The 53,604-nt window shown below is 73.5% G+C and carries 43 protein-coding genes and 1 pseudogene; 19 read left to right on the top strand and 25 right to left on the bottom strand.

What is annotated here, in order from left to right:
- Window positions 1–191 precede the first annotated feature (191 nt).
- The 11 genes from AB0J04_RS25875 to AB0J04_RS25925 form a co-directional block, all read right to left on the bottom strand.
- Window positions 192–1,487: a nucleotide disphospho-sugar-binding domain-containing protein gene (locus AB0J04_RS25875; protein ID WP_363170933.1), complete on the bottom strand. Its 1,296-nt coding sequence runs from the start codon at window positions 1,485–1,487 to the stop codon at window positions 192–194.
- A gap of 110 nt (window positions 1,488–1,597) precedes the next feature.
- Window positions 1,598–3,697: a hypothetical protein gene (locus AB0J04_RS25880; RefSeq protein ID WP_363170934.1), complete on the bottom strand. Its 2,100-nt coding sequence runs from the start codon at window positions 3,695–3,697 to the stop codon at window positions 1,598–1,600.
- On the bottom strand, window positions 3,694–4,788 hold the full coding sequence (locus AB0J04_RS25885) for a hypothetical protein (protein WP_363170935.1): 1,095 nt from the start codon (window positions 4,786–4,788) through the stop codon (window positions 3,694–3,696). The genes AB0J04_RS25880 and AB0J04_RS25885 overlap by 4 nt, the downstream gene beginning before the upstream one ends.
- Window positions 4,785–5,876, bottom strand: coding sequence for a hypothetical protein (locus tag AB0J04_RS25890; RefSeq protein ID WP_363170936.1), 1,092 nt, complete (start codon window positions 5,874–5,876; stop codon window positions 4,785–4,787). Before AB0J04_RS25890 ends, AB0J04_RS25885 begins: the two co-directional genes overlap by 4 nt.
- Complete coding sequence (locus AB0J04_RS25895; protein ID WP_363170937.1) at window positions 5,870–8,524, bottom strand: hypothetical protein; 2,655 nt, start codon at window positions 8,522–8,524, stop codon at window positions 5,870–5,872. Before AB0J04_RS25895 ends, AB0J04_RS25890 begins: the two co-directional genes overlap by 7 nt.
- Entirely contained in the window at window positions 8,521–12,201 is a 3,681-nt protein-coding gene (locus AB0J04_RS25900; protein ID WP_363170938.1) for a tubulin-like doman-containing protein, read from the bottom strand. Before AB0J04_RS25900 ends, AB0J04_RS25895 begins: the two co-directional genes overlap by 4 nt.
- Before the next feature lie 138 nt (window positions 12,202–12,339).
- Window positions 12,340–14,682 (bottom strand): vWA domain-containing protein, encoded by a 2,343-nt coding sequence (locus AB0J04_RS25905; protein WP_363170939.1) that lies wholly within the window; start codon window positions 14,680–14,682, stop codon window positions 12,340–12,342.
- Window positions 14,683–14,807: 125 nt separating this feature from the next.
- Window positions 14,808–15,302 (bottom strand): Pycsar system effector family protein, encoded by a 495-nt coding sequence (locus tag AB0J04_RS25910; RefSeq protein WP_363170940.1) that lies wholly within the window; start codon window positions 15,300–15,302, stop codon window positions 14,808–14,810.
- Window positions 15,292–16,437 (bottom strand): hypothetical protein, encoded by a 1,146-nt coding sequence (locus AB0J04_RS25915; protein WP_363170941.1) that lies wholly within the window; start codon window positions 16,435–16,437, stop codon window positions 15,292–15,294. Before AB0J04_RS25915 ends, AB0J04_RS25910 begins: the two co-directional genes overlap by 11 nt.
- The gene (locus AB0J04_RS25920) at window positions 16,434–17,999 is read right to left on the bottom strand and encodes a hypothetical protein (protein ID WP_363170942.1); all 1,566 of its coding nucleotides are present in this window, start codon (window positions 17,997–17,999) and stop codon (window positions 16,434–16,436) included. Before AB0J04_RS25920 ends, AB0J04_RS25915 begins: the two co-directional genes overlap by 4 nt.
- Before the next feature lie 1,371 nt (window positions 18,000–19,370).
- Window positions 19,371–20,147 carry a hypothetical protein gene (locus AB0J04_RS25925; RefSeq protein WP_363170943.1) on the bottom strand — a complete coding sequence of 259 codons (777 nt, stop codon included), beginning with the start codon at window positions 20,145–20,147 and terminating at the stop codon, window positions 19,371–19,373.
- A gap of 501 nt (window positions 20,148–20,648) precedes the next feature.
- On the opposite strand from AB0J04_RS25925, the gene AB0J04_RS25930 reads away from it, so the two are divergent.
- The 3 genes from AB0J04_RS25930 (at window position 20,649) to AB0J04_RS25940 (ending at window position 26,440) form a co-directional block, all read left to right on the top strand.
- Entirely contained in the window at window positions 20,649–24,515 is a 3,867-nt protein-coding gene (locus AB0J04_RS25930) for a Pls/PosA family non-ribosomal peptide synthetase (RefSeq protein WP_363170944.1), read from the top strand.
- Between the two features lie 85 nt (window positions 24,516–24,600).
- Window positions 24,601–25,959, top strand: coding sequence for a M1 family metallopeptidase (locus tag AB0J04_RS25935; protein WP_363170945.1), 1,359 nt, complete (start codon window positions 24,601–24,603; stop codon window positions 25,957–25,959).
- Window positions 25,960–26,023: 64 nt separating this feature from the next.
- Window positions 26,024–26,440, top strand: a complete 417-nt coding sequence (locus AB0J04_RS25940) for a YchJ family metal-binding protein (RefSeq protein WP_363170946.1) — start codon at window positions 26,024–26,026, stop codon at window positions 26,438–26,440.
- 32 nt (window positions 26,441–26,472) lie between these two features.
- On the opposite strand, the gene AB0J04_RS25945 is transcribed toward AB0J04_RS25940, so the two are convergent.
- Window positions 26,473–27,174, bottom strand: a complete 702-nt coding sequence (locus AB0J04_RS25945) for a FadR/GntR family transcriptional regulator (protein ID WP_363170947.1) — start codon at window positions 27,172–27,174, stop codon at window positions 26,473–26,475.
- A gap of 140 nt (window positions 27,175–27,314) precedes the next feature.
- Between AB0J04_RS25945 and AB0J04_RS25950 the strand changes: the two genes are divergently transcribed.
- A complete protein-coding gene (locus AB0J04_RS25950; RefSeq protein WP_363170948.1) occupies window positions 27,315–27,914 on the top strand; it encodes a gluconokinase in 600 nt (199 codons plus the stop codon).
- Between the two features lie 38 nt (window positions 27,915–27,952).
- A pseudogene (locus AB0J04_RS25955) lies at window positions 27,953–28,210 on the top strand (gluconate transporter); the annotation flags it as partial.
- 73 nt (window positions 28,211–28,283) lie between these two features.
- On the opposite strand, the gene AB0J04_RS25960 reads toward AB0J04_RS25955, so the two are convergent.
- From AB0J04_RS25960 to AB0J04_RS25970, 3 genes are all read right to left on the bottom strand, one after another.
- The gene (locus AB0J04_RS25960; protein ID WP_363170949.1) at window positions 28,284–28,907 is read right to left on the bottom strand and encodes a cytochrome b/b6 domain-containing protein; all 624 of its coding nucleotides are present in this window, start codon (window positions 28,905–28,907) and stop codon (window positions 28,284–28,286) included.
- Entirely contained in the window at window positions 28,891–29,679 is a 789-nt protein-coding gene (locus AB0J04_RS25965) for a molybdopterin-dependent oxidoreductase (protein WP_363170950.1), read from the bottom strand. The genes AB0J04_RS25960 and AB0J04_RS25965 overlap by 17 nt, the downstream gene beginning before the upstream one ends.
- A gap of 84 nt (window positions 29,680–29,763) precedes the next feature.
- On the bottom strand, window positions 29,764–30,756 hold the full coding sequence (locus AB0J04_RS25970; protein WP_363170951.1) for a hypothetical protein: 993 nt from the start codon (window positions 30,754–30,756) through the stop codon (window positions 29,764–29,766).
- Window positions 30,757–31,072: 316 nt separating this feature from the next.
- Here AB0J04_RS25970 and AB0J04_RS25975 point away from each other — a divergent pair, with 316 nt between their 5' ends.
- Genes AB0J04_RS25975 through AB0J04_RS25990 form a run of 4 tightly spaced genes read left to right on the top strand, consistent with a single transcriptional unit; the run spans window position 31,073 to window position 33,245 of the window.
- Window positions 31,073–31,966, top strand: coding sequence for a DMT family transporter (locus AB0J04_RS25975; RefSeq protein WP_363170952.1), 894 nt, complete (start codon window positions 31,073–31,075; stop codon window positions 31,964–31,966).
- A 37-nt stretch (window positions 31,967–32,003) separates the two neighbouring features.
- Complete coding sequence (locus AB0J04_RS25980; protein ID WP_363170953.1) at window positions 32,004–32,522, top strand: NUDIX domain-containing protein; 519 nt, start codon at window positions 32,004–32,006, stop codon at window positions 32,520–32,522.
- 10 nt (window positions 32,523–32,532) lie between these two features.
- On the top strand, window positions 32,533–32,925 hold the full coding sequence (locus tag AB0J04_RS25985) for a DUF202 domain-containing protein (RefSeq protein WP_363170954.1): 393 nt from the start codon (window positions 32,533–32,535) through the stop codon (window positions 32,923–32,925).
- Window positions 32,922–33,245, top strand: a complete 324-nt coding sequence (locus AB0J04_RS25990; protein ID WP_363170955.1) for a DUF202 domain-containing protein — start codon at window positions 32,922–32,924, stop codon at window positions 33,243–33,245. The genes AB0J04_RS25985 and AB0J04_RS25990 overlap by 4 nt, the downstream gene beginning before the upstream one ends.
- A 176-nt stretch (window positions 33,246–33,421) precedes the next feature.
- On the opposite strand, the gene AB0J04_RS25995 is transcribed toward AB0J04_RS25990, so the two are convergent.
- The gene (locus AB0J04_RS25995) at window positions 33,422–34,369 is read right to left on the bottom strand and encodes an NADP-dependent oxidoreductase (RefSeq protein ID WP_363170956.1); all 948 of its coding nucleotides are present in this window, start codon (window positions 34,367–34,369) and stop codon (window positions 33,422–33,424) included.
- Between the two features lie 126 nt (window positions 34,370–34,495).
- Between AB0J04_RS25995 and AB0J04_RS26000 the strand changes: the two genes are divergently transcribed.
- The 3 genes from AB0J04_RS26000 to AB0J04_RS26010 all read left to right on the top strand — a co-directional run bounded on the left by AB0J04_RS26000 (window position 34,496) and on the right by AB0J04_RS26010 (window position 37,253).
- Window positions 34,496–34,792 carry a hypothetical protein gene (locus AB0J04_RS26000; protein WP_351914226.1) on the top strand — a complete coding sequence of 99 codons (297 nt, stop codon included), beginning with the start codon at window positions 34,496–34,498 and terminating at the stop codon, window positions 34,790–34,792.
- A gap of 209 nt (window positions 34,793–35,001) precedes the next feature.
- Entirely contained in the window at window positions 35,002–36,033 is a 1,032-nt protein-coding gene (locus tag AB0J04_RS26005) for a phosphotransferase family protein (protein ID WP_363170957.1), read from the top strand.
- A gap of 5 nt (window positions 36,034–36,038) precedes the next feature.
- A complete protein-coding gene (locus AB0J04_RS26010; protein ID WP_363170958.1) occupies window positions 36,039–37,253 on the top strand; it encodes an acyl-CoA dehydrogenase family protein in 1,215 nt (404 codons plus the stop codon).
- Between the two features lie 58 nt (window positions 37,254–37,311).
- Here the strand turns inward: AB0J04_RS26010 and AB0J04_RS26015 are convergent, their stop codons facing one another.
- Genes AB0J04_RS26015 through AB0J04_RS26025 form a run of 3 tightly spaced genes read right to left on the bottom strand, consistent with a single transcriptional unit; the run spans window position 37,312 to window position 40,406 of the window.
- Entirely contained in the window at window positions 37,312–37,905 is a 594-nt protein-coding gene (locus AB0J04_RS26015) for a TetR/AcrR family transcriptional regulator (protein WP_363170959.1), read from the bottom strand.
- A gap of 39 nt (window positions 37,906–37,944) precedes the next feature.
- Window positions 37,945–39,642 (bottom strand): AMP-binding protein, encoded by a 1,698-nt coding sequence (locus AB0J04_RS26020; RefSeq protein WP_363170960.1) that lies wholly within the window; start codon window positions 39,640–39,642, stop codon window positions 37,945–37,947.
- A complete protein-coding gene (locus AB0J04_RS26025) occupies window positions 39,639–40,406 on the bottom strand; it encodes an SDR family oxidoreductase (RefSeq protein WP_363170961.1) in 768 nt (255 codons plus the stop codon). Before AB0J04_RS26025 ends, AB0J04_RS26020 begins: the two co-directional genes overlap by 4 nt.
- 217 nt (window positions 40,407–40,623) lie before the next feature.
- Here AB0J04_RS26025 and AB0J04_RS26030 point away from each other — a divergent pair, with 217 nt between their 5' ends.
- Window positions 40,624–41,943 carry a serine-threonine protein kinase gene (locus AB0J04_RS26030; protein ID WP_363170962.1) on the top strand — a complete coding sequence of 440 codons (1,320 nt, stop codon included), beginning with the start codon at window positions 40,624–40,626 and terminating at the stop codon, window positions 41,941–41,943.
- Between the two features lie 29 nt (window positions 41,944–41,972).
- On the opposite strand, the gene AB0J04_RS26035 is transcribed toward AB0J04_RS26030, so the two are convergent.
- Complete coding sequence (locus AB0J04_RS26035) at window positions 41,973–44,759, bottom strand: penicillin acylase family protein (RefSeq protein WP_363170963.1); 2,787 nt, start codon at window positions 44,757–44,759, stop codon at window positions 41,973–41,975.
- Between the two features lie 212 nt (window positions 44,760–44,971).
- Here AB0J04_RS26035 and AB0J04_RS26040 point away from each other — a divergent pair, with 212 nt between their 5' ends.
- Window positions 44,972–45,574, top strand: a complete 603-nt coding sequence (locus AB0J04_RS26040; protein WP_363170964.1) for a hypothetical protein — start codon at window positions 44,972–44,974, stop codon at window positions 45,572–45,574.
- A 150-nt stretch (window positions 45,575–45,724) separates the two neighbouring features.
- Here AB0J04_RS26040 and AB0J04_RS26045 read toward each other — a convergent pair whose 3' ends face one another.
- Window positions 45,725–46,465, bottom strand: coding sequence for a hypothetical protein (locus AB0J04_RS26045; protein ID WP_363170965.1), 741 nt, complete (start codon window positions 46,463–46,465; stop codon window positions 45,725–45,727).
- A 165-nt stretch (window positions 46,466–46,630) separates the two neighbouring features.
- On the opposite strand from AB0J04_RS26045, the gene AB0J04_RS26050 reads away from it, so the two are divergent.
- Window positions 46,631–47,698: an RNA ligase (ATP) gene (locus AB0J04_RS26050; protein ID WP_363170966.1), complete on the top strand. Its 1,068-nt coding sequence runs from the start codon at window positions 46,631–46,633 to the stop codon at window positions 47,696–47,698.
- Between the two features lie 35 nt (window positions 47,699–47,733).
- Here the strand turns inward: AB0J04_RS26050 and soxR are convergent, their stop codons facing one another.
- Window positions 47,734–48,204 carry a redox-sensitive transcriptional activator SoxR gene (gene soxR / locus AB0J04_RS26055; protein WP_363170967.1) on the bottom strand — a complete coding sequence of 157 codons (471 nt, stop codon included), beginning with the start codon at window positions 48,202–48,204 and terminating at the stop codon, window positions 47,734–47,736.
- A gap of 108 nt (window positions 48,205–48,312) precedes the next feature.
- On the opposite strand from soxR, the gene AB0J04_RS26060 reads away from it, so the two are divergent.
- Window positions 48,313–48,774: a MaoC family dehydratase gene (locus tag AB0J04_RS26060; protein ID WP_363170968.1), complete on the top strand. Its 462-nt coding sequence runs from the start codon at window positions 48,313–48,315 to the stop codon at window positions 48,772–48,774.
- A gap of 60 nt (window positions 48,775–48,834) precedes the next feature.
- On the opposite strand, the gene AB0J04_RS26065 is transcribed toward AB0J04_RS26060, so the two are convergent.
- From AB0J04_RS26065 to AB0J04_RS26075, 3 genes are all read right to left on the bottom strand, one after another.
- On the bottom strand, window positions 48,835–49,461 hold the full coding sequence (locus AB0J04_RS26065; protein ID WP_363170969.1) for a TetR/AcrR family transcriptional regulator: 627 nt from the start codon (window positions 49,459–49,461) through the stop codon (window positions 48,835–48,837).
- Between the two features lie 72 nt (window positions 49,462–49,533).
- A complete protein-coding gene (locus tag AB0J04_RS26070; protein WP_363170970.1) occupies window positions 49,534–49,776 on the bottom strand; it encodes a YiaA/YiaB family inner membrane protein in 243 nt (80 codons plus the stop codon).
- A 58-nt stretch (window positions 49,777–49,834) separates the two neighbouring features.
- Window positions 49,835–50,986 (bottom strand): acyl-CoA dehydrogenase family protein, encoded by a 1,152-nt coding sequence (locus AB0J04_RS26075; RefSeq protein ID WP_363170971.1) that lies wholly within the window; start codon window positions 50,984–50,986, stop codon window positions 49,835–49,837.
- A gap of 52 nt (window positions 50,987–51,038) precedes the next feature.
- On the opposite strand from AB0J04_RS26075, the gene AB0J04_RS26080 reads away from it, so the two are divergent.
- From AB0J04_RS26080 to AB0J04_RS26090, 3 genes are all read left to right on the top strand, one after another.
- Window positions 51,039–51,686, top strand: a complete 648-nt coding sequence (locus AB0J04_RS26080; protein WP_363170974.1) for a TetR/AcrR family transcriptional regulator — start codon at window positions 51,039–51,041, stop codon at window positions 51,684–51,686.
- 40 nt (window positions 51,687–51,726) lie between these two features.
- Entirely contained in the window at window positions 51,727–52,467 is a 741-nt protein-coding gene (locus AB0J04_RS26085) for a winged helix-turn-helix domain-containing protein (protein ID WP_363170972.1), read from the top strand.
- 73 nt (window positions 52,468–52,540) lie between these two features.
- Entirely contained in the window at window positions 52,541–53,515 is a 975-nt protein-coding gene (locus tag AB0J04_RS26090) for a DMT family transporter (protein ID WP_363170973.1), read from the top strand.
- Window positions 53,516–53,604 lie beyond the last annotated feature (89 nt).

Raw genomic sequence — 53,604 nt, forward strand, 5'->3', positions numbered from 1 at the left:
TACGTCCAGTACGAGGACTTCCGGCCGGCACACCGAGAGCACGCACCGGACGCCGCTCCTTGACGGGCAAACGTTGCCTGCCGCGGCACTAGGCAGCGGCGGGGCCGCCTCTCACAGGGCAGGACATTCCGGGCGCGGCGCGACCACGCCCACGCGTACGCCGGCACGCACGCCGGCACGTAGGCCTGCGCCTACGCCGATTCGACCACCTCCGCGACGGCCGCGAGCGCGTCATGACGCGCGAACCCTCCCTGCAACTCCGCGGCCCGTCTGCGGTGTCCGGGCTCGGCCAGCACGGTCCGCACGGCGTCCCGCACGGCTTCGGGCGACGGCCGGCCGGTCCGCAGATCGCGCCCGGCCCCGCTCCACTCGACCCGGGCCGCCACCTCCGGCTTGTCCTCCCCGTCCCCGCCGACGACGAGCGGCACCCCGTGCCGCAGGGCCTCGTGCACACCGCCGTACCCGCCGTTGGTGACCAGCACCGAGGCATACGGCAGGAGCGCGTCGAGAGGGACGTATCCGCCGACGCGGGCGTTGGCCGGCACGGGCCCCGCCGCACGGATCTCGGCCGGGCCGTCCGCGCGTCCCGTGGCGGCCACGACGAGGACGTCGTCATCGGCCAGCGCTTCGAGGGCGGGTCGCACCAGCCGCCCGAGGTCGCGGTTGTCGAACGACCCCTGGGTGACGACGACGACCGGTCGCCGCGCCGACTCCACGTCCCCCCACCAGTCCGGGAGCGGCCGCGGCCGCGGCGGCGTGGCGGGCAGCGGGCCGACGAACCGGAACGAGCGCGGCAGGTCGGCGCGCGGATACTCGAAGCCCGGGACGGTCAGCTGAAGGTAGTGGTCCGGCGCGGTGACCAGGGTGTCGAGGACGAAGCCCGGCAACTCGACGCCGCTCTCTCCGAAGTTCTCCTCGATATGCCGCTGGGCGTCGGCGAAGCCCTCCCTGACCTGGTCGTTCATCTCTCGGTGCCGCTTCTTCGCGTCCTCCCCGGCCAGGGGCGGCAGCCCGAACCCGATGGGCGGCGCGTCCTCGCTGAGCAGGGTCGGCAGGGTGATGCCGAGGCTGACGGTGACCGGCCGGTGCCCGGGCGCGGCGGACAGGGAGAGCGCCGTGGTCCCCCAGAAGTACGGGTCGCCGATCACGACGGACGCCGGGAACCGGCGGGCCAGCAGGGCCCTGAGCGCGCGGTACTGGGCGGCGGTCGGATCGCCGAAGACGTGCTTGAGGTCGTACGACAGCTGCGCCGGTCCCGGCGGGAGGGCGGCGCGCTCGGGGAAGTACAGGTCCAGCTTGCGGTCGTCGAAGTCCGCCTCGGGCGGCAGCGCCACATGAAGGGCGCCGGCGGCCCGTACGTCCTCGGCGAACCGGCCGCCGGTCAGCACGACGACCTCGTGGCCGCGGCGCACCAGGTCGGCGGTCACGGCGAGAACCGGCTGAACATGGCCGTGGAACGGTGCCGCGGTGGCGATGACGAGTGTCACGGAGACTCCCTGCGCGGGGTGGGTGGACGGTGCCACAGGAGCGTAGGAACCCGGTGTGCAGAAGAAGTGGACACTCGGTCCGGCTGCCGGTTCAGCCCGCTCGGACCCGCTCAGCCCGGCCGCTCGGGGCCGAGGACCCACAGATCGTGGCGCTCGTACAGCCGTCGCACGGCCACCCGCAACACGGTGTTGGGCAGGTCGGGCACTTCGGCGGGCCACTCCCGGACGAGGATGTCCTCCAGGAGCTGGCGGTCGACGAACTCCTCCGACGCGGCCAGGTGGGCGAGGAAGTTCTCCAGCGCGGGCAGATGCCGTGAAGCCCTGGGCGCGACCAGCCAGTGCAGCAGCCAGACGGCCACCTGGACCGCCCGGGTCTCCAGGACGTCCTCGACGGCGGGGTCGGCGTGCCGGGGCCGGGGCCGCAGCAGCAGACGCTCGTAGAGCAGGCTCCTGCACAGTTCGCCCATCTCCGCGTCCGTGTACTCACGCTCCCCCAGCGTCCCGAGGACGAGGTTCTGGGCCTGGCAGTTCAGCCGCGTCCCCAGAATGTGGACGAGGTCGGTCACCGTCGCCTCGCCCAGGAGCCTGTTCCTCAGGGACTTGCGCAGGTCGTCGGCGTGCGGGGGGTGCGGATCCATCAGCTGTCTGACCAGTTCGTCGCGGACCCGCTGCTGCATCGGCAGCCTCGCCTTGAGGCGCTTCCTGGGCTTCGGGTGCGGAAGGACGTCCAGGAAGGAGATGTCTAGCGCCTCCCGCAGGATCGCCTCGCGCTCGTGCTGCGACAGCCGCGGGTCGTCCTGCCGGTACGGGTCCGCGGCGCCGACGGCGGGCGGGCGATCGGGCCGGGGCGGGACGGCCACGGTGTGCGCCGTGTTCGTCGGTGCGCGGTGCACCGGCGGAGGCGGAGGCGGTGGCGGTGGAGGCGGCTCCGTGGGCGGCAGTGTCGTCGGGCCGACGGGCGCGGCGGGCCCGGCGGTCGGCCAGGCGTCCTGGCGCGGGTCCGACGGCGTGGCCGTCTCGGGGCCGCCCGGGTCGCCGGTCTCCCGGTGCGGGCTCTCGCCGCGGGACGGGGTGTCGCGTCGTTCCGGCTTCGGCCCTGCCGCCGGCTCCGGTTCGGTCCAGAGACGGTCGTCGAGACGGTCGTCGACCCAGAGGTCGGGCTCGTCATCGCCGGGGTTCACGTCCGGAGAGGGGAGAGAGGGGGCGGTGGGTGCGACGGGCGGCCGGGGGGCCGGGGGGCGGGGGTGGAGGCGCGGGTGGCGGAGTCGGCCTGTCAGGGCGCCTTCGATGACGTCGTAGCGGTCCTCCTCCGGGAGGGACGCCGCGTCGGGGACGCGTTGCAGGGGGCGTCGGTACTCGTCCTGGGAGCGGGTGGTGAGCCAGTTGCGGTAGTGGGTGACCAGCAGCTCCGCGAGCTCGAAGGCGTGGTCCCGCCCGGGGTCGGTGAGCTTGATGCGGCGCAGGTCGTTGTCCTGGGTGTGGGAGCGACGCCAGTCCGGGACGAAGACCACGCGGTGCGGATGGGCGTCCGAGGTGTCGTAGGTGGCGTACGTCCAGCCGTCGTTGCCCAGCCAGTTGCCGAAGATGTCGCACAGGGCCCACAGGGCGGACAGCGCCGGGTCGGGGGGCGGTTCGTCGGTCTCGGCGCGGTCGCCGCGGGCGGCGTCGGCGGCCGACTCCAGTTCGCCGACGAGCGCCGACACGCGACCCGCCGGGGTGCGCAGCAGCTCGGCGACCAGGCGGACCAGCGGTTCCTGGATGAGCAGGACGCCGTCCTTCAGGGGGCCCTGTCGCCGGTCCGCCAGCTCCTGCACGGCCTTGAGGCCGAAGGGCGGGATCGTGCCCCGGGCCTCGTCCAGCCAGCCGTCCTCCTTCCAGGGCCCGGAGCCGAGGGCCAGGCAGAGGCGGGCGGTCAGGGTGGCGGCCGGGGCCATGAGGGCGTGGCACACCGTGTTCTCGCGGTTGTTGCCGTCCGTGTCCGGCATCCTGCGCAGCAGGACCGCCAGGTCGCCGTGGATCAGCCGCACCACGCTGGTGCGCCCGCCGCCGCCCTTCACCCGCAGCACCGAGCCGCGTTGTTCGGCGAGGTCGCGGGCGGTGCGTTCGTCGCACGAGTAGGCGACCGCGGTGATGCCCGCGCCGCGGGTGGCGCCCCGGCTGCCCGCCCACCGGAACACCATCTGGTCGACCACGCCGCTCCCGTCGCTCACATCCCCACCTCGGCGGGACCGTCGGCGCCGGTGTCGGCGATCATGCCGCACATCGAGAGCACCGAGACCAGCGGTTCCAGGACGCGGCGCGGACGGACGCCGTGCACGAAGCGGTCGTCGCGGTACTGGCTGCCGGTCGCGGACGCGAAGTGCAGGGTGCAGCGCAGCACGGTGTCGAACGGCCGGACCCAGGCCGGTCCCGCGTAGTGGCGCAGGAACGCGTAGGCGTCGCAGCTCTCGGCGCGGAACCGGGCGGCGGAGACCTGGGGCACGGCCGGCTGGGACAGCCAGCGGTCGACCGGCGGTTCGAAGGGCAGCAGATCGCACTTGTTGATCACCACGGCCGCGGCGACCCCGAGATACGTGCCGTTGCGAGGCAGTCGGTCCAGGACGGTCTGGAAGGCCGGGTCGCCGCCGCGGGTGTAGTGGAACGCGCCGCGCAGCGGGTCGAGTTGGGCGTGCGGCAGAGCGCGCAGCGGATCGACGACGAAGATCAGCGCGTCCACGCCGAGCATGAAGCGCAGCAGGGCGTCGGTGCGCCGCAGGTCCTCGCCGCTGAGGTCGAAGAAGGCGAGCGGACGGGTTCTGCCGTCGGCGCCGGTGAGCAGCAGGGCCTCCTCGAAGGTGGCGGAGGTCTCCAGCTGCGGGGTGTGCTCGAGCATCCGGCCGGAGCGCAGCACGTCGACCTGTTCCTCCATGAACTCGCGGTGGTCCTGCGGGTTCACGGACTGCCAGGTGATGCCGTAGGGCTCCAGGCCGCCGTCGGTGATCTCGCCGATCATCTGGGTGAGCAGGTGGGTCTTGCCGGTCGCGGAGTCGCCGACCATGGCGACGGTGAGCGGGCTGCCGTTGGTGAGGTAGGGGACGGGAATGTAGTGCGGGGTGACGCCGTCGGTGTTGCGGCAGCGCTGATAGGCGGAGCGCAGGGTGTCGGCCCGGCGCAGCGGGCTGGTCTGGCCGCTGAGGTCGAGGGTCTGGTACTGCTGGCGCTCGTCGCGGACGAAGAGGTGGCGGTCGTCGTAGGAGACGACCTCCAGGCAGTAGGGGCAGAGCAGGTCGGGGCCGGTGGCCCCGGCGGTGAACGGGCTCATCGGTAGCCGCCCCTTTCGGTGCCGGCGGTCTCGGGATCGTGGGCGGTGCTGCCGCCGTAGAGCCAGGCGCCCTCCTCGGCGGTGTCGGCCGGTGGCCGGGGTTCGCCGAGCCAGGGGGGCGCCGACGGCGGCGCGGAGGGTGGCGCGGACGGCGGTGGCGGGAGCGGGGCGCGGCGCAGGGAGGCGCGTTTGCGGCGCATCGCGGTGTCGAAGTCGCGCCGGTAGGGGTCGAGCGGGTCGGGCTGGGCGACGGCGGGGAAGTCGGCTCCGGCGCCGGGCATGAGGAGTTGCAGCAGGGTTCCGGGCGGCGGCCGGTCGGCGGCGCGGGGCGCGAAGACCGGGGCGAGGGTCTGGGCGAGGGAGGGGTGCGCGGGGAGGTCCGCGGAGGGACCTTCGGGGTGTCCGGGGCGTCCGGTGACCAGTTGGTGCATGATCTGGCCCACGCTCCACAGGGCGTCGCGCGCGTCCGTCAGGCCCTCGCCGTGCCGCTGTTCGGGGGCGGCGTAGGGCGGGATGCCGTACGGCCTGCGGGGGCGGCCGAGGTGGGTGACGGAGCCGAAGTCCCAGAGCTGGATGCCGTGGTCGTCCCAGCGCACGGCGGCGGGGACGAGGCCCTGGTGGACCAGTCCGACGGCCTCCATGAGCCGGACGGCGAGCACGAGATCGCGCTCGATGACGCGCTGCTGGCTGGTGGAGACGCCCTGGGCGAGGGCGGCGACGGAGCGGCCGCGGGGCGCCGCGTAGACGATGAAGGGTTCGGTGGCGTTGACGTCGTAGCCGATCGGCGCCGGGAAGAGGCCGCTGTAGCGGGTTCCGGAGTAGGCGCGGTGCACGGTCAGGACGGCGGCGGTCTCCGCCTCGATGGCGGTCTGCGCGGTCTCGTTGCCCGACTCGGCCTCGGGCAGGCGCACCTGGAGGCCGGCCCATTCGTCCCCGAACTGCACGCGCCGGCCGACGGCGGGCGGGCGGACCATCCGGGGCAGGTCGGGTCCGAAGCGGGCCTTGACCCGCAGCGGGGCGCCCTGCGGGGAGATCATGCCCAGCTCCTCGAACTCGCCGCCGGCTCGCGCGTTGTCGTCGTTCACCATGAGGCTCCCCCACTGTCACCGTGCGACATCCGGCTGTCGGCCTTGTCGTCGTCCGCGGCCCGCACGCGGATCCCTACCGTCTCGACCGCCCCCGGGCGCAGGGCGGTCAGTCCGATCGCGCCGACGAACCGGCCGGACGACATCCAGACGGCGTCGTCGGGCTCGGGCGCCGGGGCCGTGCCCAGCGCGGTGCGTACCGCCCGCGGTGCGAAGCGGATGACGTGCATGGCCGCCGGGTCCCGGCTGAGCAGCGGGAGTTGGGCCGTCGAGCACAGTGCGCGCAGCCGGTCGGCGGCCTCGGGGGTCAGAGCGTCGCGCAGGGGCCGCAGGCCGCTGCCGAGCAGGGCCATGGCGTCGCCGCGGCGGCGGCCGGGCCGGGCGAACGGGGGCACGGCCATGACCCCGCAGCGTTCGAGGTGGCGGCGGGCGGTGCCGAATCCGCCGCGGACGGCCTCGGCGAGGGTGTCGGCGGGCCGGTGCGCGGTCGCGGCCGGTCCGGTGGCGTCCCAGAAGCGGCGGAGGGCGTCGACGGTGGCGTCCGCGAGGTCGGCGACCAGCGTGGGCAGCAGTTCGGGGCCGCCGTCGGCGGTGGTGTGCACCAGCCAGTGCGGGGCGTCGGGGGACGGGGGACGGTCGTCGGCGTCGGATCCCGGCGGCTCGGGCGCGAGCGGTGGCTGGTCGAAGGCGGGGTGTTTGCGTCGGGGCACGTCGTCCCAGGGGCCTTCGTCGGCGGGGCGCTCGCTCCAGGGGTCCTCGGGCCAGGCCTCGTCCGACCAGGTGTCGGCGGGCCAGCCGTCGCCGGTCCGGCCCGCGCGGCCGGGGTCGTCCCGGGGCGGGAACGCGTCGGGGTCGGGCTGTTCGGGGGCGGTGGGGGTGTGCGCGGTCCGGCTGTCGTGCGCTTCGGCGGCGCTGCGGCGCAGGACCACCGCGAGGGCGCGGGCGGAGTCGGCGCACCGGGTGCGTTCGTCGGCGGCCCACCACTGCCGGCGCATCGCGTCGGCCAGGACGGCGTCCACCCCGTCCAGGCCCTGGCGCAGCACGGCGAGGCCGGTGCCCTCGCACCATTCGTCCACGGCCCGCACCCAGTCGGAGCAGACCATCAGCAGACAGGCCGCCGCGGCCACCGCCGTGCCGATCACCCCGATCCACAGGGGCGGGTCCAGGAGTCGCCCCAGGAAGAACGCGCCGGTCGCGCCGAGGGCGACGGCCAGCGCGCGGGGCACGGCGGCCTGGTGGACGGGTCCGCGCACCTCGGGGGCGGGGCGGCGGCCGGCGGCCAGGGCCCCGCCCACGAGCAGCACCAGGGCCGGCACGACGGCCAGCAGGGCGCCCGGCCAACGGCCCGGCCCGGCCAGGGCGACGAGCGCCGCGAGACCGGCGAGCCGCCCGAGTCCGGCGGAGGCGAAGCCGAACGGGTGGGAGACGCCGACCCGGCCGGGCAGCTCCGCCGGACAGCGCTGATCGAGGCGGGCGGCCAGGCCGGCGGCCGGCACCGTCGCGACCTGTTCGGACAGCGAGGTCAGCCGGCCGGCCACCGTGTGCAGGGCCAGGCCCCTGGAGAGCAGGCCGACGGTGAACGCGCCGAGTTCCTCCTCGGTGGCCCGCTCGGGCCGCGCCGTTAAGCGCGCGCCGGCCGGCGGGGTGACCCCCAGCCGGTCGAGCAGGGCCGCGGACTCGGCGGGCCCGATGCCGGGCGCCCCGCTCTCGCGCAGGACGCGGGCGACGACGTCGCGGTAGCGGCGCAGGCCGCGGGAGGCGTCCTCGACGGCCCGGGGCAGGGCCTGCGCGGCGGCCTTGCCGGTGAGCAGCGCGAGCGGCCGGGCGAGGTCCGACCATGCCGTGTCGGCGGCGTCCAGGGCACGGACGCAGGCGTCGCGTTCCGCGGCGACGGGCCCGTCGGGGCGCAGCATCCGCTCCGCGGGGCGGGTCGCGCCGTCCGGCAGCAGTGCGGCCAGGGCCCTGGGCAGGTCCTCGGGCACGGGGCCGGTCTCCTCGGCGGCGACCGGTGCTGCCGGGGCGCCGGCGAACCGGGCCAGGGCCGCGCGCCAGGCCCGGTCGCGGGCCTCGGCGGGCAGGTCGTAGGCGAGGACGTGGGCGGAGAGCGCGGCGGTGGCGGAGGGGCAGCGCAGAGCCTTCTCCAGCACCTCGTCGAACAGCTCGGGCGGGCGCAGCAGTTCGACCAGCAGGGCGACGGCGGCCTCGCTCTCGGCGGTCCGGTGTCCGGCGGGGCGCCGGTCCGGCTCGGGCCCTCCACAGCTCGGGTCGGAGACCCACAGGACGGCGGCGCCGGCCGTGCTGAGCACGGTCGGCAGACGCAGTCGGCGGCCGGCCCCGGCCGCACCGGTTCCGCCGACCGGTGCGTCCGCGGCGGGGGGCACGTCGCCGACCGCGACGCACAGCACCTGGGGCGTGGACCGGCCCGGGCAGCCCATGACGCGTTCGTAGGCGGCCGTGTGGGCGGTCAGGCCGACGGCGGTGTCCAGGATCAGCAGGCGCAGCGGTCCGTACCCGCCGAGGCGGGCGCGGCCGAGCTGTTCCTGCACGGTCCGCCGGGTGGCGGCCGGGTCGGCGGGGCGGCCCGGCGGCGGCCGCAGGTCGAGCACGCAGACGCCCTCGGCGTCGGCGTCGTCAGGCCTCACGTCGGTCACCGCGCGTCTCCCTTCCAGGGATCGTGCTCACCCGCGTCGTTCCATTCGTCCTGGCCGTCGCTGTCGGCGATCCCCCAGGCCACCGAGGGGTCGGCGCCCGGCCAGGGCGGGTCGGCGGGAGCCCGGTCCGGGTAGGGCGGGTAGCCGACGGGCTGCTCGGAGACGGGGACCGTGCGGCCCGCGGTGGGCACCTGCGTCGGCCCGAGGGGGCCGCCGTGCTGCTCCTGGCGGGCGGCCTCGGATCCCGGCCAGGGCGGCGGGGCTCCCTCGGCCGGGGCGCCGGGCGCGGTGCCCGGGCGGTACGGGGCGGAGGTGCCGTTCGCCGGCCCGTCCGGGGCGGCCGCTGCGGGCCGGCGGACGGGGTCGCCGTTCACCGTGCCGGGCCGGCGGGGTGCGCCGCCCGGTGTCTCGGCGGGGGCGGGGCGGTGCCACGGGGGCGCGGGTACGCCGTCGGGCTGGGGCGCGGTGCCGGGCGAACCGGCGGCCGGCGCCGCTCCGGGGTGTTCGCGCCGGGGCGGGGACGGGGGCTGGGGCTGCGGGACGCCGGGGAGTCCGCCGATGCGGGTCCATTCCTCCAGCGCGCGCAGTGTGGACTGGACGGCGCGCTCCTCGTTGGGGAAGGCGAGGTCGAGGGCGCCGGGCAGCGACACGGACCAGAACTCGCGCAGCGGGCGCAGCCATTCGGCGATCCGGCCGCCGTACATCCGCTCCCGCTCGGCCAGCAGGTCGAGTTGGCGCGGCGCGACTTCGTGGACCAACTTGAGGTAGAGGGGCGAGGGGCGGCTGCCGGAGGTGCCGAGGCCGCTGGGGAGGGTGTTCATCAGGACCCGGCAGTAGTCCTCGACGATGGCGTCCTCCTCCAGCAGCGCCCAGCGCTCGTAGGCGCGCAGCAGGCTCGCCCAGCTGGACACGCCGTCGCGGTGGTCGTCCAGCCGGAGGGTGAGGCCGGGGGCCTCGGGGCCCATCTCGTCGTGCAGGCGCAGGGTGACGCGCTGCGGGGAGGCGGGGTCGCCCTGGACGTCGACCCGGCCGTTCCAGATGACGCAGAGCAGTCGCTGGAGGATGTGCCGGCGGTCGTCGGGGGTGCAGGCCAGCCAGTCGTCCTGGTAGCCGAGCCGCTGACGCCAGCGCAGGACGTCGTCGTCGCGGCGGTCCTCCTGGGCGCGGGCCCACTGGCGCATGACCTCGCGGGCGCCGGGCACCTCGGTCAGGCTCATCTCGCTGCGGAACAGCACGACGGTGATCGAGTCCGTGTCGACGGGGCGGAAGACGATGCTGCGGCGGCCCTTGGGCAGGTGGAGGGCCTTCTCCAGGTAGTCCTCCAGCGCGGTCCTGCCGCCGAGGGTGCTGGGGTAGGTGATGAGGATCTTCAGCGGGCCGTTGCCCTCGGGGGTGAAGCCGGCCGGGAGCAGCCCGGCCAGTTTGTAGGTGAACTGCTCCAGCGCGGGCTTGCTGACGTTGCGGACGGCCTGTGCGTCGCCCACCGCCGCCGACAGGAGCGTGCCCATGCTGGGCAGCAGCGGCTGGGCGCGCTGCTGGGCGCCGGGCTCGGCGAACAGCTGCTCGACCCGCTTCTGGAGAACGGTCTTGACCTCCGAGACGGCGGCGGACGGGTTGCGCCGGCCAGCCGTGAAGGCGGCCTCCCAGCGGTCGGCCGAGACCAGGTGGGTCAGCAGGTCGGCCTCGTCGCCGCCGCGGCCGAGCTGGGCGCTCTCCACGAGGCGGTCGATCAGGTCCTCGTAGAAGTCGCGCAGGCTGTTCTGCGGGGGCAGCAGGTAGGAGACGCCGGCCCGGTCGTCGTACAGCTCCTTCAGACCGGCGGCCCAGGACCGCGGTTCCTCCTCCAGGTGTTTGTCGAAGGCCTCGGCGAGCCGGCCGATGTCGTGCCGGAGGTCCTCCGCCGAGCGGCGCCAGCGCGGTTCGTGTTCGTCCCAGGCACGGTGCCAGATGTCCTTGGCCCGCCACTCGTACCAGCGGTCCTGCTCGTCGAGGGCGGCGCGGACCTCCTCGTCGCCCCAACGGGCCCGCGACAGACCGCCGGCCCGGCGGTGGATGCGGGGCACGGACGGCGGCTGCACCTCGACGCCGGGCGGACGGGCCGGTTCCTGACGGCGGTTCTCGAGCATCCCGAGGAAGCCGAGTCCGACGGCGCCGGTCTGCCCGGGCACGCCCTTGACGACCGCCTCCAGGCTCAACAGGTCGACCTTGCGCAGCAGTTGCTCGGCCGCGACCCGCGGCACGAAGGCGTCCGCCAGCGCGGGCGCCTGGCGCTTGAGGCGGGTCTCCAGGTCGCCGAGGAGCCGCTGCATCTCCTCCAGCCGGTCGCGCAGCGCCTGCTGGATCTCCGAGGTGCCCTTGGGCACCGGGTCCGGGTCGGGCACGGGCAGCGCCTCCCGCCGCCACACGGGCGCGATGCCGGCGGCGGTGAACATCTCCTGCACCAGGGCGCGGACGTCCAGGGAGGTGTGGGACGCGGTGTCGGTGAGCCGGCGGACGGCCAGGGCGAGCATCCGGGCCGCGACCAGTTCGGCGAGTTCGTCGAGCGGGGAGGTCATGGCGGCGACCAGGCTGGTGGAGATGCCCCGGTGTCCGATGCCGGTGGCGGAGCGGATGCGCCGGTCCACCTCGGCGTTGATGAAGTTCGAGGAGAACGTCTGGTCGTCGTGGTCGGTGCCGCCGGCCGAGTCGCCCAGGTCGGTGCCGATCAGCGACATCACCAGGGAGACCATGGAGCGGCGCAGGTCGTCGGGGCGGATGCCCGCGGTGGGGCTGAACAGGAACGCCGTCGGGACGGTGCCGGTGCGCAGCCGCACCGGGTGCATCTGCGGGTAGCGCATGGCCGTCGGGTCCGGGCGGCCGGTGTCCCCCAGGTTGGCCTTGGGGTCGGGCACGTTCTGCTCGTCCACCAGCCGGGAGAGGTCCACGACGGCCCGGGCGGCGTTGAGTTCGGCCCGGCGGCCGCCGCCCTTGCCCGGCGGGAACGCCTTGGGCATGACGACCAGCGGGTACACCCGGGCGGACAGCCGCTTCTCCTTGAAGACCTGCCCGATCAGGTACAGGTAGTCCAGGAAGATCCCGGCGCCGGTGCCGCCCGCCACGGAGAACGCGACGAACACGTCACAGCCGCCCAGGGGTCCGCCGCCCAGTTCGCTGAGTTCGCCGCCGGACAGGCCGATGGCGTCGATCGCCCGGCGCAGCGGGTCGAGCACGGGGGCCGGTCCGTCCCGCAGGGTGGCGAACAGCGCGGCGCGGCCGACGGTGGGCAGCTGTCCCGCGCCGCTGCGCAGCGGGGTGACCTTGGGTTCGTCGTCCACCGGGGGCAGCCAGCCGGCCACCTCGGTGCGGAGCACGGCCCGGAGCATCTGGGTGACCTCGGGCGAGCTGTCGAACTCGGCGGGCAGCAGGTCGTGGGTGGCGCGCGCGGTGCGGGAGTACGCCTGCCGCAGCGCCGGGTCGGCGCTGAGGTGGGGCAGTTTGGCGAGTTCGGCCTCGCTGTAGTCGGCGTACACGAACTGGACGCAGTCGGGCAGTTGGTGCGGGAGCCGGCGGCCGTCGCCGGTGAGGGCGGTGCCGTCGGGCCCGCAGAGTTCGGCGCGCAGACGGCGTTCGAGCTCGGCCCCTACCAGGCCGCCGGTGCCGCCCAGCCCGACGAACAGCATCGGCTGGAATATCTTCATCGGTGCGATCCCCTCTGCCCGGGCGGCTGTTCGCGGCCCGGCAGCGTGTCCGTGTGGCCCGGCCCCCTGGTGCGGGCCGGTGGTGTGAGGTGTGCGCGACGGCGGGGCCGCAATGGTGTCCGGGGCCCCGCCGTCCGGTCACAGATCGGGGTCGTAGGCGCCGCCCGCCGGTCCGGACGGGTCCTGGCGCGGCCCTGGCGCGGTCGGGCCCGGGCGGCCGGGCCGGGTGGGCCGGTCGGCGCGGGTGAGCCCCGGGAGCGCGAGGCGGGGCAGGCGCAGTCCCCCGCCGAGCCCGGGTCGCGGGACGCGGCCGCGGACCGAGTCGACCTTCAGCCGCAGCTCGCCGGTGAGGGGCGCGGTCCGGCCGTATGCGACCGCGGTGCCGGAGGTCTCGGGGGTCCGCAGCCGGGCCATGCGCTGGGCGTCCCGTCGTACGGCGAACCGGCCCTGCCGGTCCGGCACCAGCCGGGGGTCGGCGCCGCTGCCGACGACCACGCCGAAGCGGTACTCGGGGCCGTCCGTCCGCACCTGGATGGTGCTGACGGGCCGTTCGCCCTGGCCGTTCTCGTCCGGGACGAGCAGGGTGAGGACCAGTCCGCGCACGTTGTGGACGCGTCTGCCCTCCAGCAGCCGCCAGCCCGTGCCGGCGGTCGCGGCGACCAGCAGCAGGCCGAGGACCAGCAGCAGCACCCAGTGCTGTGCCGGCCAGCTCGGCGGCGGAGTCACCCGCAGGGTCAGCAGCCGGGCGTCCAGGACCCGGTCGGGCTGCCCGGTGTCGTACACCACGATCTTGGCCGAGAGCCGGCCGGGAGCGACGCCGGCGCCGACGCGCACCTCGGCCCGCACGGTCCGGGTCTGCCCCGGCTCGACGCGGACGCGGGCCGGGGTGACGGTGAGGTCGCCCCGCGAGCTGTCCTCCAGGATCAGGTGCAGCACGCGCGCCTCGGCGGCGTCGTCGGACGCCTTGAGGGTCAGCGGCACGCTGTCGCCCGGGTGCAGGGTGGCGTCGGAGACGCCGAGATGGGCCTGCACCTGTGCGGTGACCCCGGCCACTCCGGTCACGAACGGCCGGTGGTCGGCGGTGAGTCCGATGGCGGTGAGCACGCCGGTCACCTTGAGGCGGTCCTTCGCCGTCCGCGGGATCGTGACCGTGCCGGTGAACCGGCCGTCGCCCGCGCGGGCGTCCTCGCCGCTCCCGTCGTCGGCGAGCTCGACGCCCTGGGGGGTGAACCCGGCGCCGTCGAGGGTGGCCGAGACCTTCAGCGCCTCGAGGTCGGCCGGGTCGCTGACCGGCTGGTCGTTCCACGTCTGGAGCTGGAGGCCGACGGTCGCCCGCTCGCCGGGACGCGGGGAGGCGGGCGTCATCACGATCGACGAGCGCAGCGCGCCGCGCCACTGCACGCCCACGCTGGCGAGCTGGTCGCGGTGGCCCTCCGGCGCGCTCAGGTCCACCGTCCAGGTGCCGGGGCGCGGGGCGACGATGCGCAGCGACTCCACCTCCTGGTCGGCGCCGGTGAGCCGGTAGGAGGACACGCCGTCGTCGCGGGTGCCGTCGATCTCCTCGCCGCCCGGGGCCCGGATGCGCACCTCGACCGCCGGGTCGCCCTTGGAGACCACGATGGTGGCCAGCGTGGCGAGCGGCGAGATCCGCAGCTTGAACGTGGCGGGCGGGGTGTCCTCGTGGGTGGGGTCGGAGATGAGACAGCGCGCGCTGGCGAACGCCTTGCGGACGGCCTCGCCCAGCGCGGCGGAGTCCTCGACGACCCGGGAGGCGGGCTTCGCCTGCGGCAGGTCGACGCAGGCGCCCTGGTAGCCGCCGGCCGCCATGGCGCGCAGGGCGTCCGGGTCGGGCGAGCCGAAGCCGAGCGGCCAGATCTGCACCTCGGCCTGCCTGGCCTCGGCGAGGGCCCGCTGGAGCTCCCGCTCGCCGTTGGCCTTGCGGCTCTCCTCGTCCGCGCCGTAGGCGGGGCTGTCCGAGACGTCCAGGACGCCGTCGGTGAGCAGGAAGAGGATCCGGGGGCCGGTGACCGAGCCCTCGGCGAGCCGGGCGATGCCCTGTCGGACGGCGGCCGGGAAGTCGGTGCCGGTGCCCTCGCCCTTGCCGCGCCGGTCGAGCTTTCCGACGCAGGCGGCGATCTTCTCGCGGGCCACCTCGGTCAGGGCGGTGGTCGGACACACCTCGTCGACGGCCTGCTGTGCGTCGTTGTCGGCGCTGGCGAACCCGAGCACGGTCAGCCGCGAGCCGGTGGATATCTCGCCGAGCGCGATGCGCTGCGCGGCGTCCCGCTCTCGTTCCACGTCGTCGGCGCTCAGGCTGTTCGACTCGTCGACCGCCACGGCCAGGTTGATCGATTCCGGCGCGGGCGGAGCGGCGGCCCGGCCCGCGTCGGCGGCGCCGGGCGCCGGGCCGGCGGCGCCGATCAGCAGCGCCGCCGCGATCAGCGCGGCCGCCGCACGGGCGGAGCGAGCCGAGCGACGCACACGAAGACGTCTCGAACATTTGCTCAGATACCGGACATCACTGCTACGTAGCTTCCCCACGTTCCCCACTTCGCCTTCCGACTATGTCCCGGTCCCTGTCGCGAGCCCTGTCGCGGACCGGACGATCAACCGACCAGCAGCCCGACCGCGGCGCACGCCAGCCCCGTGAGCGCCGAGAGGATCCCCCACCGGATCCACCGGTACTTCGCGGCGAGGATGGCGCTGATGTCGACCGCCTGGGTCAGCAGCCAGACCACCGGATCCTGGCCCGCCCGGGCGGCCTCCGTCCGGATCCCCTCGATGCCGTCGTCCCGGTGGAGGGCCAGGACGTCGGCGTAGTACGTGAGCCCCGGGCCGCCGCGCCGCGTACCGCTGCGCGGCAGGACCGCGTGGACCAGCGCGCCGACGCCGGCCAGCCACCCGGCGCCCGCCAGGGCGAACAGCACCGGCGCGGTGTTCGTCCGCCAGTGCGGCAGCCCGGTGATGCCCAGGAGCAGCGTGGGCAGCGCGATCACCAGCGTCAGCAGGAAGGACGCCTTGGCGTCGGCGCGTCCCGCGTCCTCCCGGATCACCGCCAGCAGCCGCGCCGCCACGAACTGCGCCTCCCCGTCACCGGCCATCGCCGTCCCGCCCTTCGGGAGCGGCGTTCCAGTAGTCGTCGTCGCGCCGCCGACGCCGGGGGCCGTCCGGCTGGTACGGCTGGTACGGCTCCGGGGTGTACGCCTGCGGGGTGTGCGGCTCCGGGGTGTACGCCTGCGGGGTGTGCGGCTCCGGCCGGTCGGATCCCGGCCACGGCGGGGTGTCCTCGGGTTCCGGCCTCGGGAGTTCCCTCGGCGGCGGCACGAAGGGGCCGGGCACCGCGGGGCCCGGTACCGCGGGTCCGGGCGCGACGGGGGGTGCGAAGCCGCCCTGGGTCAGCGAGGCGAGCACCCTGGTCCGCAGGAACGCCTCCAGCTCGGGGCTGGTGATCCGGCCCTGTTCCAGCATGCGGAGGAAGAACTCCTGGGTCTCGCGGCGGCCTTGGGCCTCGTCCTCGCGCATCATGGCGATGACGTCGGCCACGTCCTCCCGGTCGCCCATCGCCATCAGATAGGTGAGCCGGCCCTCCGCCGAACCCGTCGGCAGATGGGCGAACTCCTCCAGGCGGCGGGCGACCGCGTCCCGCTGCGCGGTCTGCTCCCGCGCCTCGGCGACCTGGCGCTTGCGCATCTCGTCGGTGTCCACCTCGACGAACAGCCGGGTGCGCAGGCCCACATCGGCCCCGAAGTCGGCCCAGCGGTCGGTCTCGGTCTCCGCCAGGATGGCCTGGTCGGCCCGCTGCACGTCCTCCACCGCGAACAGGCCGGAGACCTGCCGCAGCCGGGAGACGATCTCCGGGCCCAGATCGCTCTCGATGCTCGCCAGCCGCATGTGGGCGACCCGCTGGTAGTCCGTCACCTCCCAGCGCAGGGTGACCTTCGTCGGGAAGAAGGTGGCCCCGTTCGCCGTCGGCAGGTCGACGGTGAAGACGGTGGTGTGCCGTCCGCGGGCTATCTCGCAGACGCTGACCGGCCGGGCCCAGTAGCGCCGGGGCACGAGGTGCTCGGTGCCCTGCGAGGTGACGAGGCTGCAGCCGCCGCCGTCGTAGTAGACGATCGAGGCGATCTCGGCGCTCGTGTGCTGGAACTTGGCTCCCTGCAACACCCGTTCACGCAGATAGGGCCCGGTGACGGTGTCCGGTAGACCGGCCGCTTCCGGCTGCGGTTCGTCGCTCACTGCTGTCCCTCTCCTCGGCCACGCAGGCCTGCCCCCACCGCGTCGAGCACATGGCCGACGAAGCGTTCGTCCATCGGCTCTCCCGGGTCGGCGGCCATCGCCTCCAGGACCCAGCCGAGCCGCTGCCAGTCCCGCTCCTCACGGACGAGGAGCGGGAGGAACCACACGAGCGCCCGGAGCAGTTCGCCGTCCGCGACTGCTGCGGCCTCCGCGGCTGCTGCGGCCTCCGTCGCTTCCGCGTCCGGTTGCGTCTGTCGGGCCGCGCGCAGCCACGAGGACAGTCCGTCCAGGGCGCGCTCGCCCGAGAGATGGCTGTCGAAGACCCGCCAGAGCAGTCCGGCCAGCGGACCGGCCGCCTCCGGCACCGCGACGGCGATCGCGAGCGCCAGCGGCCAGTCGCGCAGCCGGCCCAGCTCCGCGTCGACGGCCGCGACGTCCGCCCGGGGCACGGCCGGGCGGCCCGGGACCGTCCGCCACACCCCGGGAAGGCGGACGCTCCCGGCCGCCCGGCCCGCCGACGGCGCCGCGCCCACCCGGCCCGGGCGTCGGAGCGTCCGGGCCGCACCGGCGGGGTCGGTCCGGCCTTCCGGGTCGGCGGGCTCGCCGTCGGCGCCGTCAGCGTCGGGGCTCTCGGGTTCCCAGTAGTCGTCGCCGGAGGCGGTGCACAGCCGCACCCCGGTCAGCAGGGCGAGGTCACGCCGGTCTCCGGCCACTTCCCCGGCCCATTCGCCCAGCAGGGTCAGCGCCTCGGCGGCCCGGCTGCCCGCGGCCAGCCGGGCCAGGGCGTAGGAGGCGACCTGGAGGTGCCGGCCCTCGTCCCTGGTGCCGAGGCGGCCGAGCAGTTCCACGGCGGTGCGGGTGTCGGGCTCGATCCTGCCGTGGCCGAGGGTCAGGGCGGCCGTCCAGCGCAGGCCCGCGTCGTCCGCGTGCGCCCACTCCTCGACGACGGCCCGGACCGCCGTCCGGTACGGCTCGCGGCGCCCGGCCTGGTCCAGGGCGGTGGCGGCGGCGTACCGCCTGCGGGCCGAGCGCGCGGAGGCGAGCGGGGCCACCAGTTCGACGAAGCCGTACCCGGGGTCGGCGGTGCACAGTTCGCCGGCCACCAGGGCGGCGCGGACCCAGACCTGCGGCCGGGGGTCGTCGGCGAGCGCCCGCAGCCAGCGGACGACGGGCGCGCGGGCCGCGTGGTGGCTCTGCCACACCTCGGCGAGGACCGCGCCGGCGAAGGCGTCCCCCTGGTAGCGGACGGTGCGCACGGGAAGCGGCACTCCGGCCGGACTCTCGTCCTCGGTCTGCCCGAACTCGGCCCGGGCTGCGGCGAGCAGGCCGTCCCAGTCCTCGGCGAACACCGGACGTCCGGGCTCCTCCCCGGGTGTCCGGGCGGTCAGCAGTTCCCGGGCCAGCAGGTCGGCCGCGTCGGCGACCGAGCTGAAGGCCTCGCCGTCCAGGACCGCCAGGGCCACCCGGAACGCGGCCTGCCTCAGCAGGGCGTGGGTCGCCTCCTCGGTCGCCCCCGCCGCCCGGCCCCCGGCGAACCAGGACCGGACCTGGGCGCGCGCCACCTCGCCGCAGCGGTCCAGGAGTCGGTCCCTGGTCAGCTCGCCACGGAGGTGCCGTACGAACCAGCGCCGCCAGCGCGTCGGTCTCGGCGGGACGCAGACCGTCGAGCGGGATGCCCAGCGCCTGACGCAGGAGCGGGTGGCGCAGGATCCGCTCGCCCCGGTCGAGGGCGTCCGGGCCCGCTACTGCTTCCGCGCCCCCTTCCGCTTCCCCTTCTGCTTCTTCTCCCGCTCTTCCTTCCGCTCTTCCTTCCGCTCTTCCTTCCGCTCTTCCTTCTCCGGCCGTGAGGTGTCGCAGCAGGTGCCAGGAGAGCAGTTCGGGGGCGGGCGCGGACGGGCAGCGCAGGGCGTGCCGTCCGGTCAGCAGGGCGCCGGCCGGGGTGGACGGGGAGGCGACCAGCACGGCGTACGCGTCACGCCGGGCCAGGGCGGCGGCCAGGGCGCCCAGATGCGCCTCGCTCGGCGGGGTCCAGTCGCCCGGTGTGTCGGGCAGGCGGAGGACGAAGCCGCCGCCCGACGCCACACGTCCGGCGACCGTGGCGGGGTCGCGGAGGATGTGGTCCAGCGAGGAGGCGTCCAGCCGGGTCACCTGGCCGGGGGCGAGGTCGGCGTCCTCGCGGGTGTCGTCGGCCGGTTCCTTCCGGGCCTGCTGCCGGACGTCCCTCGTCAGCTCCTCCAGCAGGCACAGTGCGGTGGTCCGGCGTCCGGTGCCCGGCGGTGCCACGACGACGAGCACCCTGCGCTCGCGCAGCGTCTCCTTGAGCACCTGGTAGCCGTCGGGAGCGCAGTAACTCCGGCTGAGCCGGACGAGTTCGTCCTCCGGCACCTCGCCGAGGACGGCGGAGCCGGCGTCGCCCGCGCCCAGGTAGACGTTGCCGAAGTGGGCGTGGCCGAAGCTGGTGCGGTCGAACACGCTGCTGTTGCCGCGCACGGTGAACCGGGCGCGCCCTTCGGACCGGGACCGGCTGACGGCCCGGGCGCCGCCGGTGGCGCCGTCGGCCGCGACGGGGTCCCGCATGGCCTCCCTGAAGCGCTCGCCGTCCCGCCGCTGCTTGTCCTCCCACTCCGCCCGGGCCCGCTGAGCGGCTTCGTCGTCCTTGTCCTTGTCCCTGTCCCTGCCCTTGTCCCTGTCCCCGTCCCTGCCCTTGTCCCTGCCCTTGTCCTTGTCCCTGTCCCTGTCCCTGTCCCTGTCCCTGTCCCTGCCCTTGTCCCTGTCCTTGGCGTCGCGCTCGGCGTCGCCCTTGTCCTTGACGTTGTCCTTGTCCTCGGGGGCACCGGACCCCCGGTCGCGCTCGTCCCGGTCCCGGTCGGCAGGCTGCCGCACCGGCGCGGCGCCGGCGTCTGCGGCTGCCGTCGCGGCGAAGCCCTCCGGGCTCACCCGGACGCTCCGTGACCGGTTCCGCGTCCTCCGAAGTGCGTCGGCCCGTGCAGCACGGAGTCGGTGACGACATAGCTGTCGCCGTCGACGTCGATGTCGAACCGGGCTCCTTCCCCCTCCGTGCCCCGCGTGACCCCCGTGCGGTCCGGCTCCGGCGCGCGGGCCGCTCGGGGCGGCGTGGCGTCGGCGCCCGCGCTCCTGCCCGCGAACGCCTCGTCGCCCGGCACCGCGGGGCGCACCTCACCCGGGATGTGGAACCAGGCGGTCGTCGGGCCCTCCTTGAGGGCGACGGGCGCCGCGCGGTAGGCGGGGGGCTCGATGAAGCGGCCGCCGTGCTTGACCACGTCCTGGTAGAGCCGCTCGGTGACGACGCAGACCAGATCCCGCCCGGAGCGCTCCAGCACCGCCCGGGTGGCCTCGGCGTCGGCGAGTCGGCAGACCAGGTCCATCGCCTCGCCGGCGAGGCCGTTGTCGTCCTGCGCCACGGGCCCGACGTGCATGGCGACCCGGAGGGCCAGGCGTCGGCTCCGCTCCTCGTTCAGGGGTCTCAGCCCCTGGTGGATCTCGGCCAGCCAGGACCCGATCAGCCGGGCGGGCGGCACCCTGGCGTCGAGGGCGGCGATGAAGCCGTCGCCCCGGTCCTCCCGGTGGATGAGCGCCGGGCCGACCCCCACGGCGTGGAAGGCGTTGTCGGTCAGTTCGTAGACGTCCCGGCGCATGCGCAGTTTCGCGCCATCGCGCAGACCCCCCGATCCCCGGACGTCCACACTCATCAAGAACTTGTAGATAGCACTGCCCGCCACCCGCATCGCCCCCCGTCCTGCGTGAATGGGCATCAGCATTCCGGATTCGGGAGCGGCTGGATGTAGCCGTTTACACATTGCGATGCTCGAGCGGGAGCATGCCGGGGAGTCCGCGCCCCGGGCGCACGGAGACCACTCCGTTTCACCACCTCGCGCCCCCGGAAGGCGGGGAGATCGCCGAGCGAGGTACGGTTGACAATGGCCCGCCAAAACGGGACATCCGGTCGATGGCGACGCCCTTGCCGCCGATGTGGGGCAAGTCTCGCGGGTCGGCGAACGATGCAGGTCAAAGCGTTGCCGATGATCAATTCCGGATACCCGGACGGCCCTGTCCGGTGGCCGGGCCGAGCGGGCGAGCCTAGCGTCGTACTAAAATTTCCGGCTTGTTACGGCGTTGGACCGGACAACCCCAGGCAAACCTGCGGGCCCGCCGGCGCCCCGGAGGCTTCCGGGATCGAGACGCGAGGACCGATGGCAGCCATTCACGAGAGCAGTGCTCTCGGCCTGCTCGACGAAGAAATCCGCGTACAGCTCGGTGACACCGCACGCTTCTCCGGTGGTCCCGCCGCCTCTCCACGCACCCTCGTGGACATCTTCGACGCGGCCGTGCGGTCGTTCCCGGACGAGCTCGCCCTGGACGACGGCAGCACGCCCCTCACCTACCGCGCCCTCGCCGTCGAGGTGGAGCACCTCCGGCGCCGACTGGCGGCCGCAGGGGTCGGGCTCGGCGACCGGGTGGGCGTGCGCGTGCCGTCCGGCACCAATGACCTCTACGTGGCGATCCTGGCCGTCCTCGCGGTCGGCGCGGCCTACGTCCCGGTGGACGCCGAGGACCCCGACGAGCGGGCCGAGCTGGTGTTCGGCGAGGCGGACGTACGGGCCGTCGTCGGCGCCGGGCACGCGATCACCGTCCACGGCGCGTCCGAAGCCGCGGCCGGCCGGCCCGGCACCGAGCACGACGCCTGGATCATCTTCACCTCCGGCTCCACCGGCAGGCCCAAGGGCGTCGCCGTCGGCCACCGCAGCGCCGCCGCGTTCGTGGACGCCGAGGCCGCGCTGTTCCTCACCGAGGAGCCGATCGGCCCCGGCGACCGGGTCATGGCGGGTCTGTCGGTGGCCTTCGACGCCTCCTGCGAGGAGATGTGGCTGGCCTGGCGGTACGGGGCCTGTCTGGTGCCGGTGCCCCGGTCGCAGGTCAGGAGCGGCGCCGACCTCGGGCCCTGGCTGGTCGAGCAGGAGATCACGGTCGTCTCGACCGTGCCGACGCTGGCCGCGCTCTGGGAGCCCGAGGCCCTCAACGAGGTCCGGCTGCTGATCTTCGGCGGCGAGGCCTGCCCGCCCGAGCTGGTGCAGCGGCTGGTCACGGAGGGGCGGGAGGTCTGGAACACGTACGGGCCGACCGAGGCCACCGTGGTCGCCTGCGCCTCCCTGATGTCCGGCGAGGAGCCGATCCGGATCGGGCTGCCGCTCAGGGGCTGGGAACTGGCCGTGGTGGACGAGGCCGGGGAGCCCGTGCCGATGGGCGCCGGCGGTCAGCTGGTGATCGGCGGGGTCGGACTCGCCCGCTATCTCGACGCCGAGAAGGACGCGGAGAAGTACGCGCCGCTGGAGTCGCTGGGCTGGGAGCGGGCGTACCGCAGCGGTGACCTGGTGCGCGCCGACGCCGAGGGGCTCGTCTTCCTCGGACGGGCCGACGAGCAGATCAAGCTCGGCGGGCGGCGCATCGAGCTGGGCGAGGTGGACGCGGCGCTCCAGGCGCTGCCGGGCGTCGCGGGGGCCGCGGCCGCCGTGCGGACCGCGCGCAGCGGCAACCAGCTCCTCGTCGGGTACGTCGTCACGCAGGACGGCTGGGACCAGGCGGCGGCCGTGGAGCGGCTGCGCGCCGAGCTGCCCGCCGCCCTGGTGCCGCTGCTCGCGCCCGTCGACGACCTGCCGACGCGGACGTCCGGCAAGGTCGACCGCAACGCGCTGCCCTGGCCCCTGGAGGGCCTGGAGACGGCCGGCCCGGCCGAGCAGCTCTACGGCACCGAGGCGTGGCTGGCCGAGCAGTGGACGGAGGTCCTCGGCATCCCCGTCGGCAGCGCCCGCGACGACTTCTTCGCGATCGGCGGCGGCAGCCTGGCCGCCGCCCAGCTGACGACGAGGCTGCGCACCCGCTACCCGAGCGCCGCCGTCCTCGACATCTACCAGCAGCCCACCCTGCGCAAGCTCGCCCGGCACCTGGAGGAGTCCGCGCAGGGCGACGGCTCGGCCCGGGTCATCGCCCCGGTGCCGACGCGCGCCAAGGCGATCCAGCTCCTGCTGCTCCTGCCGCTGTTCACCCTGCGCGGAGTGCGCTGGACCGTGCCGCTCGCCCTGATCGGGAACCTGCTGCCCGGACACGCCTGGCTGCCGACCGCCCCCTGGTGGCTGATCGTGGCCGGGCTCCTGCTGCTCTTCAGCCCGCCCGGACGGCTCGCGATCGCCGCGGGCGGGGCACGGCTGCTGCTGCGCGGTGTGCAGCCCGGCCGCTACCCGCGCGGCGGCAGCGTCCATCTGCGGCTGTGGACGGCGGAGCAGCTGGCCGAGTTCATCGGGGCGACCTCGCTGACCGGAGCCTGGCTGGAGCGGTACGCGCGGGCCCTGGGCGCCAAGGTCGGGCCCGACGTGGACCTGCACTCGCTGCCGCCGGTGACCGGCATGCTGAAGCTGGGCCGGGGCGCGGCCGTGGAGTCCGAGGTGGACCTGTCCGGTCACTGGCTGGACGGCGACCGGCTGGAGATCGGCCCGGTCAAGGTGGGCGCGCACGCGGTCGTCGGCACGCGCAGCATGCTCTTCCCGGGAGCCCGGGTCGGCAAGCGGGCCGAGGTGGCGCCGGGTTCGGCGGTCACCGGTCAGATTCCCACCGGTCAGCGGTGGGCGGGCGCGCCCGCGGTCAAGCTCGGCAAGGCCAAGCGCAACTGGCCCAAGGAGCGGCCGGCGCGGGGCACGTACTGGCGGGTGATGTACGGCCTGACCGGTTTCGCGCTGACCTCGCTGCCCGTGCTGGCGGCCGGCGCGGCCCTGCTGGTGGCGAGCCTGTTCGTGGCGTCCGGCGACGGGCTCGGCGAGGCCCTTCGGGGCGCCGCGCTCGCGCTGGTGCCGGCCACGCTCGCCTTCGGGCTGGCGTACGCCGTGGTGCTGCTGATCGCCGTGCGGCTGCTGAGCATCGGCCTGCGCGAGGGCACGCATCCCACGCACAGCCGGATCGGCTGGCAGGCCTGGACCGTGACGCAGCTGATGGACCGCTCGCGCGAGACCCTGTTCCCGCTGTACGCCGGGCTGGTCACGCCGGTGTGGCTGCGGCTGCTCGGGATGCGCATCGGCAAGGGCGCCGAGGTGTCGACCGTCCTCGCGCTGCCCAGCCTGACCACGGTCGGCGAGGGCGCGTTCCTCGCCGACGACACGCTGACCGCGCCGTACGAGCTCGGTGGCGGCTGGGTGCGGATCGGGCGCGCGGAGATCGGTCGGCGGGCCTTCCTCGGCAACTCGGGGATGACCGCGCCAGGGCGCAGCGTGCCGGACGGCGGCCTGGTGGGCGTGTTGTCGGCGACGCCGAAGAAGGCGAAGAAGGGCAGCTCGTACCTGGGGCTGCCGCCGGTCAGGCTGCCGCGGAACACGACCGGCGGCGACCAGAGCCGGACCTACGAGCCGCCGGCGCGGCTGCTGTGGGCGCGCGCCCTGGTGGAGCTGTGCCGGATCGTGCCGGTGTTCTGCTCGGCGGGGCTGGCGGTGCTGACGGTGGCGGCGCTGTGCGCGCTGGGCGCCTGGGCGCCGCTGCTGTCCGGGCTGGTGCTGCTGGGCGCGGGAGCGGCCGCGGCTCTGTTGTCCGTCGTGGCGAAGTGGCTCCTCGTGGGCCGGCACCGCAGTGGCGAGCACCCGCTGTGGAGCGGGTTCGTGTGGCGCAACGAGCTGGCGGACACGTTCGTCGAGGTCGTCGCGGTGCCGTGGCTGGCGGGCGCCGTGCCGGGCACGCCGGTGATGACGGCGTGGCTGCGCGCGCTCGGGGCGCGGATCGGCGCGGGCGTGTGGGTGGAAAGCTATTGGCTGCCGGAGTCGGACCTGGTGACACTGGAGGACGGGGCCACGGTCAACCGGGGCTGTGTGCTCCAGACTCACCTCTTCCACGACCGGATCTTGCGGACGGATACTGTGGTCCTCCGAGAGGGTGCCACGCTGGGCCCTGGCGGGATCGTGCTGCCCGGCAGCACGATCGGGGCCCGTACGACCCTGGGCCCCGCGTCGCTCGTCATGGCCGCGGAGTCCGTCCCGGAGGACACCCGCTGGCTCGGCAACCCGATCGAGGCGTGGCGTCCCTGAGAACGGGCCGCTGAAAGCCGGCGGGCGGGGTGGCAGGACCCGGCGGCGGGGTGGTTCGAGTACAGGTCAGGGAGCGGACGGGGTAGTGGCAGTTCAGCAGACGGTCGGGCCGGATCCGTATTTCCCGGCCAACGGTGACCCCCGGTACCGGGTGCACCGTTACGAGCTCACGCTGGACTACCGGCCCGGTCCGAACCGGCTGTCGGGCGCGGCGCGGATCAACGCGATCGCGGGGCGCTCGCCGCTGAGCGAATTCCAGCTGAACCTGGCCGACTTCAAGATCGGCCGGGTTCGGGTGGACGGCCGGCAGACGCACTACAGCCACCGGGGCGGGCGGCTGCGGATCCGTCCCGCGAAGCCGATCCGCGCCGGGGCGGCCTTCACGGTGGAGGTGCACTGGTCGGGCAATCCGAAGCCGGTGAGCAGCCCGTGGGGCGGTCTCGGCTGGGAGGAGCTGGGCGACGGGGCGCTGGTGGCGAGCCAGCCCGTCGGGGCGCCGTCCTGGTACCCGTGCAACGACCGGCCCGCGGACAAGGCCTCCTACCTGATATCGGTCACGGTGCCGTCGGCGTACTCGGTGGTGGCCGGCGGCCGGATGCTGACGCGGACCACCAAGGCCTCGACGACGACCTGGGTGTACGAGCAGGCGGCGCCGACGTCGAGCTATCTGGTCGGCCTGTCGATCGGCAAGTACCAGACCGTCCTGCTGGGCGATCCGGGGCTCGGCGGCATCCCGCAGCACGGGCACATTCCGGGGCACCTGCTGGCGGAGTTCTCCCGGGACTTCGCGCGGCAGCCGGGGATGATGCACCTCTTCCAACAGCTCTTCGGGCCCTACCCGTTCGACGAGTACGCGGTGGTCGTGGCGGACGAGGAGCTCGATGTCCCCGTCGAGGCACAGGGGTTGTCGCTGTTCGGCGTCAACCATGTGGACGGGGCGCGGGGTTCGGAGCGGCTCGTGGCGCACGAGCTGGCGCACCAGTGGTTCGGCAACAGCGTGTCCATCGCCGACTGGCGGCACATCTGGCTGAACGAGGGGTTCGCCAAGTACGCGGAGTGGCTGTGGTCGGAGCGGTCGGGCGGCCGCAGCGCGCAGCGACTCGCCGCCGTCGCCCACCGGTTGCTGTCCTCGCGGCCGCAGGATCTGCGGCTGGCCGACCCCGGCCGCAAGTCGATGTTCGACGACCGGCTCTACGAGCGCGGCGGCCTCACCGTCCACGCGCTGCGCTGCGCACTGGGCGACGAGGCGTTCTTCCGCATGCTGCGGGCCTGGCTCGGCCTGCACCGGGGCGGTTCGGTGACGACGTCGACGCTGGTCGCCCACGCGGCCCGCTTCGCCCCGGAGCCGCTGGACGACCTGTTCGACGCGTGGGTGTACGGCACGGCCCTGCCGCCGCTGCCGGTCCTGTCCCTGGGCCGCAGCGCGGGCGCGGAGTCGGCGTGACGCTGCGCGGTGACCGCGGTCACCGCGCAGCTCCCCGCGCCCCTCACGGGGCACAATGGGGCCCATGGCTCGACGTACCGCCCGCCCACGACAGCGCACCTCCGCCGCCGTCCCGGCCGGCTGCCCCTGCGGACTGCCCGCGGCCTACGAGGCCTGCTGCGGACGGTTTCACGCGGGCGGCGACGCCGCCCCCACCGCCGAGGCGCTGATGCGGTCGCGCTACTGCGCGTTCGTGCAGGGCGATGCGGGACATCTGCTGCGGACCTGGCATCCGCGGACCCGGCCGGAGCGGCTGGAGCTCGATCCGGGGATGCGGTGGACGGGGCTGGAGATCCTCGCCACGGCCGGCGGGAGCGCCTTCCACCCGACCGGGGTCGTGGAGTTCCGGGCGTCCTACCGGGGCGGGGCGCTGCACGAGCGCAGCAGCTTCGAGCGGGTGGACGGGGCCTGGGTGTACGTGGACGGGGAGTTCCCCGGCTAGGGTCTGTCCGGCCGGGCAGGCTCTGAGGCGCTTCAGGGCGCCAGGATGTCCAGTTCCTTCAGCGCGCCGAGCGTGATCTCTCGGGTGAGGCTTTCGGCGCGGGCCGGGTCGCGTTCGCGGACCGCCTCCGCGACCTGGACGTGCAGGGTGACGGCGGCCGGAGCCGGGTCCTCGAACATGACCTGGTGATGGGTGCGGCCGGTCAGGACCTCCGCGACCACATCGCCGAGACGGGCGAACATCTCGTTGCCGGAGGCGGTGAGGATCACCCGGTGGAAGGCCACGTCGTGGTCCAGATAGCCCTCCAGCCGGTGGCCGCGTGAGTTGGCCACCATGCCGAGCGCGCACTCCGTCAGCTCCGCGCACTGCTCCGCCGTCGCGTGCTGTGCCGCCAGGCCCGCCGCGACCGGCTCGATCGCCGAACGCAGGACGGTGAGCGAGCGCAGCTGGTGCGGGCGGTCGGCGCCGGCCAGCCGCCAGCGGATGACCTGCGGGTCGTAGACGTTCCACTCCGCCTTGGGCCGCACCGTCACGCCCACCCGGCGGCGGGACTCGACCAGGTGCATGGACTCGAGGACGCGGACCGCCTCGCGCATGACCGAGCGGGAGACGTCGAAACGCTGGGCGAGTTCGTCGGTGCGCAGGACACTGCCCGGCGGGTAGTCGCCCGCGGTGATCGCGGGGCCCAGGGCGTCCAGTACTTGGCCGTGCAGACCCCGGCCCGGAGTGGTCATGCACACAGAGTACGGCGTAGATCACGGAGCCAAAAAGTCAGACTTATTTGTCACAGACTCTTGAATTAGTCGTACCTAATCGGTTTCAGTGTCGTCGGCGTCCGTCGACGTCAGATGTCGAGGAAGACAGCGAGGCAGAGATGCGTACCCCCCATGTCGTCGTGGTGATGGGCGTCGCCGGCACGGGCAAGACCACCATCGGTCCCCTGCTCGCCGCCCGGCTCGGCGTCCCCTACGCCGAGGGCGACGACTTCCACCCGCAGGCCAACATCGCCAAGATGTCGGCCGGCACGCCGCTCGACGACGACGACCGGTGGCCCTGGCTCGACGCCATCGGCGCCTGGGCGGACGGGCGGGCCGGGCTCGGCGGGGTGGTCAGCTGCTCGGCGCTGAAGCGGTCCTACCGCGACCGGCTGCGGGCCTCGGCCCCCGGTGTCGTCTTCGTGCACCTGGCGGGGGACCGCGCGCTGATCGAGGACCGGATGGCGCACCGCCAGGGTCACTTCATGCCGACGGCCCTGCTGGACTCCCAGTTCGCCACGCTCCAGCCCCTCCAGGCGGACGAGGCGGGCGTCGTCGTCGACGTCTCCGGCAGCCCGGAGGCCATCGCCGGGCGGGCCGGGGCAGCGCTCGCCGCCCTTCCCGACGCCGCCGCACAACCCCCCGCGCTCCCCCTCTCCCCTCCCCCTCTCTCCACCCCCGGCTCCACCCCCGGCTCCACCTCCCTCCCGAACCCATGACCTTGTAAGGGACTCCCCGTGACCAGACTCAGTGTGGGGTGCTGGCAGCGGACACCGCCGAGCCCATCACCTCGGCCGGCCACGCGCAGTTGGGCATCGCCGTCCTGGCGGGCATCGCCGTGATCGTCCTGCTCATCACCAAGTTCAAGCTGCACGCCTTCCTGGCGCTGACCATCGGCTCGCTCGCGCTCGGCGCGTTCGCCGGGGCTCCGCTCGACAAGGCCATCGCCTCCTTCACCACCGGGCTCGGCGCCACGGTCGCCGGCGTGGGCGTGCTGATCGCGCTGGGCGCGATCCGCCACATAGCCCGTCCTGGTCATGCAGCCCGTCGCCCAGGCGCCGCCTGTGGCTCCCTTGACGGAACTTCCGTCACGGACGCCACAGGCGGTGTTCCCGCTCGGCCCACTCCCGGCTCACCGTGCCCGTGCGCATACCGCGGCGGGCCTCCGGATCGCCGAGGGCCATGCCGATGTGGCCGGCGAGGACGACGCCGACGGTCAGGGCCAGCCAGTCGTGGACGAAGGTCGCGCTGGTGCGCCACATGATCGGGGTGAGGTGGGTGAACCACATCAGCAGACCGGTGCCGAGCATCACGAGGGTCGCCCCCGCGATCCAGGCCGCGTAGATCTTCTGCCCGGCGTTGAACTTGGCCGCAGGCCGCGACTCCCGCCGCTTGTCCCGGTGCAGGGCGGCCCGCAGCCAGCGCCGGTCGTGCGGGCCGAAGCGGTTCAGGTGCCGCAGGTCGGCGCGGAAGGCGCGGGAGGCGAGCCCCGCCAGGACCGGGACGGGCAGGGCGAGGCCCGCCCACTCGTGGATCCGGACCACCAGCTCGCGGCGGCCCACGAGCTCGGCGAACTCGGGGATGTAGAGACAGGCCGCGGTCGCCACGCACACGCCCATCAGCGCGCCCGTGGTGCGGTGCACCCACCGTTCGGCCCGGCTGAACCGGCGGACACCCGTGGCGGCGGACGGCGCCTCAGCTCGTAGGCTCATCATCGCGTCCGTTCGAACGGCCGACCCAGGCGTCGACGTCGTAGCCCCGCTCCTCCCAGTAGCCCGGCTTCACCTTCTCGGTGACGGTGATGCCGGAGAGCCACTTGGCGGACTTGTAGAAGTACATGGGCGCCACATAGAGGCGGACCGGGCCGCCGTGGTCGTGACCGAGGTCCTTGTCCTGCATGCGCAGCGCGACGAGGACGTCGGCGCGGCGCGCCTGGGCGAGCGTGAGGCTCTCGGTGTAGGCGCCGTCGAAGCAGGTGAAGCGGATCGCGCCGGCCTCGGCCCGGACGCCGGCCGCGTCGAGGAGGGCGGAGAGCCGGACGCCCTCGAAAGGCGTGCCGGGGACCCGCCAGCCGGTGACGCACTGGACGTCCTTGACCATGCGGGTCTGGGGCATGGCCCTGAGCTGGGGCAGTGTGTAGCTGCCGGGGCGGTCGACCAGGCCGTCCACCGTGAGGCGGTAGTTCGTGGCGTTCTTGTGCGGGACCGACGAGGTCACCGAGTAGTAGCGGAAGCCGCCGCCGTTGGGCAGCAGGCCGGTGAGGCCGGTGGGGTCCTTGTCGGCCGCGCCGGCCAGGAAGGCCTCCATGCCGCGCTGGAGCGGGGGCGCGGCGACGACGCCCAGCGCACCGAGGGCGAGCGTGCCGAGGAAGACCCGCCGGCCTACGGGCGCGCCGCGCTCGCCGGGTGCGCCGTGTTCGCCGGGCGACGGGGGCGGCTCGGGCGGCTCGGACGCCTCTGACGGTCCGGATGGTTCGGGGTTCACCTTTCCATTCGAACACTCGGGGACCCGCGGGGCCAGCGATCCCGGGCGGCCGTCAGACTTCCGTCATCACTTCTTACCCCGCTCTCAGACCGGGGCCCCGCCATCGGTCCCGAGCGCGCCGGCACGGGCCGCGCGAAAGGCCGGGTACGGGTCGCGGGCCGGGTAGGACCAGGGCTCGGGGGTGGCGTGCTGCCCGATGCGCCGGAAGAGGGCGGCGGCCTCGGCGCCCCGGCCCTCGCAGAACGTGGCGTGGGCGAGGAAGTTCAGGTCGAGCAGCCGACGGGGGTGGCCGTCGCCCTCCCACTCCTCCCACTCCAGCCACCAGTCGAACGCGGCCTTCAGCACGTCCCGGGCCCGGCCGTCCTGCCAGTGCCCGGAGGCGACGGGGTCGGCGGGCGCGAAGCCGTGCGCGGCCAGGACGCGGTAGCGCTCGGCGTGCGCGACGACCGGGAGGACGGCCAGCGGGGAGTCGGCGGGCGCCTGCTCGGCGGCCCAGGCGGCGAAGTCGTAGACCTCGTGCAGCGGGTCCGGGCCGCCGTCCGACCGGCGCTCCGCGAGCCGGGCGACCATCAGATGGTGGGCGTGGTGGTGGTCGCGGTACCGGGACCGGACCTCCTCGAAGATGCGCACGGCCGCCGACCCGGCGTCCCGCTCCAGCTGGAGCAGGCCGAGCCAGGGGGTGGGGTCGGCGGGCGCGAGCGCGGCGGCCGACCGGCAGGCCGCCCGGGCGACGGCCGGATCGTCCTTGCCGCGCAGCGCCCGGCGGACCCGGGCCATCGCGTGCAGGACGGCGGCGTCGGCGCAGCCGGGTTCGGCCAGCAGCCAGTCATGGGCCCAGGCGGCCGCGTGCGGCTCGAGGGCGAGGACGGCGACCCGGTGCGCGCGGCGGTCCCAGTCGTCGCCGGTGCGGGCCAGCAGGGCGCGCACGGGCTGCCGTCGGCCCTGGGCCAACGCGGCGCGCGCGACGACGAGTTGACTGTCGTCCAGCGCCGGGTCGGGTGCGGGGGCGGGGACCGGGGCGGGGGTCTGACGGCCGCGCTCGTGAGCGCGGCCGAGGGAGAGCGGGGGTGGGGGCACCGCGGGGCTTCCTCATCCTCCTGGGAGGCGGCTGTGGCATCGGCCCGCGATCGGCCGATCACGCGCAGTCAACCCCCGGCCGACGCTCATCGTCAAGGCCCGGGAAACCGTGACAGGTGTCAACCGGCTTACGGCACAGGGAAGTTGACGCGACCCGGCCCTGGTGGGAGCCGCCGCGGCCGGAGCTTCGAGGAATCGGTGTGGCGTATGCCATGGCGCGGCCCGGCCGGAGCCCACACCATGGCCGTAGAGGGACGCTAGAGTCGGCCACTACGCACCCCGTCCGTGGTCCGACCGGATGATCGAGGTACGCAGCGTGTCGGTTCTGGTTCTGGTTCTCGCCGTGAGCGCCGCCTGCTGCCTGGGCTTCGGGTTCGTGCTCCAGCAGAACGCGGCCCAGAAGGCGCCGCTCGGCGACTTCCTCTCGCCGCGACTGCTCCTCGACCTCATGAGGGTGCCGCGCTGGCTCGGCGGCATCGGCCTGATGGTGGCCGGCATGGCGCTCGGCGCGGTCGCGCTCGGCCAGGGCGAGATCTCCCTGGTGGAACCGCTCCTCGCGACGAACCTGCTGTTCGCCCTCGCGCTCTCCCGCCACCAGACCAAGCAGCCGCTGGGCCGCCAGGGCTGGGCGGGCCTGCTGCTGCTCGCGGGCGGCGTGACCACCTTCATCGTGGCGGGCGAGCCGCGCGGCGGCAGCGCGCTCACGGATCCGCTGCGGCACTGGCTGATCATCGGCGTGATGGTCGGACTGGCCCTGCTGCTCACGACCTACGCCAAGCGCTCCCGGCTGAGCTCCGGCCCGGTCCTGCTCGCCCTGGCGGCCGGCCTGCTGTACGGCGTCCAGGACGCGCTGACCCGGGTCAGCGGGCAGCGGTTCTCCGCGGGCGGCCTCGGCGAGATGCTGACCGGCTGGCAGCCGTACGCGGTGCTCGCCCTCGGCGTGACCGGACTCGTACTGGTCCAGAGCGCCTTCGAGACGGCGCCCCTGCGGATGTCCCTGCCCGCGCTCACCGCCGCCCAGCCCCTCGCCGGGATCATCTGCGGCGTCGGCTTCCTCGGCGACCGGCTGCGCACCGACACCGGCGCGATGGCCTGGGAGGCGGCGGGGCTGGCGGCGATCGTCGCGGGCATCGTGCTCCTCGGACTCCACCCGGCGATGCCACGGGGCACGGCGCCGCGCGAGCGGGTGCCCGACCTCCAGCCCCGGTAGCAGCCGCGGTCGGCGACGGGCCTGCTTGGATGGGGCCATGAGCGCTGCTGACGAGATCCTCGACATCGTCGACGAGCACGACCGCGTCGTCGGACGGTTCCCGCGCGGGCAGGCGTACGCCGAGGGCCTGCGCCACCGCTGCGTCTTCGTCCGGGCCAGGGACGCCGAGGGCCGGATCTTCGTCCACCGCCGCACCCCGACCAAGCTGGTCTTCCCCTCCCTGTACGACATGTTCGTCGGCGGGGTGGTCGGCGCGGGCGAGAGCTACGACGACGCCGCTCTGCGCGAGGCCGAGGAGGAGCTGGGCGTGAGCGGTCTGCCCCGCCCGGAGTTCGTCCTCAAGTTCCGCTACGACGGCCCCGCCGGGAGCTGGTGGTCGGCCGTCTACGAGGTCCGCTGCGAGCTGCCGGTGAACCCCCAGGCGGAGGAGGTGGCCTGGCACGAGTTCCTTGCGGAGGCGGAGCTCGAACGGCGCCTGCCGGAGTGGGAGTGGGTGCCGGACGGGCTGGCCGCGCACGAACGGCTGCGGGAGTTCCACGCCCGGGGCGACGGGTAGGGTCCTGCGGGTGATCGAGTTCGTACGGAACGTCCGGTTGTGGTTCGCGCCCGCGCAGGTGCGGGAGGAGGGCAGCACGCCCGACTACCGGTTCTCGCTGGCGAACGAGCGTACGTTCCTGGCCTGGCTGCGCACCGCGCTCGCACTGATCGGCGGGGGCTTCGCGGTGGACCAGTTCCTGCCGGACCTGCGCTGGGGCTGGCGGGTCGGGCTCGCGCTCGCGCTGCTCGCGGCGGGCGTGCTGTGCTCGCTGCGCGCGGTGAACCACTGGGTGCGCTGCGAGCGGGCCATGCGCCGGGGCGAGGACCTGCCGGCGTCCCGCTTCCCGGCGCTGCTGGGCGTGCTCGTCGCGGTGGTGGCCGTGGCGATGGTCGTCGTGGTGCTGGTGGGGTGGGAGGGGTGAGCGGCGCGGCCGCGCCGGTGCGCGATCCCGGCCTCCAGCCCGAGCGGACCCGGCTCGCCTGGCGGCGGACGACGCTGGCGAGCACCGTCGCCGCCGTGCTCGGGCTGAAGAGCGCGCTGCACGGCGGCGCGTCGGCGGCGGCGCTCGTCGCCTGCGCCCTGGTCTGCGGCCTGTGGCTGGCCTTCCTGCTGCTCGCCCACCGCCGTATCCGCGCCCTCGCCGCCACGGCGATCCCGGCGGCCCTGACCCCACGGCACGCCACGGCGACGGCGCTCTGCGCGGTGGCCACTGCGGTGTGCGCCGCGGCCCTGGTCCTCTAGGCCCGTACTTCGCAGGTCACCCGATCGTGAAGATCAAGTGGTCGTGGCTGATCGCTCGCCGATCGGAACCGCTACGGCAATAGCGGTCCCGGACCGACCCAGTCGAGATCGGACGCTGAGAGGCCGCTGCGGCGAACCTTTTCGGCGACCTGCGAAGTACGGGTCTAGGGGGTTTCCTACTCGGTCGTCTCGTCCGCCCAGTCGACCGTCACCACGATCTTGCCGCGGGTGCGGCCCTGCTGGTTCAGTCGGTGGGCGTCCGCCGCGCGTTCCAGCGGGAACGTGTCGGAGACGTGCACGGAGACCACGCCCTGTTCGGCGAGTCCCGCCAGCCGGGTGAGGTCCTCGGCGTCGGGCCGGACCCAGTAGTACCGGCCGCCGTAGCCGACGACGTCCCCGTCGGCGATCGACACCAGGCGTCCTTCCGGGGCCAGCAGATTGGCGGAGACCTTCAGGCTGTCGCCGCCGACCGTGTCGAAGGCCGCGTCCACGCCCTCGGGGGCCAGCCCTCGCACCCGTTCGGAGAGGCCCTCGCCGTAGGTCACGGGCTCGCCGCCGAGCGAGCGCACGAAGTCGTGGTTGGCCTCGCTCGCCGTGCCGATCACCCGGGCGCCCAGGTGGGCGGCGAGCTGCACGGCGATGGAGCCGACGCCGCCCGCCGCCGCGTGGACGAGGACCGTCTCGCCCCGTTTGACCTGGAGGGCCTTGGTCAGCACCTGGTAGGCGGTGAGTCCGGCCAACGGCAGGCCGGCGGCCTGCTCCCAGGTGAGGTTGCGCGGCTTGCGGGCCAGGGTGCGCACCGGGGCGGCGACGTACTCGGCGAAGGTGCCGCGCGAGAGGAAGTCCTCGCGGACGTAGCCGATGACCTCGTCGCCGACCGCGTACTCCGCGACGGACGCCCCGAGCTGGACGACGACCCCCGAGACGTCCCACCCCGGAACGACCGGGAAGACGGCGTCGATGATCGGGTCCAGGTACCCCTCGCGGCACTTCCAGTCGACGGGGTTCACGGCCGCCGCCCGCACCTTGACCAGCACCGAGTCGGGACCGACCTTGGGGTCCCGGACGTCCCCGAAGCGAAGCGTCTCCGGCCCGCCGTAGCGTGAGTAGCTGATGGCCTTCATGGGTCCGACCCTCCGGGGTCCCCGCACGCCACGCAAGCCGAATGACCCGTTGTGCGGAGTTCGACATGGTTCGCGTGGCAGCCTGTCCGACGTCATCACCCCCACAGCTTCGAAGGTGAGCACCGCATGACCACCCTGCACGTCGAGCACCCCGCCCACCCGCACAGCCACGGCCCGGACTGCGGGCACACCCGGGTGAGCCACGGCGACCATGTCGACTACGCCCACGACGGGCATCTGCACCGGGAGCACGGCGGCCACTGGGACGAGTGCGAGCCCGGCGGGCATGTGACCCACGACGGGCACGAGCACCGGCACGGCGCGGACTGCGGGCACCCGAGCGTGCTCCACGGCGATCACGTGGACTACCTGCACGACGGTCACCGGCACGCGGAGCACGACGGCCACTGGGACGACCACTGACACGAGCACCGGCGCGGCCGCAGGACGACGACCGGGGCGGCTGAAAACCGCCCGCACACGGCTCCCCGGGTGCTGCCCGGGGAGCCGTCGCCCTATCGTGGGCCCCTCGTGGCTCAGATCACGTTGGGCGCGACCACTGGACGGCATACCGACCGGTCGGCATCATGGGACGGAGTCCCGTTCGCCCGTCCCGTCCGTAGGAGCGACGCATGAGCCCCGACCACCCGCCCGGACTCGACCTCGACCGGCTGCGCGCCCTGCTGGAACGCGAGCGCCCCGGTCTGGTCCGGGGCCCCCTCACCGGCCGGCTGATCGAGGGCGGGCGGTCGAACCTCACCTACGCGGTCTCCGACGGCGAGGCGAAGTGGGTCGTCCGGCGGCCTCCGCTCGGGCACGTCCTGGCCACCGCGCACGACATGAAGCGCGAGCACCGGGTGATCAGCGCACTGCACCCGACGAGTGTGCCGGTGCCGCGCCCGGTGCTGCTGTGCGAGGACCCCGAGAACGAGGCGGTGCTCGGGGCGCCCTTCTACGTCATGGAGTTCGTCGAGGGCACCCCCTACCGCACGGCCGAGGACCTCGCCCCGCTCGGCGAGCAGCGCACCCGGGACGCGGTGCTGTCGCTGGTGGACACGCTGGTGGAACTGCACGCGGTGGACCCCGCCGGGGTGGGCCTGGCCGACTTCGGCCGTCCCGAGGGCTTCCTGGACCGGCAGCTGCGCCGCTGGGGCAAGCAGCTCGACGCCTCCCGCAGCCGCGACCTCGCCGGGATCGACGAGCTGCACGCGGCGCTCGGCCGCGCGCTGCCGCACTCCCCCGCCCCCGCGGTCGTGCACGGCGACTACCGGCTCGACAACGTGCTGATCGGCGCCGACGACAAGATCAAGGCGATCCTCGACTGGGAGATGTCGACGCTCGGCGACCCGCTGACCGACCTGGGCCTGCTGGTGATGTACAGCGTGCCGCTGGAGCTGCCGGACTCCCCCATCTCCACGACCGCCGCCGCCGTCGGACACCCGTCGGCGGCCGAGCTGATCGAGCGGTACGCGGTCCGTTCCGGCCGGGACGTCTCGGCGGTCTCCTGGTACACGGCGTTCGCCTGGTTCAAGCTCGCCGTGATCCTGGAGGGCATCCACTACCGCTACACGCTGGGCCAGACGGTCGGGCGCGGCTTCGACCGCATCGGGGATCTCGTCCCCCTCTTCATCGCGCACGGCACGACCACTCTCCAGGAAGGCTGACCGGCATGGACTTCGCGTTCGACGCCCGCACCGAGGAACTCCGCGCCAAGCTGCTCGCCTTCATGGACGAGTACGTCTACCCGGCCGAGGCCGTCGCCGAGGAGCAGCGCGCGCTGCTGGCCTCGCCGTGGGACACCCCGGCGGTGGTGGAGGAGCTGAAGGCGGAGGCCCGCAGGCAGGGCCTGTGGAACCTCTTCCTGCCCGACGCCGAGCACGGCGCCGGTCTGACGAACCTCCAGTACGCGCCGCTGGCCGAGCTCACCGGCCGCTCCCCGCATCTGGCGCCGACGGCCCTGAACTGCGCCGCGCCGGACACCGGGAACATGGAGGTGCTGGCGCAGTTCGGCGACGACCAGCAGAAGAAGCAGTGGCTGGAGCCGCTGCTGGCCGGTGAGATCCGCTCGGCGTTCGCGATGACCGAGCCGGACGTGGCCTCCTCCGACGCCACCAACATCACCACGCACATCGAGCGGGACGGCGACGACTACGTCGTCACGGGCCGCAAGTGGTACATCTCCGGGGCGATGAACCCGGACTGCCGGATCTTCATCGTGATGGGCAAGACGGACCCGGACGGCGCCGATCCGCGCCGCCAGCAGTCCATGATCCTGGTCCCGCGCGACACCCCCGGCGTCACCGTGAAGCGCGCCATGAAGGTCTTCGGGTACGAGGACCACTCGCACGGCGGCCACGCCGAGGTGGTCTTCGACCACGCGCGCGTGCCGGTGACGAACCTGGTCGGCGAGGAGGGCGGCGGCTTCGCCATCGCCCAGGCCCGGCTCGGCCCCGGCCGCATCCACCACTGCATGCGGCTGATCGGCATGGCGGAGCGGGCGATCGAGCTGATGTGCCGACGGGCCGTCTCCCGCGACGCCTTCGGCAGGTCGCTGGCCCAGCAGGGCGTGATCCACAACTGGATCGCGGACGCGCGCGTGACGGTCGAGCAGCTGCGCCTGCTGGTGCTGAAGACCGCCTGGATGATGGACACGGTCGGCAACCGGGGCGCCCACACCGAGATCCAGGCCATCAAGATCGCGACGCCCCGCGCGGTCGTCGACATCATCGACCGCGCGATCCAGCTCCACGGCGCGGGCGGCGTCAGCCAGGACTTCCCCCTGGCCGAGCTGTACGCGAGCGCCCGCACCCTGATGATCGCCGACGGCCCGGACGAGGTCCACCAGCGGTCGCTGGCCCGGCGGGAGCTGAAGAAGTACCTGTAGGGCACGCGGTAAGGGGCGGTCGCCATGGGCGACCGCCCCTTACCGCCGGGCGCAGCCGCTACGGACGCAGCGCCCGCAGCAGCAGGTCGGCCAGGTGGTCGGCGACCTCCTGGGGGCTCATCGGTCCGCCCGGCCGGTACCAGGTCGACAGGTGGTGCACGGACCCGAAGTGGTAGTCCACGACCAGGTCGGCCGGGGTCGCCGTGGAGAAGACACCGGTCTCCTGGCCCTCCTCGATGAGCGCGCGGAAGCGTTCGTGATACCGCCGCCGCTCGGCCCGCACCTGCTTGTTCTTCTCCGGGCTCAGATGGTGCATCGACCGGAAGAAGATCATCGCGTCGTCGAGGTTCTCGATCGTCGTGACCACGACGTCCGCCGCCGCGCCGCGCAGCCGCTTCTCGATCGGCTCGTCGGCGTTCGCGAAGGCGTCCAGGCGCTCCTGCTGGACGCGCAGCACGCGCGCGTACACCTCGTGCAGGAGGTCGTCCTTGGAGCCGAAGTAGTGGTACAGCGCCCCCTTGGTGACACCGGCCGCCTCCACGATCTCCTGCACCGAGGTGCGGTCGTAGCCCTGCTCGGCGAAGAGCCGGGTGGCGGCGGCCAGCAGCCGCTGCGGCACGGGGGTCCCGTCGCCGTCCGTCGTCCTGGGCACTGCCGCCACCTCTCGCTTTGTTCCTGCCGACCGGAGTGTCTACCGACCGTCGTGCGGGCGGGAACGCAGTTCCCGACGGAGGATCTTCCCACTCGCCGTCTTGGGCAGCTCGGGCAGGATCTCCACCTGACGCGGATACTTGTAGGCCGCCAGTCTGTCCTTGCAGTAAGCGGCGAGCGTATCGGCATCCGCGTCGGCTCCGGGTCGCAGGCTGATGTACGCCTTGACGGTCTCCCCGCGGTAGCCGTCCGGCACCCCGACCACGGCGGCCTCGCGCACCGCCGGATGCGTGTACAGCACGTCCTCGACCTCGCGCGGCCACACCTTGAAGCCGGACGCGTTGATCATGTCCTTCTTGCGGTCGACGACGTACAGCCAGCCGCGCTCGTCCATGAACCCGATGTCGCCGGTGCGCAGCTCCCCGCCGGGGAAGGTCTCGGCGGTGGCCTCGGGCCGCCGCCAGTACCCGGGCACGACCTGCGGCCCCCGGACGACGATCTCGCCCTGCTCGCCGAAGGGCACCTCCGCGCCCCGGTCGTCGACGATCCGCACGATCGTGTCGGGTCCGGGCACGCCGACCGCGAGGGTCCCGGAGGCCGGGTCGACCGGCGCCTCCAACTGCGGCGGGACGGAGGCGCAGGGGGCGGTGCACTCGGTGAGCCCGTAGCCGTTGCGGATGTACGGCCCGAAGCCGGCCCGGAACCTCTCCACCAGGGCGGGCGGCACCGGTGCTCCGCCGGAGGAGATGTTCACGAAGGAGGAGAAGTGGTCGGGCGTGACGTCCGGGTGGGCGGCCAGCGCCATGAAGGCGGTGGAAGGGCCGACGGTGTAGTGCGGCCGGTGCTCGGCGAACGCCTCCAGCACGACGCCCGTCTCGAAGCGGTACGTCAGCACGAGCGTGCCCGCGCTGTTCAGACAGGCGCCGAGCTGGCAGACCATGCCGGTGATGTGGAACAGCGGCGCGAGCGCGTAGTAGACGGGCGCCTCGGGCAGATGCAGCCCGGTGCGCTGCCGCTCGGCGTTGAACATGATGTTGGCGTGGGTGTTGGTCGCGCCCTTGGGGGCCCCGCTGGTGCCCGAGGTGTAGCTGATCAGGGCGATGCCGTCGGGGTCGGACTCGCGGCCCTCGGGCGCCGGATGGCCGGCCCGGGCGACGACGGTGAGGTCGTCGGCGTCGGACGCCTGCTCAAGCCGTTCGAAGGGCAGCACGCGCGCGTCGCCCCGCGTCTGGAAGTCCAGCTCGCAGCCGGTGAGCACGATCCGCACCGGCGAGTCGGCGGCCGTGTCGCGCAGATACGACTCCCAGGCCCGGTCGGAGCAGATCAGCGCGGCGACCTCGCCGTCCCGCAGGACATGGGCGACCTCCCCCGACTTGTACATCGGGTTGACGGGGACGACCGTCGCGCCCGCCTTCCAGGCGCCCAGCAGGGCGAGCACGAAGAGCGGGGAGTTCTGCAGCAGCACGGCGACCCGGTCGCCGGACTCCAGGCCGCGGGCGGCGAGGTGACCGGCGACGGAGTCGCTCAGCTCGTCCACCTCGCGGTAGCTGAGCCGCCCGTCGAAGTAGGCGAGGCAGGTGCGGTCGGGGGCCTCGGCGACAGACCGGCGGAAGGCGTGGACGAGGGAGTCGGCGGGATCGATCGGGGCGCGCTGGGCGTCGTCGAGAAGGTCCAGCCAGGGCTTGGCCGCGTAACGGGAGACGGGCGCGGGGTCGGGCGTGGCGTCGGGCGTGGTCATTCGGCGGCCGCCTCCCACTTCTGCTGGAGGTGGTTCATGTTGGTCAGCCAGCGGTCGGGTTCGCTCGCGCGCACCTGGTAGTACCCGGCGACCTCGGGGTGCGGCAGGATCAGGAAACGGTCCTCGGCGATGCCCTTGAACAGGGCGTCCGCCACGTCCTGCGGCTCGATCGCGGTGGGCTTGAGCACCAGGTCGCCCGCGCTGCCGGTGGCCTCCAGCATGTCGGTGCGCACGCCCTGGGGACAGATCGCGTGGACCTTGATCCCCCGGTGGCGGTAGGTCAGCGACAGCCATTCGGCGAAGGCGTACGCGCCGTGCTTGGTGACGCTGTAGGGCGCGGCCCCGATCATCGTGAGCAGCCCGGCGGCGGAGACGGTGGAGACGAACCGGCCCTTGCCGCGCTCCAGCCAGCCCGGCAACAGCGCGTGCGCCGCGCGGACATGCGCCATGACGTTGACGTCCCAGGCCTGCGCCCAGACGGCCTCCCCGGCCGCCTCCGAGCCGCCCGAGGCGACTCCGGCGTTGGCGCAGTACACGTCGACCGCGCCGCCGAGCGCCTCCCGGGCCGCCTCGACGATCGCCGAGGCGTCGCCCGCAACCGCGATGCCGCCGATCTCGTCGGCGACGGCCCGCGCACGGTCGGCGTCCAGGTCGTTGACGACGACCCGGGCACCCTCGGCGGCGAAGCGGCGGGCCAGCGCGGCCCCGATGCCGCCCCCCGCTCCGGTCACGACCACTCCGGCATCCTGCACGGCTTCCACCATCGGTCTCCTTCGACGCGACTGCGGCACGAATCGGCTCCGACGCCAGACTAACCGGTCGGTATGTATCAGGAAAGGGCCGACCACAGGGTACGCGCGCTCCGGCGGACCCGTGGGGATCGTCTTTTGTACGGATCCGCAGTGACGTATGGCCAATTGCGGCTGTTGGCAGGACGATGCGCGCACCTGGCGCACCACTTCGGGGGACGAGGGGCCTGTCATGGCAGATCCGGCGATGAGCGTGACTCCCTACTGGGAACTGACCTTCGACGCCGACGGGGACGTCGACGGCACGAGGCGGGACCGGCTGCTGACCGAGGTGAAACGGCGCGGCGTCCAGGATCTGATCGTCTTCTCGCACGGCTGGAACAGCGACCGCTCCGGCGCGACCCGCCTCTACAACCGCTTCTTCGCCCCGATCCCCGGTCTCGTTCCGGCGGCGAAGATCGGTTATGTGGGTGTGGTGTGGCCGTCGATGCGGTTCTCGGACGAGCCCATCCCCGACTTCCCCCGGTCCGTGGCGGCCGACCCGGCGCACCGCCCGGCACTGGACGAGGACACCCGGCACGCCCTCCTGGAGACGTTCCCGGGCCGGGCCACGGTGGTCGACCAGATCGGGCGGATGCTGGAGCAGCGACCGCCGGAGGAGGCCGAGCTGGAGGAGTTCGGACGGCTCTTGCGGCTGCTCGTGGACGTGGTGCCGCCGGGACCGCAGGCGCTGTTCGCGGCGGACACCCTGGCGGAAGGGGTGCCGCAGGACGAGCCGGAGATGTTCACCGGCTCGACGGCGGCGGCCTGCGAGGAGTTCGCGCGCGCCCTGACCGGCCTCGAATCCCCTTCGGGCATCGAGGAGTTCAGCCTTCCCAACCCGTGGGACGGGGCACACGAGCTACTGCGCCAGGCCACCTACTACGCGATGAAGCGGCGCGCGGGGACGGTCGGCGAACGGGGACTCGGCCCGTTCATCGGCCGGCTGGCCGCGGTGGCGCCCGGCGTCCGGGTTCATCTGGTGGGGCACAGCTTCGGCGGGCGGCTGGTGTCGTTCGGGCTGCGTGGGCTGCCCGAGGGAGTGCGCACGGTGAAGTCCGTGACGCTGCTCCAAGGGGCCTTCTCGCACTACGCCTTCGCGACCAGACTGCCGCACGACCCGCGCGCGGGAGGGGTGCTCCAGGGTCAGCAGAACCGCATCGACGGCCCCCTGGTGTGCTGCTACTCCTCCTTCGACCAGGCGCTGAGCACGATGTACCCGCTGGCCTCCCGGATGGCGGGCGACGCGCAGGGGATGGCCGAGGAGTTCGGCCTCGGGGCCGTGCTCGGCGCCAAGTGGGGTGCGATGGGGCACGACGGGGTGAAGGCGGTGCCGGGTACGCGCGCGTGCACGCTCGCCGAGGCGCTGGCCGGACGGCTGCCGGCCTCGGGCTGTGTGAACGTCGACGCGTCCGCGGTGGTCCGCCGCGGTGGGGCGCCGGCCGGGGCGCACAGTGACATCGTGCACCCCGAGCTGGCGCGGGTGGTGCTGGCGGCGGGCCGTATCCACTGAGGACACGGCCGCCGCCGTCCTTCACGGGCTCACCGGTGCGAGGTGAACTCCACCACCTGCTGGAAGGTGGGCCGGTTCTGCCAGCTGATGTTGCCGTGCTTGATGCCGCCCAGAGTGCGCTGGACGATCGAGTCGGCGCACCACTGGTTGCCGGCGGCGCACAGGGCGTCGCCCGGGTAGACCTGGGCCGCGGTGAGACCGGCCGCCGTCTTCAGGGTGCTGATGAGGACGTCACGGCAGCCGGTGAGGGTGCCGCCGCCGCAGTACTTCTGCGTCAGCCCGCCCTGTACCGACTCGCCGAGCACGGCCCGGATGTCCTTGTCGACGTAGCTCCACCAGCCGTACTGGAAGGAGCTTCCGGCGTGCGCCCCGGTCGGGCCGTGGGCGGCGGACGGGGCCTCGTCCACGGGCAGGTTGGCGGTGAACGCGGTGTACAGGGCGGTCCCGAGGCCGGGTTCGAACTCGGCCTTGACCAGCAGCGGCCACCAGGCGTCCAGGATGCGGATCGCGTCGGCGTCGGCGTAGGTCTTCGAGCCGGCCGTGGTCTCCGTGCGCTTGCCGCCCGCCGTGAGCCAGGTCTGGAGTTTGGTCACGGCCGCCGCCACGGTGGTGTCCGTGACCGTGGAGCTCTTGATCACCTTCAGCAGGTCCGGCAGGACGTCCTCGGCGCGCAGGTCCGCGAGCGCCGCGTCCGCCATCGCCTTCGTCAGGGACGCGCGCGTGACGCCGCCGGCCGCGACCAGCTTCTTCACCCGGTCCTCGAGCAGGTTGCCGCGGTGCACCGACCCGTCGCCCCAGGAGGCCGTCGAGTAGTCCAGGGCCTGTTTGTTGTTCCAGGAGATGTAGTAGTCCTGGTCGATGGAGTTGGGGTGCGCCGAAGCCGGCGTGTACTCGGCCGTGTTGGTGGCCGGCACCCAGTTCTTCCACTCGTACGCCGCCTGCGCCCACACCGGGAACTCGGCGTCGACGCCGCTCGCGCGCACCGGGTTGTCGCCGCTGTTGTAGTACGCGGTGTGGGTGGAGTCGGCGTAGAACCAGTTGAAGGTGTAGTTGATGTGCTGCACCGCGCTCTGGAAGGTCTGCGGGCTCTTGACGTAGTCCGGGTCGTTCAGCATCTGGAAGCCGATGATCGAGTCGGCCTCGTGCATGAACGAGGAGCGCAGGGTGGTGTAGGCGACCTTCTTGCCGCCCACGGTCGCCCGGTACTCCACGGGACCGTACTTGGTGCGGTAGACGCGCATCGTGTACGAGCCCACGGCCGTGCCGTCCGCGGTGGTCGGCTTCCAGGCGTTCTTCTGCTCCACCACGTCCATGGCCGTGCAGACGCCGTGGTACAGGTAGTGGTAGTCGTCCTGGCACAGCTCGACCGCGTAGGTGTCGATGATGTCCTGGCCGGAGGTCGTGGCGCTCCACGAGTAGTCCTGGCCGCGGCCGAGCTCGACGTACATGCTCAGGCCCGCGAAGGAGGCGCCGCGGGCGCTGATGCCCGGGCCCTGGATCTCCTGGAGCATGAGCAGTTGCGGGGCGAAGTAGCCGGTCTGCGGTCCGAAGACGGCGATCGGGTGGCCGCTGGCCGTGGCGCTGCCGCTCACCACGAGGGCGTTGGACATGCCGCGCTTGGCCGAGCTGAGGGCGGTCGCGGTCGCCGTGGCGGAGGCGGCGCTCGCGCTCGCGTCGCCGCCGGTGCCCGTGGCGTCGTAGACGAGCGGTTGTGTGCTCACCGAGCCGGCGTCCGGCAGCGCCGCGCCCTGCGGGTTCGCGGGCTTGGCGGCGTACGGGAAGCTCTCGCCGTCGTGGAGGGTGAGGACGGCCTCGGGGTCGTTGCGTTCGCGGAACGCCTCCCAGACCTGGGTGCCCTGCGTGACGCCGTATTTCTCCTGCGCGGTGAGCAGTGAGACGGCGTTGTTGACCTCTCCGCCGCCGCCGGAGCCGAAGAGCGCGCCGATGACCGAGGCCAGCGCCACCAGGTCGGTGATCTTGAAGTGATCGATGGTGCCTGCATTGGTGATTGAGTCCTTGTGGCCCGTCAGGACGTATTCACCGGGGAAGTAGCGGCCGCTGTCGGAGGCATCGATATAGGCGTTGATGCCGGCCAGATAGGCGTTGGCGTCGGCGAGCGCCTGTTGGCCGCGGGCGCCGTTGTTCGCGACGGCGTTGTCGATCTGGGCCTGGAGGTCTGCCTCGGTGTACGGAGCGTTGCGCCAGAACTGCTGCTCAAGACCCTGGTTGGAGGGGTCGCCGCCGGCGAACGTCGTGAGCTGGCCGCGGCCGACGTGGCGGAAGACGTCCATCAGCCACAGCCGGTCCTGGGCCGCGGCATATCCGGCGCCGAACTCCGTGCCGTATCTGGTGGTACCGGTGATGTGCGGGACGCCCGTCTTCTTGTCCCGGACGATCGTCACGTCCGTGCGGCCCGCGGGACTCAGGGTGGAGGCGACTTGATCGGCGGCGACTCCGAACGACGCGTCGTTGAAGAACGTGTTGATCGTGGCGTTGGTGAGCGTGGAGTAGCCCTTGGCCAGGTTGGCGTAGGGGCCCAGTTGGTCCTCGGCGTGCTCGGGCTGGGTGCCGAAGGCCTGGTTGAGGAGGATCTGGGCGAGGGTGGCGTTGCCGTTCTCGCCGGGCGGCAGGATGTCGGAGCACTGTCCGCCGCAGTAGTCGTTCGCCGCCGTGACCTCTGCGGCAACCGCCGTTTGGGAAAGCGGCGACAAAAGTCCGGCAATCAGCGCGCATACGGAGGCGGTCTTCAGGAACCCGGGGAATCTGCCGGGAGTTCTCAGTCTGTCGAGAGTTGTTCGGGGGGTTCGCCGTGGCATCGGCTGCTCCTAGCGACAGGGGGGGTCGGCGGAAGGTTACCGGCGGTATCCCCGGGTTTGAAGATGAACATGCGTCAAGTTTTCGGCAGGGGGAGGTCATCGGAAAATCGGATGGAGCCGAATCGCATGTCGATACGTCTATTCGACGACGTCCGTACGACGACGCCGAAGTGACCGAAGTACAGGTGCAGATGTGACGGAGGTGCAAGGCGATGGCGGGTTTCCGAAGTCTGGCAAGACAGGTGCGAGACCCTCGGTGCGATCTGGCGCTGCGGCGGTATTCGCTGCGTAAGTGCCTTGAGCGGTTCGCCCCCTACGGGCACAGGGCGACCTGGGACCACCTCTGCTCACGCGCCGGGTTCGGTCCGGAGGACCGCGACCCCGACCCAGCGCGGCTCGTGGCCGCGCTGGACGAGTTGGAGGAGGCCCGGGCGGTGTGGCTGGCCTACGAGGTCGAGTTCGCCGAGCGCCGCAGGAAGGAGAAGCACGGCGGGCTGCGCAGGCCCGGCAGTGTGGACGACTGGCACCGGCTGACCTGGGGCGGCTTCGGCGTCGCCTGGTGCGACGACCCGCGACTTCACCCCCGTGAGTCGCTGGCCGAGGTACTGCGCAGGCTGATCGCCGCGCTCAAGCGGGAACCGGGCTCGGGCTGCCCGGTGTGCGGCGGCGAGCGGCTCCCCTGGAAGTACGAGCTGGATCACGAACCGTCGGCGGGTCCGGTCTGCGCGGACTGCGGAATCCTCGTACCGCGCCCCGTCCTCACCCCCGAAGCCCTGGCCTACGCCAGGCGCGGACGGCTGCTGGTGTCGGCCTGAGGCCCTGACGCCGGCCCTATGCTCCGCCCAAGGTCGGCCCACGGCCGGCCTGAGAGCACGGCGGGGGTGCGCCGGGGATGCCGCACCCCCTGTTCCACCGGGACGTTCTGCCGAGGTGTCCCGTCGAGCCGTTCTGCCGAGCCGTTCTGCTCAGTCGGCGTCGGTCGGGGCGTCGTTGCCGTACGGGTGCGCCCAGCACTCCTCCTCCGGGAGACCGAGCAGTCCGACACGGGTGGCGAGGCCTCTCTCGCCCAGGGCGCGCAGTCGGGCGGCGCCGGGTCCCGCCAGCCAGGCCCGCAACTCCGCGCGGGCGGCCGCGTCCTCGCTGTCGCAGGGCCGGAACCAGGGAAACGGGGCGTGGTCGGAGATCAGGTCGAACCAGTCGTCGGCGCAGTGGACGAGAGGCGCGTCCGCGACCGGGCCGCCGACCCACCCGACCAGGAACGGGGTCACGGTCCGGGCGATCGTCGCGCAGGTGTCGAAGACGTCGCGGACGCCGTACGGCGGCTCGGGCGTCGTGAGGGCGTCCTGCCACCAGGCGATCAGGAAGGCCCGGATCGCGTCAGACTGCTCGGCCGGCCAGGTGTTCAGGTCCCGCCGGCTCCACCCGTGGGGCAGACAGGCGATCGCGCCCAGGGTGCCGTCGGCCATCGCCCGGGCGGCCTGGGGCAGCAGACGCCGCATCGAGGCCGCGTGGTCGGTGACGTGGTCGACCGCCTTGAAGAGGCAGTACTGCACGACGTGCACGGGCACGTCGACGTACGGCGTGCGCAGATACGCGGTCTTCTCGGGCACCTGGCAGTAGCCGCAGCCCTCCTCGTTCGGGGCGGCGAAGCCCTCGAAGACCCTGTCGATGTCGGCGAGGGCTGAGGCAAGGGCCGGTGCGGGCATGGGAGTCGGTCCCTTCGGGACTCCGGGCGCGGCGGTGTCGTCGGCGGCCGAAGAGAGGGACGCTACCAGGCGCTAATCGGGTCGCTCCAACCCTTTCCCGGCCGGGAGAGTGGGGGCGATGAAACCCAGCCGATGAACCCGTCCGCGGTCCTGAAGGAGCCCCTCATGTCGACGCTGCACGTCACCGCCGAAGTGCTGACCGTCCACGAACACCCCAATGCGGACGCCCTCGAACTGGCCCAGGTCGGCCTGTATCGGGCCGTCGTCGCGAAGGGCGCCTACCGTACCGGCGAGGCCGCCCTCTACATCCCCGAGCAGTCGGTGCTCCCGACCGAGCTGGTCGAGGAGCTGGGGCTGACCGGGCGACTGGCGGGCAGCAGGTCGGACCGGGTGAAGGCGGTGCGGCTGCGGGGCGAGCTGTCGCAGGGGATCGTCTGCCGCCCGAAGGCGCTCGCGGACGTCGACCTGGCGCTCGCCGCGACCGAGGGCACCGACTTCGCGGAGCGGCTCGGCATCGTCAAGTGGGTGCCGCCGATCCCGCCGACCATGAACGGCGAGGTCGAGGCGGCCCTGGAGCTGCTGCCGTGGGTCGACATCGAGAACATCCAGCGCTACCCCGGCATCTTCGAACCCGGCGAGCCCGTGGTCCTGACCGAGAAACTGCACGGCACGGCGTGCCTGCTGACGTATGTCGCGGACCAGGAGCGGGTGTACGTCTCCTCGAAGGGCTTCGGCGCGAAGTCCCTGGCCCTGGCGGAGGATCCGCGCAACCTGTACTGGCGTGCCGTGCGGGGGCACGGGGTCGCCGAGGCGGCGGCCGGGCTCGCCGAGCGACTGGGCGCGCGTCGGATCGGCATCTTCGGCGAGGTGTACGGAGCGGGCGTGCAGGACCTGACGTACGGCGCGGACGGGCGGCGCGACACCCTCGGATACGCGGTGTTCGACGTGTCCGCGGAGATCGACGGGACGCTGCGCTGGCTGGACGCGGCGGAGCTGCTGGAGGGCCGACTGCCCCTCGTGCCCCGCCTGTTCGAGGGGCCGTACGACAGCGAGCGGGTCCTGGAGATCGCGACCGGCCGCGAGACGGTGTCCGGACGCGGGCTGCACCTGCGCGAGGGCGTCGTGATCCGGCCGGCCGTCGAGCGGTACAGCCCGGTGACGGGGGGCCGGGCGATCGCCAAGGCGGTGAGCGGGGCGTATCTGACCCGGAAGGGCGGGACGGAGTACGAGTAGCGAGCAGCGGGGGTGCGGCGCGTGGGCCGGTGCGGTCAGCCGCGCCCCTTCTTGCGTTCCACCAGCAGCCGGGAGCCGGAGGCGCGTTCGCCGAAGGCGTCGTCCGGGTTGGAGAGGACGCAGGTGGCGAGGGACAGGCAGCCGCAGCCGATGCAGTCGGTGAGGTGGTCGCGGAGACGGTTGAGCTGCCTGATGCGTTCGTCCAGTTCCGCCCGCCACGCCTCCGAGAGGCGCGCCCAGTCCTCGCGGGTCGGGGTGCGCTCCTCGGGGAGTTCGGCGAGCGCCTCCCGGACGGTGGCCAGAGGGATGCCGACCCGTTGCGCCGCCCGGACGAAGGCGACGCGGCGCAGCGTGTCGCGGTGGTAGCGGCGCTGGTTGCCCGCCGTGCGGCGGCTGCTGATCAGGCCCTTGGACTCGTAGAAGTGCAGGGCGGAGACGGCGGCGCCGCTGCGCGCGGCGAGCTGGCCGACCGTGAGCTCGTGGATCTTCTCGGGAATCTGCGGCACCCCTCGAACCCTACCCACCGCCGCTCACCCCGGGTCCGTTGACATCGACCCGGCGGCCGACCATGCTAAGCAGTTGCTTAGACATTTGACGCGAGAGGGCCGAGAGACATGGCAGAGCCGAGGATCTTCACGTCCGCCGACGACCTGAAGGCGGCGGTGGGCGAGCAGTTGGGGTACACCGACTGGCTGGACGTCGACCAGAAGCGCATCGATCTCTTCGCGGAGGCCACCGGCGACCACCAGTGGATCCACGTGGACCCGGAGAAGGCCGCCGCCGGCCCCTTCGGCACGACCATCGCGCACGGCTATCTCACCCTCTCCCTGCTGCCGCTCTTCGGCCCCCAGCTGATCAAGGTCGAGAACGTCAAGATGGGCGTCAACTACGGGACCAACAAGGTCCGTTTCCCCTCCCCCGTGCCCGTCGGCTCGCGGCTGCGCGCCACCGCGAAGATCACCGGCGTCGAGGACGTCACCGGCGGCGTCCAGGTCGCCGTCGCCTTCACGGTGGAGCGCGAGGGCGGGGACAAGCCGGTGTGCGTGGCGGAGTCGGTGTCCCGGTACTACCTGTAGGCGCCAAGTCCCTGTAGGGCCATGCCCCTGCGGGCGCTGCTGCCCGTGGGCGCCGTAGGGCTACTTCGCCGCGCCCACCATCCGCAGCACGAGGTCGGCGTACAGCGCGCCGACCTCGTCGGGCGTGCGGGGGCCGTCGACGTTGAACCAGCGGGCCACGTCGATGCAGAGGGACAGCACGGCGAGGGTCGTGCCGCGTACGTCCGGCACGTCGAACTCGCCGCTCGCCACGCCGTCCTCGATGATCCCGCGCACCTCGGCGTCGACCTGTCGGCGCAGGTCGAGGATCTCGGCGCGGGCCTCGGGCCCGAGCGCGTCCAGTTCGTACTGGACGACCCGCGCGGTGGTGCGCCGCCCGGCGTGCCAGCGGACGAAGGAGCTCACCGCCTCCGCGAGACGCCGGGTGGCGTCGCCGTCGCCGGCGGACGCCGTGCGCAGGATGTCCAGCGCGCGGTCGTGGCCGATCCGGCTGATGCGGTGGAGGAGCTCTTCCTTGGTCTTGTAGTGGATGTAGAGGGCGGCCGGGCTCATCCCCGCGCGGCCCGCGATGTCCCGGGTCGTCGTCGCGTGGTAGCCGCGCTCGGCGAAGGCCTCCACGGCGGCGACGAGCAGTCGCCGGGCCGCGTCAGGGGTGACCTCTTCCCACGGCTCGATCTCGCCGCCGGCCGTCTCCTCCGCCGTAGTCATCGCTTGTTCGCCCCTCTCGGTACAGGAGCTACACCATACCGCCGAAGCTGAGCGCCCGCTTAGAGTGCCCGCTCAGAGCTTCTCGAACGGGCTGTACGTCCGGGCCGCCGCGTCCTGCTTGTCCCGGATGACCTTGGCGAGGGTGAAGGCGGACGTCACGAGGTAGAGGACGGCGATCGCGAGGAAACCGCGCACCCAGGCGTCGGCGTGCAGCTTGAAGATGCCGATGGCGGTCGCCGCCATCGCCACGGCGAAGGACGCGACCGCCTGGCCGTAGAAGGCGGCGGTGTTCTGCTTGACCGGTGTCTCACTCATGGGAGAAGCGTCGCCGGACGACGCCGCCGACACATCCGTCCGGCTACTCAGAAGGTACTCAGAACGCCGAAACCCCGGTCAGCGCCCGGCCGATGACCAGTTTCTGGATCTGGCTGGTGCCCTCGTAGAGGGTCATCACGCGGGCGTCGCGCAGCAGTTTGCCCGCCGGGTACTCGTCGATGTAGCCGTAGCCGCCGAAGACCTGGAGGGCGTTGTTGGCGGCGCGGACGGCGGCCTCCGAGGCGAAGAGCTTGGCCTTGGAGGACTCGGTGGCGAAGGGCAGGCCCCGGTCGACGAGGTCGGCGACCCGCCAGGTCAGCAGTCTCGCCGCGTCGACGTCGACCGCGATGTCGCTGATCAGCTCCTGGACGAGCTGGTGGTGGGCGATGCTCCTGCCGAACTGCTCGCGCTCGCCCGCGTAGCGCACCGCCGCGTCCAGGGCGGCCTGCGCGATGCCGACGCAGCCCGCGGCGACCGACATCCGCCCCTTGGCCAGCGCCGACATCGCGACCGAGAAGCCCTTGCCCTCCGGGGCGAGCATCGCGGAGGCGGGCACCCGGACGCCGTCCAGGACCAGTTCCGCGGTCGTCTGGCCGCGCAGGCCGAGCTTGCCGTGGATGGTGCGGCGGGTCAGGCCGGGGGTGTCGGTCGGCACGAGGAAGGCGGAGACGCCCTTGTGGCCCGGGGCGTCGGTCGAGCGGGCGAAGAGCAGGACGACGTCGGCCCAGGCGCCGTTCGTGATGAACATCTTGCCGCCGTCGATGACGTACGAGTCGCCGTCGCGGACCGCGCGGGTGGTCAGGTTGCCCGCGTCCGAGCCGGTGCCGGGTTCGGTCAGGCCGAAGCAGCCGACGGTCTCGCCGGAGGTCAGGCCCGGCAGCCAGCGCCGCTTCTGCTCCTCGCTCCCCCACGCGGCGATCGTCTTGGCGACCAGCCCGAGCGAGACGGAGACGATCCCGCGCACGGAGGAGTCCCCGCGGCCGAGTTCCTCCGTGACGAGGCAGTAGGCGAGATGGTCGCCGCCCGAGCCGCCGTACTCCTCGTCGACGGTCAGCCCGAGGAAGCCGACCTCGCCGAGCTTCCTGACGATGGACCGGTCGACCTCCTCGGCCCGGTCCCAGGCGACGACGTGCGGGGCGATCTCGCGCTCCACGAAGTCCCTGGCAAGCCGCTGAACGGCCGCCTGCTCCTCACTGAGCCCCAGATTCATGACCGCCGCACCCTTAAATTAGCACTGCTAGTTTCTGTTGCGCAGCCCTACTATGTGCGCCATGGCCCGACCGCGCAAGCCCCTCCTCAGCACCGACCGGATCGTCGAGACCGCACGGGCGCTCGTGGACGCGGAAGGCCTCGCGGCGCTCTCCACACGCCGGCTCGCCGCCGAGCTGGGGGTGAGCGGGCCCTCGCTGTACAACCACTTCCGCACCAAGGACGAGATCCTGGAGGCCGTCGCCGACTCGGTGAGCGCCCAGGTCGATCTGTCGATGTTCGAGGACCGCCGCCAGTGGCGGACCGCGCTGCACGACTGGGCCGTCTCCTACCGGGCGGCTCTGCGCGACCACCCGAACATCGTCCCGGTGCTCGCCCAGGGCCCCGGCCGCCGCCCGGCCGGACTGCGCCTCGCGGACGCCGTGTACGGCGCGATGGTCCGCGCCGGCTGGCCGCCCGCGCAGGCCACCTCCATCGGCGCGCTGATGCGCTACTTCATCATGGGCTCCGCGCTCGGCTCCTTCGCCGGCGGCTTCGTCGACGACGTGAGCGCGTACGACCCCGCCGACTACCCGCACCTCGGCCAGGCCCACCTTCTCGCCGAGCAGCAGGAGAAGATCGACGAGCGTGCCTTCGAGACCGGCCTGACGGCCCTGCTGGACGGCCTCGACCGACAGTTCGAGCAGCTGCCCCAGCCCTGATGCGGACACAGTTCGGCATGCGCCGAAGTGTCCGTCGCGCATGCTGGAACGCGTGAGCATCAACGACACCCGGAACCGGCGGGACGCCCGAGCCCCGGGCCTGGCCGCCCTCGCCGGGCTCGTCGCCGACGAGACACGGGCCGCCTGTCTGCTGGCCCTGCTCGACGGGCGGGCGTGGACCGCGGGCGAGCTGGCCCGGCACGCGGGGGTGGCCGCGTCGACCCTGAGCGAGCACCTGGGCAAGCTGGTCGCGGGCGGACTGCTGACCGAGGAACGGCAGGGGCGGCACCGGTACGTACGCCTCGCCGACACCCGGATCGCCCAGCTCCTGGAGGACCTGACCGCCCAGGTCGCCCCGGATCCCACCCGCCGCCCGCGCGGCCTGCGCGCCTCGACCGCCGGATCCGCGATGGCCCGGGCCCGCACCTGCTACGACCACCTCGCCGGCCGCCTCGGCATCGCCGTCACGGACGCCCTCACGGCACGGGGACTGCTGGACCTTGAAGGGCAGGTCGGGCTGACCGAGGCGGGGCTGAGGTGGTTCGCGGGCAACGGCATCCCGCTCGACCTCGCGACCCGACGCCCGCTCGCCCGCGCCTGCCTCGACTGGACCGAACGCCGCCCCCACCTCGCGGGCGCCGCAGGCGCGGCCCTGTGCCGCCACGCCTTCGACACGGGCTGGTGCGTACGCATCGGCACGGAGCGGGCGGTGAAGGTGACGGAGGCGGGCGAGAAGGCGCTGTCCGAGCACTTGGGGATCGATGCGACGACCTTGCGCTGAACGCTTTCAGGGGCGCACGCCCACGACCGAAATCCGCGAGCCTCGTTCCCTCGTCCCTCCTAGCCTCAGGAACATGATGAACAACCCCCAGTCCGCCGAACGCCGTCCGGACGTGCTCGCCGCCGGCGCAGCCACCGTCACCGTCGTGTTGTGGGCCTCCGCCTTCGTGTCGATCCGCAGTGCGGGCGACGCCTACTCGCCAGGCGCGCTCGCGCTGGGCCGGCTGCTCTGCGGGGCCGCGGTGCTGGGAGTCATCTGCGCCGTACGGCGCGAGGGGTGGCCGCCGAGACCCGCCTGGCGCGGCATCGCCGTGTCGGGCGTGCTGTGGTTCGGCTTCTACATGGTGGTGCTCAACTGGGGCGAGCAGCAGGTGGACGCGGGGACGGCGGCCCTGGTCGTCAACATCGGGCCGATCCTGATAGCCCTGCTCGGCGCACGGCTGCTCGGGGACCCGATGCCGCCGCGGCTGCTGGCCGGGATGGCGGTGTCCTTCGTCGGCGCGGTGGCCGTGGGCCTGTCGATGTCGGGCGAGGGCGGGGCGTCGGTGCTCGGGGTGGTCCTCTGTCTGCTCGCCGCCGTCGGCTACGCGGGCGGGGTCGTCGCGCAGAAGCCGGCCCTGGCCCGGGCGAGCGCGCTTCAGGTGACGACGTTCGGGAGTCTCGTCGGGGCCGTGGTGTGTCTGCCGTTCGCCGGGCAGTTGGCGCACGAGGCGGCCGACGCGCCGCTCTCGGCGACGCTCAACATGGTCTACCTGGGCGTCTTCCCGACCGCGCTGGCGTTCACCACCTGGGCGTACGCCCTGGCCCGGACGACGGCGAGCCGTATGGGGGCGACGACGTACGCGGTGCCCGCGCTGGTCGTGCTGATGTCGTGGCTGGCGCTGGGCGAGGTGCCGGGGCCGCTCACACTGGCGGGCGGGGCGCTGTGCCTCGCGGGGGTGGCCGTGTCGCGGTCGAGGTCTACGGCGCGTGCGGTGCCCGCCACGGCACCGGAGACGGCACCGGAGCCACGGCCCGAGCGGCGGGACCTCGACCGCGAGGCTTCCTAGTGCCGCGGCAGGCAACGTTTGCCCGTCAAGGAGCGGCGTCCGGTGCGTGCTCTCGGTGTGCCGGCCGGAAGTCCTCGTACTGGACGTAC

This window comes from Streptomyces sp. NPDC050263 (assembly GCF_040655955.1).
Lineage (GTDB): Bacteria > Actinomycetota > Actinomycetes > Streptomycetales > Streptomycetaceae > Streptomyces.

What these genes read in the sequence shown, in the direction of transcription:
- AB0J04_RS25885 (WP_363170935.1), bottom strand. Translation starts at nt 4,788, where the DNA reads ATGAGCCCGTTCACCGCCGGGGCCACCGGCCCCGACCTGCTCTGCCCC.
- AB0J04_RS25890 (WP_363170936.1), bottom strand. Translation starts at nt 5,876, where the DNA reads ATGGTGAACGACGACAACGCGCGAGCCGGCGGCGAGTTCGAGGAGCTG.
- AB0J04_RS25900 (WP_363170938.1), bottom strand. Translation starts at nt 12,201, where the DNA reads ATGAAGATATTCCAGCCGATGCTGTTCGTCGGGCTGGGCGGCACCGGC.
- AB0J04_RS25910 (WP_363170940.1), bottom strand. Translation starts at nt 15,302, where the DNA reads ATGGCCGGTGACGGGGAGGCGCAGTTCGTGGCGGCGCGGCTGCTGGCG.
- AB0J04_RS25925 (WP_363170943.1), bottom strand. Translation starts at nt 20,147, where the DNA reads ATGAGTGTGGACGTCCGGGGATCGGGGGGTCTGCGCGATGGCGCGAAA.
- AB0J04_RS25930 (WP_363170944.1), top strand. Translation starts at nt 20,649, where the DNA reads ATGGCAGCCATTCACGAGAGCAGTGCTCTCGGCCTGCTCGACGAAGAA.
- AB0J04_RS25940 (WP_363170946.1), top strand. Translation starts at nt 26,024, where the DNA reads ATGGCTCGACGTACCGCCCGCCCACGACAGCGCACCTCCGCCGCCGTC.
- AB0J04_RS25945 (WP_363170947.1), bottom strand. Translation starts at nt 27,174, where the DNA reads ATGACCACTCCGGGCCGGGGTCTGCACGGCCAAGTACTGGACGCCCTG.
- AB0J04_RS25950 (WP_363170948.1), top strand. Translation starts at nt 27,315, where the DNA reads ATGCGTACCCCCCATGTCGTCGTGGTGATGGGCGTCGCCGGCACGGGC.
- AB0J04_RS25960 (WP_363170949.1), bottom strand. Translation starts at nt 28,907, where the DNA reads ATGAGCCTACGAGCTGAGGCGCCGTCCGCCGCCACGGGTGTCCGCCGG.
- AB0J04_RS25980 (WP_363170953.1), top strand. Translation starts at nt 32,004, where the DNA reads ATGAGCGCTGCTGACGAGATCCTCGACATCGTCGACGAGCACGACCGC.
- AB0J04_RS25995 (WP_363170956.1), bottom strand. Translation starts at nt 34,369, where the DNA reads ATGAAGGCCATCAGCTACTCACGCTACGGCGGGCCGGAGACGCTTCGC.
- AB0J04_RS26000 (WP_351914226.1), top strand. Translation starts at nt 34,496, where the DNA reads ATGACCACCCTGCACGTCGAGCACCCCGCCCACCCGCACAGCCACGGC.
- AB0J04_RS26005 (WP_363170957.1), top strand. Translation starts at nt 35,002, where the DNA reads ATGAGCCCCGACCACCCGCCCGGACTCGACCTCGACCGGCTGCGCGCC.
- AB0J04_RS26010 (WP_363170958.1), top strand. Translation starts at nt 36,039, where the DNA reads ATGGACTTCGCGTTCGACGCCCGCACCGAGGAACTCCGCGCCAAGCTG.
- AB0J04_RS26020 (WP_363170960.1), bottom strand. Translation starts at nt 39,642, where the DNA reads ATGACCACGCCCGACGCCACGCCCGACCCCGCGCCCGTCTCCCGTTAC.
- AB0J04_RS26025 (WP_363170961.1), bottom strand. Translation starts at nt 40,406, where the DNA reads ATGGTGGAAGCCGTGCAGGATGCCGGAGTGGTCGTGACCGGAGCGGGG.
- AB0J04_RS26030 (WP_363170962.1), top strand. Translation starts at nt 40,624, where the DNA reads ATGGCAGATCCGGCGATGAGCGTGACTCCCTACTGGGAACTGACCTTC.
- AB0J04_RS26035 (WP_363170963.1), bottom strand. Translation starts at nt 44,759, where the DNA reads ATGCCACGGCGAACCCCCCGAACAACTCTCGACAGACTGAGAACTCCC.
- AB0J04_RS26040 (WP_363170964.1), top strand. Translation starts at nt 44,972, where the DNA reads ATGGCGGGTTTCCGAAGTCTGGCAAGACAGGTGCGAGACCCTCGGTGC.
- AB0J04_RS26045 (WP_363170965.1), bottom strand. Translation starts at nt 46,465, where the DNA reads ATGCCCGCACCGGCCCTTGCCTCAGCCCTCGCCGACATCGACAGGGTC.
- AB0J04_RS26050 (WP_363170966.1), top strand. Translation starts at nt 46,631, where the DNA reads ATGTCGACGCTGCACGTCACCGCCGAAGTGCTGACCGTCCACGAACAC.
- AB0J04_RS26060 (WP_363170968.1), top strand. Translation starts at nt 48,313, where the DNA reads ATGGCAGAGCCGAGGATCTTCACGTCCGCCGACGACCTGAAGGCGGCG.
- AB0J04_RS26065 (WP_363170969.1), bottom strand. Translation starts at nt 49,461, where the DNA reads ATGACTACGGCGGAGGAGACGGCCGGCGGCGAGATCGAGCCGTGGGAA.
- AB0J04_RS26070 (WP_363170970.1), bottom strand. Translation starts at nt 49,776, where the DNA reads ATGAGTGAGACACCGGTCAAGCAGAACACCGCCGCCTTCTACGGCCAG.
- AB0J04_RS26075 (WP_363170971.1), bottom strand. Translation starts at nt 50,986, where the DNA reads ATGAATCTGGGGCTCAGTGAGGAGCAGGCGGCCGTTCAGCGGCTTGCC.
- AB0J04_RS26080 (WP_363170974.1), top strand. Translation starts at nt 51,039, where the DNA reads ATGTGCGCCATGGCCCGACCGCGCAAGCCCCTCCTCAGCACCGACCGG.
- AB0J04_RS26085 (WP_363170972.1), top strand. Translation starts at nt 51,727, where the DNA reads ATGCTGGAACGCGTGAGCATCAACGACACCCGGAACCGGCGGGACGCC.
- AB0J04_RS26090 (WP_363170973.1), top strand. Translation starts at nt 52,541, where the DNA reads ATGATGAACAACCCCCAGTCCGCCGAACGCCGTCCGGACGTGCTCGCC.